Genomic DNA, 57671 nt, shown 5'->3' on the forward strand with positions numbered 1-57671 from the left:
AGCGAGATAACGTTGAGTGTCAACCACTTTTTCCAACTTATTTCTCAGCATTTCTGCTTGAACTGTATGGCTTTGCTTACTTTCGGATTTGATTCAAGCTGAGTTGCTTGTCTTCCCGTGTCAGCGAGGGGGCATTATAGAGATAGACTTTATATTGGCAAGCTCTTTTTCTTTATTTTTTTGATTTTTTCATCGTTTGAAGAATTTCTATCCAATAAACCTCATTTTTGCTACTTTTCAATCTAACAAATAGCAATGCATACCCGATACAAGGATAAAAAATGACTTCTCTACGTAGCTATAAAAACATCAAACCTCTCCTAGGTAAAAGAGTGTATATAGATAGCAGCTCAGTTCTAGTTGGAGATATTAGAATTGGTGATGACTCGAGTGTCTGGCCACTTGTCGCCGCACGAGGGGATGTCAACCACATTCATATTGGCGCACGAACCAATATACAAGATGGTAGTGTATTGCATGTTACGCACAAAAATCAGCAAAACCCTGAAGGTTATCCTCTTATCATAGGGAACGATGTCACCATAGGGCATAAAGTTATGTTGCATGGCTGTACTATCAAAGATCGGGTTTTAGTTGGAATGGGTGCGATTGTTTTGGATGGCGCGGTAGTAGAAGAAGAAGTAATGATTGGTGCCGGAAGCTTAGTGCCACCGGGGAAGGTACTTGAAAGCGGTTTTCTCTATATGGGCAGTCCAGTGAAACAAGCACGACTCTTAAGTGAGGAAGAGCGTGCCTTTTTAGTTAAATCGGCAAACAACTATGTACAAAATAAAGACGATTATCTTAATCAAGTACAGGATATTAACTGACAACCTCAATCATGCCTTGCTGATTAAAGGCCTCATCTTCAATGAGGTTTTCAGCCAGGTCTTCAATATCGAAGCGAAAGCGAGAAAAGGTCTCAAGGATTTGCTTCTCTTCATTTAAAAGGCACCCTGAAATATTCTCCAGTGCCTTTTTGCTTATCAGGCAGTTAATTAAAGCTCCTGAAAGCTGCGCCGAAAACAGCACAACTTGTCTGTGTTCATCCCATGACTGGATATCAGAAAACAAAATAGACTGATTCACAACTCACCCTCAAGATAATTTCTAAGCGCATCAAGTGTCGATTGGACATCAGGTCGAATCCCCCGCCAAACAAAGAAACTCTCCGCAGCTTGACCCACTAACATACCCAATCCATCATAAACATGACCAGCACCACTATCGATTGCCCACTGATTAAATGGCGTATTGCCACTACCATACATCATATCGTAAACAACACTAGATGAAGAAAAGATTTTATCCGAAATATCAGGCACTTCACCCATCAAACTGGCTGAGCTTGAATTGATAACCACATCATAGTCTTCTTGGATTGTCTTCATTTCTGTTGCAATAACGTTCCCATAGGGCTGAAAGACTTCTGCCAATTTCTCTGCTTTGCTGTGGGTACGATTAGCAATAACAACTTTCGCTGGATTGTGTTCGAGAAGCGGCTTAACAACTCCACGGGCAGCACCACCTGCACCAATGAGCAAAATCCGTGCACCTTCTATTTTGACATCGAGCCGAAGTAAATCTTGGACAAGGCCCTCTCCATCAGTATTGTCACCTAAGATTTGTCCATCTGAGAGCATTTTAAGGGTATTCACAGCACCCGCTAGGTGAGCTCGCTGCGTAAGTTGCGTCGCAAGGTTAAACGCCTGTTCCTTAAATGGCACAGTCACATTACACCCTTGCCCCCCTTGTTCAAAAAAAGCACGGATAGACTCTTCAAATCCATCAATAGGTGGTTGCTTAGCAGTGTATGTTATTGGCTGTTTGGTCTGCTCTGCGAACAATGTATGGATATATGGGGATTTACTCTGGTTGATCGGGTTACCAAAAACAGCATAACGTACTTGATGCTCAGTCATGTCCTTACCTACATAAAACAAAAGGGTCATTGTTGAACAATGACCCTATCACTTACCTTATCGAGAGGGAAGCATTACCAATCTCTAGGTTTAAGATAATCTTGATAAAGCTCAGCCTCATGACTACCCTCTTCAACCTGATAACCATATTCCCAGCGTGCAAGTGGCGGCATGGACATCAAAATCGACTCAGTACGACCACCACTTTGTAAACCAAACAAAGTACCTCGATCATAAACCAGATTGAACTCAACATAGCGACCACGGCGATACAACTGAAACTGCCGTTCTCTCTCGCCAAAAGCCGTATCTTTACGCCGCTCAACTATTGGCAAATAGGCTTGGGTATATCCCTCACCAACCGCTTGTATATACGCCAAGCACTTATCAAACTCCCAGTGATTGAGATCATCAAAAAATAACCCACCAACCCCGCGCGTTTCATCGCGATGAGGTAAGTAAAAATATTTGTCACACCAAGCTTTATGCTCTTGATAGACTTGTTCTCCAAACGGAGCGCAGATCTTCTTCGCAGTATCGTGCCAATACTGGGCATCGTCTTCAAATGGATAAAAGGGCGTTAAATCAAAACCACCGCCAAACCACCATATTGGGTCTTCTCCTTGTTTTTCAGCGACGAAAAAACGAACGTTGGCATGCGAGGTAGGCACATATGGATTCTTAGGATGCATCACTAACGACACCCCCATAGCCTCAAAGCGGCGGCCCGCTAACTCGGGCCGATGTGCAGTCGCTGACATGGGCATTTCTTGACCTTCGACATGAGAAAAGTTAACCCCACCTTGCTCAAAAACCGCACCATTAGTCATAACGCGAGTACGACCTCCGCCACCTAATTTATCTCCAGGTTCTCGGCTCCAAGCTTCTTCTATAAATTTAGCTCGCCCGTCTACCAGCTCTAGTTGCTGGCAAATAGAATCTTGTAGATCCATTAAAAATTGCTTTACTGCTTGTTTATCAATGGCTGACATCTGTTTCATTTCCTGCTCAGGATTAACCCTGCCTCAACACTTTGGACGTTTTGGCGTCACGAATCTCACTCGGTTTATCTCTTCCGCCCGTTTCACCGGCCAAAATCGCGGCTAAGCGATCTCCAAGCTGATGTTCAACTTCTTGTGTCGTTTTGCAAGGGGGCTTACCGGTCAAATTGGCACTCGTAGAGGTTAACGGCTTTCCAAACGCAAAACACATTTTTTGCACCAAAGGATGATCAGTAACGCGTACCGCTATCGAATCAAACTGACCACTCACCCACTTTGAGGCCTTATGACTACAAGGCATAATCCAGGTAACTGGACCTGGCCAAGTTTGATGAACCCGGTTGAGCTGTGCCTCAGAAAGCTGTGACTCATCAATATAAGGCAGCAACTGCTCATAACTCGCGGCAATTAGGATCAACCCTTTCTCTACCGGTCTTTTCTTTAATTCAAGCAATTTCTTGATTGCATCTGGGTTGTCAGGGTCACAGCCAACACCAAATACCCCTTCAGTTGGGTAGGCGATAACCTCACCATTATTGAGAGCCAAAAGTACTTGCTCAAAGTTATCCACGGTTTTTTCCTGTCTGAATGGCACTTCAAATACCAAAGTTTACAAAGATTCATCGGTAATGACTAAAGCTATTTGATGGAAAATCCCCCTCATCAAAATGAAAAGCAAGCGCAAACGTTTGCTTGAGGTCAAAATCCTCGTATAATGCTGGCAAATTTATCTGCTCACCCAAAAGAGTTGAATTAAGGAGTTAAAGATGAAAGTCGGTATCATCATGGGTTCTAAATCTGACTGGCCAACCATGAAGCTGGCGGCAGAAATGCTGGATCAGTTTGGTGTAGAGTATGAGACAAAAGTAGTATCCGCTCATCGCACTCCACAACTTCTCGCTGACTATGCCAACAGCGCCAAAGAACGTGGTCTGAAAGTCATTATTGCGGGTGCTGGCGGAGCTGCCCACCTACCGGGTATGACAGCTGCGTTCACTAGTTTGCCTGTTTTAGGTGTGCCTGTTCAATCACGAGCTTTAAAAGGTATGGACTCTCTACTTTCAATCGTGCAAATGCCAAAGGGTATTGCCGTCGGCACGTTGGCAATTGGTGAGGCGGGAGCGGCCAATGCTGGTATTCTTGCTGCACAAATCATAGGTACTCATGATGAAGCTGTGATGGCTAAAGTTGAAGCATTTCGCGATCAGCAAACCGAAACCGTATTAGCAAACCCTAACCCAGCAGAGGATTAACCCATGCAAGTGTTGGTGCTAGGTGCTGGTCAATTAGCCCGTATGATGTCTTTGGCTAGCGCTCCCCTAAACATTAAGGTTATCGCTTATGACGTCGGCAGTGAAACGATTGTTCATCCACTCACGCAAACCAAAATTGGCGAAGGGCTGGCCAATGCGATAGATCAGGCGGATGTCATTACCGCTGAATTTGAGCATATCCCTCACCCTATCCTTGATGAATGCGAAGCAAGTGGAAAGCTTATTCCTTCAGCTGAAGCGATAAAATGTGGCGGTGACAGGCGTATGGAAAAAGCCTTACTGGATAGAGCTCAGGTTCACAGTGCTAAATACCATGCCATCAAAACGAAAGAAGATTTCACTCAAGCGATTGAGAAAATTGGTATTCCTATGGTGCTAAAAAGTGCCCTCGGCGGATATGACGGAAAAGGCCAGTGGCGACTGAAAGATCACAGCCAAATTGACTCTGTTTGGAGTGAAATGCAAATTTGCATTGAGTCATCAGATCAACAAGCCATTGTTGCTGAAGAGTTTATCCCATTTGGACGAGAAGTATCACTGGTTGGCGTACGCGGAAAAAATGGGGCCATTCAGGTTTACCCTCTAGCGGAGAATGTGCATACCGACGGAGTACTGAGTATTTCAACAGCCATTGCTGACAATAATTTGCAGCAACAAGCCGAGAGCATGTTCTGTGCCGTAGCGAATGAGCTGGATTATTGCGGCGTACTGGCGCTTGAATTTTTCGACCTCGATGGCACCTTGCTAGTGAATGAAATTGCGCCACGCGTACATAATTCAGGCCATTGGACTCAGCAAGGTGCTGAAACCTGTCAGTTTGAAAACCATCTTCGCTCGGTATGTGGCATCCCTTTAGGCAGCACCAAGCTGATTAGAGAAACGTCCATGATCAATATTCTTGGTGAAGACAGTCTGCCCGAGGCAGTATTTGAGTTGGCTGGCTGCCATGTACACTGGTATGGCAAACAAAAGCGCGCAGGGCGCAAGATGGGTCACATAAATGTATGTGGTGATTATTCCGGTGAGCTACAACGCAAACTCACTAAACTGGCGACAATATTAGACTCTACAAGCTTTCCAGCGCTGCAGCCATGGGCTAACAAAACCGCAGATTGAGCTTATTAAAATGGCGCTATATTGGGCGCCATTTTCACTCCACTTGCATATGATTACACTTGCGATCTGCACACACAAGCCTACGCCCACTAGTCATTTTTTTCTCAACCAACAAAGAAAAGCCACACTTTTCACAGTTACCCTTCACTGGTTGTTGGTTAACAGCAAAGCGACATTTGGGATAATTGTCACAAGCAAAAAATGCTTTACCGAAGCGGTTTTTCCTTTCAACCAATTGCCCATTGCGGCATTCTGGACAAAGCACTTCAACCTGCGGACTTAATTCCTTAGGATGCTCTATAGATTCCAAGTGAGAACACTGTGGATAATCGCTACAACCAATAAACATCCCATAACGGCCATGGCGAAGCACTAACTCTTTACCACATTCAGGGCAAGGGACGCCCAACTCTTTTACGATATGACCGTCGTTTTGATGTAATGGCTGGATGTAATCGCAACTTGGGTACCTACTACACCCAAGAAAAGCACCATGCTTACCATGACGAAGTTGAAGTTTTCCAGAGCCTTGCTGCAACTGGCATTTGGGGCACGCTTTTTCATCTAAAGCGTGCTCATGAGCAGAAAACAACTGATGATCTATTTTACCGCTCATAAATACTAATGGAGAATACCTTGCTCTTTAGTGTATAAGAGCTCTTCCATTAGAGTATAAGCGTTCTCATTCCCAGGCACATTAAACAGCACCATAAGCACAATCCACTTCAGATCATCTAACTCAAATTCATCCGTCTCTAAACCCATAATACGATCAATCACCATCTCTCGGGTTTCGGTAGACAATACGTTCACCTGTTCAAGAAATGTCAAAAAGCCTCGAGATTCAATGTTTAATCTCTGGCATTCCTTATCGGTATAAATACGTGTCGATGTTGAAGTGCTACAAATTGAAATCGCAGCATGCGTTTCACTCTGCTGTAATGCAGCCAGCTCTTCGAGCCAAACAAGGGCTTTATATATGTCTTTTTGATGAAAACCAGCACGAAGCAACTCTTCTTCTAGCTCATCTTGATTGACCTGCAACTCAGCATCGCTATGGATGTAAGTCTCAAACAGATACATTAGGATATCCATCATCATAGCTCGCCCCTCCCCTTTCGAATGTAGCCACCGGAAACTGCAACAACGTGCCCTAAGAGCTCGAGCTCTAAAAGCTGCATCATGACATCTTGAACAGGTATATTGGTCCTACTCGCAAGAATATCAACTGGTATAGCCTTACTACCTACGTTAGCTAACAGCTGAGGAAATGGCAATTCTTCTTTGCAATCAATTTGTTCAAATGCTTCATTCGTCGCTTCTGACGAACAAAAATCAGACCAACGTATCAAAGATTCTATCTCATCAATAATATCTGAAACCTGCTGTACTAAGCACGCTCCTTGCTTGATCAGTAGGTTGCAGCCCCGAGCATTGTGATTGTGTATTGAACCGGGTATAGCAAAGACCTCTCGACCTTGTTCAAGCGCGTAGCGGGCAGTAATAAGCGATCCGCTTTTTTCCGCCGCCTCAACGACTAACACACCCAGAGACAAACCGCTTATCACTCGGTTCCGACGTGGAAAATTTTCTGCTTTCGGCTTCATACTGGGGTGAAACTCTGACACCAAAGCACCCTGCGTAGCAATTCTTTGCGCCAATTCTTGATGACGCGCAGGGTATACATTTTTTAAACCACAACCGAGTACAGCCACTGTTTCTCCCCCTGCAAGCAAAACGCCATCATGAGCGTAACCGTCAATACCTAACGCCATACCACTGGTTATAACCAGTGAATGTTTCGACAACTGCCCAGCAAAGTCTCTAGCAAGATTGAGGCCGTCAATATTTGCACTGCGACTGCCAACAACCGCAAGTTGAGGTTTCAATAAACAATCCCGCTTACCTTCAACAAAGATAACGGGTGGAGCAGAATCTGTTTGCTTGAGGAGTGCGGGATAACCTGCGTCATTCAGAGTCAATATACTCCTTTGACTGCCAGCATATTGCCACTCAAAACACTCATCAACATCCCTGCAAGCTTTGTGCTTGATATAATGAATTTGTCGGTCATTAAAACCCAATGCACTTAGAGATTTTGCAGAAGACTGCACAATATTGACAGGTGACTCTACAGCAACAACCTGCTGAAAAGTCTTAGGACCGATTCTCGGCGTGAAATATAGGCTTAGCCAAGATCTTAGTTCATCACTTGTATCTAGGGACTGACTCAGATATCACCTCTTGGTCTGTAAACGACAACTCAGCACATGCATCAGGTAAAAATAACCCAGTGAATCTAATTGAAGCTGAGTCGTTTTAATTCAGGAAAAACAGTCAAAAGCAATAACGATGCTGTCATTTAGGTGGTAAAATGTCTAGAATTGACCCAATAAAGTTTATCCTGATTCAGCTCAGTTCAATATTTCGAGTGTATATGTCTGTATTACAAGTATTAACATTTCCAGATGATCGCCTGCGCACTGTAGCCAAACCAGTGGAACAGGTAACACCTGAGATTCAAAAACTCGTCGATGATATGATTGAAACCATGTACGACGAAGAAGGCATTGGCCTTGCTGCAACACAAGTTGATGTTCATCTGCGTGTTGTGGTGATTGATATTTCAGAAACCCGTGATCAACCCATGGTTCTAATCAACCCTGAAATCACCGAAAAACGCGGTGAAGATGGCATTGAAGAAGGCTGTTTGTCAGTTCCAGGTGCAAGAGCTCTCGTTCCACGGGCTGCGGAAGTAACCGTTAAAGCCCTTGACCGAGATGGTAAAGAATTCACATTTGAAGCAGACGAGCTACTTGCAATCTGCGTCCAACATGAACTTGATCACTTACAAGGCAAGCTGTTTGTTGACTACCTATCGCCTTTAAAGCGTAAACGAATTCAAGACAAACTAGCAAAAATCAAACGCCAGAACGAAAAAAACGCCAGTAAGGCCTAATAACAAACAAAGGAACCCGCTTTGAGTAAATCTTTAAAGATTGTTTTTGCAGGTACTCCCGACTTCGCCGCCCGCCACTTGGCGGCGTTGTTGTCTTCAGAACATCAAGTTGTTGCAGTCTACACTCAGCCAGATAGACCCGCAGGACGTGGCAAAAAAATCACCTCAAGTCCCGTCAAAACTTTGGCTCTAGAGCATCATGTCCCTGTACATCAGCCAGAAAACTTCAAGTCTGAACAAGCAAAACAAGATTTAGCCAATCTAAATGCAGATCTGATGGTCGTGGTTGCGTATGGACTACTACTGCCTCAAGCAGTACTCGACACACCCAAATTGGGCTGTGTGAATGTTCATGGCTCCATTTTACCCAGATGGCGCGGCGCCGCGCCTATCCAGCGTTCGATCTGGGCTGGCGATGAGCAAACCGGTGTCACCATCATGCAAATGGATATAGGTTTAGATACAGGTGACATGCTAAAAATTGCGTCGCTCCCTATCGAGCCTACGGATACTAGCGCCTCAATGTACCAAAAACTTGCCGAACTAGGACCCGTTGCTTTGCTGGAATGTCTGGCCGATATTGCCAATGGTTCAGCTGTGGCAAAAAAACAAGACAATGACCAAGCTAACTATGCTGAAAAACTTAGCAAAGAAGAGGCACGTATCCAGTGGAATCATGATGCTGTGCATATTGAACGCTGCGTGCGTGCGTTCAACCCTTGGCCCGTTAGCCACTTTGTTGCCGCCGATAGCAGCATCAAAGTCTGGCAGAGCAGAGTGGATAAGCGACAAACCAGTCAGGCACCTGGCACTATAATTCAAGCGGATAAAACCGGGATTTACGTTTCAACCGGTAAAGATGTACTCGTTTTGGAACAGATCCAAGTGCCGGGGAAAAAGGCCATGCCGATTCAAGATATTTTGAATTCACGAGCCGATTGGTTTGAAGTTGGTACTCAACTGACTTAGTTTATACGTACTTTTTGAGGGTGGAGACACCCTCCCTTACTTTTAAGGTAATTTAGATGAATGTTCGTGCTGCTGCGGCTAATGTCCTGTTTCAAGTCGTCGACAAGGGCCAGTCTCTTTCTACTGCACTTCCTTTAGCTCAACAACAAGTTAAACCTCGCGATCAAGCTCTATTACAAGAGATATGTTATGGTGCGCTGCGCTACCTTCCTCGACTTGAGTCGATAGCGAATGAGCTGATGGACAAACCACTCAAAGGTAAACAACGGGTTTTTCACCATCTGATTCTTGTCGGCATTTATCAGCTCAGCTTTATGCGCATTCCTGCGCATGCAGCAGTAGGGGAGACCGTTGAAGGTACAAAAACACTCAAAGGCCCTCGTCTACGCGGTTTAATTAATGCCGTACTGCGCAACTATCAGCGTAAACAAGAAGAATTGGATGCTTTTGCCGTCAGTCACCATGCTGGCAAATATGGCCACCCAAGTTGGCTACTAACATTACTTCAAGATACTTACCCTGATAAGTGGCAAGATATAGTTGAAGCTAACAATAGCAAGGCTCCAATGTGGCTACGGGTCAATCACCAGCATCACAGCCGAGATGAATACCAACAAATACTCAAAGATAACGGCATTGATAGCCACCCCCATAGTGAAGCAAATGATGCGCTGAGATTAGAAGCGCCATGTGATGTGTCCAAGCTACCTGGCTTTGATAAAGGATGGGTCTCTGTTCAAGATGCCGCGGCGCAACTTTCACTCAATTATCTCACACCAAAAGACGGTGAATTAATACTCGATTGCTGCGCAGCGCCGGGCGGAAAAACAGCCCACATCTTAGAACGAACCCATCAAGCTAAAGTCGTTGCCATTGATTGTGATGAAAGCCGTCTGAAGCGAGTCCATGACAACCTAAAACGTCTACAACTCAACGCTGAGGTGATTTGTGGGGATGCACGCAAACCGCTAGAGTGGTGGCAAGGAGAGCAGTTTGACCGCATTCTGCTCGATGCTCCCTGCTCAGCCACTGGGGTAATTCGCCGCCATCCGGATATTAAGTGGCTACGTCGCCGAGAAGACATTGCGGCATTAACTGAGTTACAAAGTGAGATTCTTGATGCCATGTGGCAGCAACTAAAACCTGGCGGTACGCTTGTGTATGCAACCTGCTCGATCACTCCACAAGAAAATGGGGAGCAAATCGAGGCATTTCTGTCACGGACAAAAGAGGCTCAATTGGAAGGCTCTCCGATAGATAAGCCCGGACGTCAAATTCTTCCCGGAGAGGAAAACATGGATGGTTTTTATTATGCCATCATAAAGAAAGCTCATAATGATAAAGGCTGACAGTCTTTTCAACTTTGGTTAAACAGGAAACGCTATGAAAATCATCATTCTTGGTGCGGGTCAAGTCGGCGGCACACTGGCTGAAAATCTGGTTGGTGAAAACAATGACATCACCATAGTCGACAAAGACAGTGATCGCTTACGTGAGCTTCAAGACAAGTATGATTTGAGAGTGGTCAATGGTTATGCCAGTCACCCAGACGTATTGCGCGAAGCAGGCGCTCAAGACGCCGATATGCTAGTGGCTGTGACTAACATGGACGAAACCAACATGGCAGCATGCCAAGTCGCCTTTACTCTATTTAACACCCCCAATCGCATTGCTCGCATTCGCTCACCACAATATCTTCATGAAAAGGAAGCATTGTTTCAGTCGGGTGCCGTCCCTGTCGATCATTTAATTGCCCCTGAAGAGTTGGTAACTAGCTATATTGAACGCTTGATTCAATACCCAGGTGCACTTCAAGTGGTGAGCTTTGCCGATCAAAAAGTTAGCTTAGTTGCGGTTAAGGCCTATTATGGTGGCCCACTGGTCGGCAACGCGCTCTCTGCTCTTCGTGAACATATGCCTCATATCGATACTCGGGTCGCGGCGATATTTCGTCAAGGCAGACCGATAAGACCTCAAGGTACAACCATCATAGAGGCAGATGATGAGGTCTTTTTCGTCGCAGCGAGCAACCATATTCGTTCAGTAATGAGTGAACTACAGCGACTTGAAAAGCCGTATCGACGCATCATGATTGTAGGTGGTGGCAATATCGGCGCCAGCCTTGCCAAGCGCCTTGAACAATCGTATAGCGTTAAACTGATTGAACGTAGCTATCAAAGAGCAGAAAAGCTTTCTGAAGAACTCGAAAACACGATCGTTTTTTGTGGGGATGCCGCCGATCAAGAGCTGTTACTGGAAGAAAACATCGACCAAGTGGATGTATTTATCGCGCTCACCAATGAAGACGAAACCAATATTATGTCTGCCATGCTGGCAAAGAGAATGGGCGCGAAAAAAGTCATGGTTCTTATCCAGCGCGGAGCCTATGTTGACTTAGTTCAAGGTGGTGTGATTGATGTGGCTATCTCACCACAACAAGCAACAATATCAGCGCTACTGACTCATGTTCGCCGAGCCGACATTGTTAACGTGTCTTCTCTACGTCGTGGCGCGGCTGAGGCTATCGAAGCTATCGCTCACGGAGATGAAACCACGTCAAAAGTCGTTGGCAGAGCCGTGGGTGATATCAAACTCCCTCCTGCGACCACCATAGGAGCAATCGTTCGAGGTGAGGAAGTATTAATTGCTCATGACCGCACAGTGATAGAGCAAGACGACCATGTTGTCATGTTCTTGGTTGATAAAAAGTACGTCGCCGACGTTGAGGCTCTATTCCAGCCGAGTCCCTTTTTCCTCTAGGTTTGGCATCATGGTCAACTTTCGTCCTATTTTATTTGTCATCGGCTTAGTGCTATCAAAACTGGCTCTGTTCATGTATGTCCCAACCTTTGTCGCCTTTTTTACCGGCACCTCTGGGTTTATTGAATTTGGTCAAGCCGTTATCATCACTCACATTGCCGCTTTTTTCTGCTTAAGCATAGGACGAACCAAAAGCTTCAAACTTAGCGCTCGGGACATGTTTCTGATCACTAGCCTTGTCTGGACGGTAGCGAGTACTTTTGCGGCGTTACCCTTTGTCTTCATCAATCATATCAGCTTTACCGACGCCTACTTTGAGACCATGTCAGGCATCACCACAACTGGCTCAACGGTTTTAAATGGGCTCGATGAGATGGCGCCAAGCATTTTATTATGGCGTTCCATCTTGCAGTGGCTAGGAGGGATTGGTTTCATTGTGATGGCTGTGGCTGTGCTACCGATGCTCAACGTTGGAGGGATGAAACTCTTCCACACCGAGTCTTCCGACTGGTCAGATAAAAGCAGTCCCAGAGCTAAGACTGTCGCAAAAAATATCATGCTAGTTTATTTGAGCCTGACCGGTCTTTGTATGCTTGGGTATGTCCTGACAGGTATGAGCTGGTTTGAAGCGGTCAACCATTCGTTTACAACCCTGTCTACAGGCGGATATTCAACCTCTGATGGTTCAATGAACCACTTTTCACATGGCTCACACTGGGTCGCCACTTTATTCATGTTTCTTGGCGGCCTACCTTTTCTATTATTTGTCGCAGCCCTGCGTAAAAAAAGCATTATTCAGCTCTTTAATGATGCTCAAGTTAGGGGATTCACCTATCTCTTCCTTGGCTCTAGCCTAATCATTTCCGGCTGGCTGATCATTCGAGATGGCTACAGCATCATGGATGCTTTACGTGTATCAATGTTTAATATTGTTTCTGTGCTAACCACCACTGGGTTTGGCCTAGAAGACTTTACCGCTTGGGGAGCCCTACCAACCACTCTATTTGCATTTTTGATGATGGCTGGAGCCTGTTCTGGCTCGACCTCTGGCGGGATTAAGATTTTCCGTTTCCAAATAGCCGTCACACTGCTTAATAAGCAAATGATGAAATTGATTCACCCTTCAGGGGTGTTTGTACAACGTTATAATCAAAGGCCGGTTAACGATGACATCGTTCGATCAGTGGTTGCCTTCGTACTGATGTTTTTTGTTACCATTATTTTTATTGCTGGCTGCTTAAGTGCACTAGGTTTAGATCCTATTACTAGCATATCCGGCTCGATTACGGCCGTCGCTAATGTTGGACCTGGAATGGGGGCGGTCATAGGTCCAACAGGTAACTTTGCCCCACTTCCAGACATAGCAAAATGGCTACTGAGCTTTGGTATGTTAATGGGACGGCTAGAAATACTCACTTTGCTAGTGCTATTTTTCCCTGCTTTTTGGAAGCGATAAGGACAAAAAATGTATAAGATTCTGGGATTAGCGACCCTAATTTTAACCTCCACTGCCATGGCAGAACAGAGAGTAAAATTGGATGATGGCCGAGAAGTTATTTTAAATGACAATTTTACCTGGCAATACATCAACAACGCATCTTCGGCTCAGGCCAAAAGTACTGCTTTAGATAAAACCCAACCTGCAACAATCCCCCTTATAGAAAAAAAAGTAGCCAGCCTTATCACTCTCGATAGTAAACGCCCCAGCATGCAGCTTTCAAATTCTGGCGTAGAGGTATTGCTCGGATCGCCAAGTTATGCCGAAGGCAAACTTATTATTCCAACCTCAATCACTAATCAGAGTCTCAATTCGGTGATATTGATAGAAGCAGAGGTCGAGATTTCAACACCAGATAAACAAACTTTGGTGAAAAAAAGTATCACTATTTGGCAGTCAATCAAACGTATGCCAGACACTTACCTTCGCCCCCAGCAGGTTGAACAAGGTAGAAGCATTGAGCTGAAAGTCGATAAACAAGAGCAGTATTTCGTCAGCGCAAACATCACTAACCTAGTCACACGTTAAACTGGATCAACATACCAATAAATCGCTAAAAAATGACAAGCACAACCGGCTAAAACAAAACCATGCCAAATTGCGTGATTAAACGGGATGCGCTTGGCAACATAGAAAATCACACCTAACGAGTATATGACTCCCCCAGCGGCCAAAAGGGCTATACCTCCTATTTCGAGGTTAAGTACCAGCTGATAGATCACCACCAAAGAAAGCCACCCCATAATTAGATAAGTCACAAGTGACAATTTTTCATACCGATAGACAAAAGCGAACTTCATGATGATGCCTATCAATGCCAGTGTCCATATGACAATCATCAAACCAATGGCAAGAGGTGTTCTTAAACTCACCAAGAGAAAAGGCGTGTAGCTTCCCGCAATCAAAAGATAAATTGCACAATGATCGAACGTTTTCAACGCTCTCTTAGCTCTTTGGTGCGGAACAGCATGGTAGAGAGTTGAAGCAAGAAATAAAACAATCATGCTTGCCCCATAAATACTCATGCTAGTAATGGTAAGGACATCAGCGTTATGACTGGTGGCTTTGACTAAAAGAAGAATTAAGCCCACAATCCCAAATACCATCCCAACACCATGAGTTAGCGTATTTGCCCACTCTTCTTTTACACTATACAAGGAATTGGTTTGAGTTGTCATAACGAGTCACACCTTGGAACATTTGCTCTAAAGTATGCCATATTGAGCTTACACTTGTAAGTTAAAATGATTAAATTTATGTTAAGTGTGCTTATCTAAATATTCAACAACCTGCTTTCCAGCTTGTTTTGCAGCAGTGGTAAGCGGTATTGTCAGCTGACGCTGTAGTTTGCCGACACCAAGTAAGCTTGCCAGCATTCCCTTAGCGCCTTTACGATGACGGTCAATCTCAAACCACATTTGTAACTGTTCATCACTGCGATGGGCCACCATTTCCAACTCTCGCCATCGTCCATGAAAGGGCCCCATTGTCGGTACAAACTCAAATTCTTGCACAAACGGCAACTCAAACCCCTCTACCGCTTCACACTCAACTTGGCGAATACGCAATCCACTCTCTTCCAACGCCGTAAAGATTTCATCCAATAAAGGATCTGGACGTACCGTTAATATATCAGTATCACTAGGATCTTTGGCCAAAGCGATATTCAGTCCAGTTTCTAACCATACTTTAGAGTCTCCTATGGTCACTGGCGCATTCCAAGGTACATCGAGCTCAACAGCAAAATCTCGAGTTTCTCCTGGCTTAATAGTAAAGGCATAAGGCAAACTCCAATGCGCTAATGCATAGTTGACCGGAACACGACACATACGATTGCTGGAGCGATCATCGTTACCCTGGTTGGCTGGCCTTTCTTTTATGTAGCGGCAATAGAGTTTCATTTCTATGTTATCGATTTCTTGAACCGTCGCCCCACCGTACACATGAATCGTGATATTGACCTTTTGACCTGGGTAAAGCACCTCTTGTTGAAGCACTGAATCCACTTTCGCAGATCCAATACCAAAGCTTGCTAGGGTTTTCTTAAAAAACGACATACGCATCTCCTAGGTACAGTACAGCTAGACGAAACCTTATCAAATCATACTAATCTGAACCAGAGCATCACTAATGCAATCTCTCTCACAGATTGACAGGGATAATCAACAAACATCATCGATTAGATATCGACCAATTAATAAGATAGTGCTAGTCTAATCACTGATATGGATAATTCATATCACATTCCCTAATTAGTTACTTGGATTGGCGTAAGCCAGAAGAGTTCCTTGCAAAAGTAAAGTGCAACTCATAACTAGTTAGGCCATAAATTTGGCAATGGATATGCCTGGCAGTTAGGTTAATCAATGCGACCAACAGTAGTCAGGTGCTCGCACATAAATCGTGCGATGCGTCGCCGCAGTGGCTTTGTAAAGACACCCGCGACACAAAATATCGCGCCCGGAATGACTTTAGTAGAAAAGACGGCACTATCGGCGTCAACTACAGCCAAAGTTACTAAGGCGGCATAGTTAAAAAGCGCAGCTAACACTGCGCTTTTTTCTTTATCTTCAGCATGCATGTTTCCCCATTTTATCTTTGGAACTTTTCCCCCTCATTTGATACATTTAACATTATATCATTACAAAAGTTATGGATTAAAAGATGAAATGTCACCGTATTGAAGAACTGCTTGAGTTATTGGCACCCGAGTGGAATAAGGATCAACACCTCAACTTGCTCGCCTTTATTGCCCAGCTGGCAACAGAAGCAGGCTATCAGGGCCCCATTGAAGAACTGACCGACGATGTGCTTATTTATCACCTTAAAATGCGCAATAGTGCCAAAGACGAGATGATCCCAGGGCTACAAAAAGATCACGAACCCGATTTCAAATCCGCTCTACTCAAAGCGCGTGGCATTATCAAGTAATCCCCTCAAACCAATATATTATTTTTTGCACTTAAATCATAAAGATGGAGAAACTGTTAGGTCTTTTTTTACCAAACTGTACTGCTTTTTATTGCTAAAGGTTGATTGCGTTAAAGAAATAAAAATGACGCCACGTATATAATCATCGCCAAATAAGACAATACTTAACAAGGATTGTCGATAGAGCGAGGCCAATAAGAAGCCTTGCCTTTTTAGCCCAAGAAGGAAGCACTATGAGTCAGGACAAGATTGAAGTAAAAGACGTGACTCCCAAAACCTTTAACCCCAAAACTCACAAGACCAAGGGGGACAGGTTCAATCCAAGCAACCGTATTTACGTGCGCGAAAGTAAGGGACGATTTCAGCAATTACGTCGTTTGGGAGGATGGTTCTTGCTGTTGCTCTTTGCTATGGTTCCTTGGCTCCCTTATGGTGAACGGCAAGCCATATTGTTGGACATTGGCAATCAGCAATTCAACTTTTTTGGTACCACACTTTACCCTCAAGATCTGACCTTATTAGCGTTATTATTCGTGATCTCGGCTTTTGGACTATTTTTTATCACCACATTTTTAGGTCGAGTATGGTGTGGCTACTTATGTCCTCAAACCGTGTGGACTTTTATGTATATATGGTTTGAGGAAAAGCTTGAAGGAAGTGCAAATAAACGCCGCAAACAAGATGCAGGGAAACTCACCAGTGAGCTCCTGTTACGTAAAATAGCCAAACACATCGCTTGGATGGCAATTGCGCTGGCTACTGGATTCACCTTTGTCGGCTATTTTGTTCCAATACGAGAACTCGTGATCAATTTTTTCACTTGGGATGAGGCTTTTTGGCCGGTATTTTGGGTGTTATTTTTTGCTGGATGTACCTACGGCAATGCCGGATGGATGCGATCGATTATGTGTATTCACATGTGCCCATATGCTCGCTTTCAGTCAGCGATGTTCGATAAAGATACTTTCATCGTTGGCTATGATGCCAAACGCGGTGAAGCACGCGGAGCAAGGCCACGCAAAGCGGATCCCAAAACTTTAGGTTTGGGGGATTGCGTCGATTGTAATTTGTGTGTTCAAGTCTGCCCTACGGGCATAGACATACGTGATGGATTACAGTACGAATGCATTAACTGCGGAGCCTGTATTGATGCCTGTGATAACACCATGGATAAAATGGGTTATGACAAAGGGTTGATCAGCTACACCACTGAGCACCGATTGTCAGGCAAGCACACCAAGATAATGCGCCCTAAATTGCTTGGTTATGGTGCCATTTTCTTGGTGATGATAGGTTTGTTTTTCGCCCAAATTGCAGCCGTCGACCCAGCAGGTCTGAGCGTTCTTCGAGATCGAAACCAATTGTTCAGAGTCAATGGGCTTGGTGAAATAGAAAATACCTACACCCTAAAGATCATCAATAAAACTCAGCAGGAACAAGAATACAAGCTAGATGTTATTGGCTTAAGTGATGCCTCTTGGTATGGCAAACAAACTGTGAATGTTCTACCCGGAGAAGTGCTCAGCCTACCGATGAGCTTAGGGGTACAACCTGACAGTCTAACTTCACCTGTTGCCATGATAGAGTTCACTCTCTCAGACAATGATAACTTTACTACTTCGGTAGAAAGTAGGTTTATCAAAAAGCTTTAGCTAACTTGTAGTTAGGGGCAAGGTGAATCCTAACCTTTTCTCTAACTACTTGATGAAACCTCAGCATCACCAACACAAAAAGCAACGCTTTGGCCATGATTATCAAACATCACACCTTGTGGGTTAATTCGATCTATCATATCTTGATACGTGATCTCCGATGCTGGAGAGTCTGGCCTATCTCGAAGCCTCTGAATAAAGTTAGTCCCGGCCCAGTTTTCATGAAAATACAGTCGCTCTGAACGCTTCCAACAACTCGCGCCTCTGGCTCGATATGCGCTAAACCATACGCTTTGGTTATTACCACTAGTGTAATCAGCTCGGGACGAAATATTCCATTCTGTATAAATTGCACGCTGTTGTAGCGTCGCGCTCCAGCCTTGTTCGGATTGCAAATCATAACCGACCAACAGAGATTCAAAATGGACATTTTTATCAAACCAAGCCCGAACTTTATTATCATTTTCATTGAGCCTATCAATACAAAGTCCTTCTGGATTTGCATCGCACCAAGCAGCGTAAGCAATCAGCGATTGACTCCAAACGATCACAGAACAAATAAGACTGAGTTTGTTGTTCATTTTTCACTATCCCAATGAGGCCCCGATACATCCCTAGCTATTTGGCTATTGCCAAACAATCCAGTGAATGGCATCAAAGCAATGTTTACCCTTCCATGTCATCAGCAACATATACCAATATCTATGAGAGAGGGAGTATCGCGCCTGCAGTACTGTGATTCAACGTACTCCGTTAAGTCGGTGGCTGTTTTTTAATCTGTGGCACATGTTTATGCGTCCACAAGTGACAGTTCAAATAAAATAGTCTTTATGATCTGACCAGTATTGTCACACCGATGCGATGGGTGGAATCAAATCTCAAATGAGTGAAACAGCGCTAGTAATAAATAAGTGATCACTGATATTCTACGCTTACACCTAATTTATGGGCTGGTGATGTTAATACCGTTGCCCTATAGCCAATCTATTTACCATAACTTCTTAACCATGGACCCATTACATCTATGACACAGCGAGCTTTTAACTTTGACGCTTTAACTCCCGATTTTATGTGGTATGCCATAGAAAGTATTGGAATCCGAGCTGAATCTGGCTTCTTACCACTCAATAGCTATGAAAACCGTGTCTATCAGTTCACCGATGAGCAAGGACAACGCTATGTGGTTAAATTTTACCGGCCAGAACGTTGGAGCTTACAGCAGATTCAAGAGGAGCACGACTTCACACTGGAGTTGGTGGAATCAGAAATTCCTGTAGCTCCCCCTATTGAGATTCAAGGCAATACACTCCATCAATACCAAGGTTATCTTTTTGCACTGTTTGCAAGTGTAGGCGGGAGACAATTTGAAGTGGATAACCTTGAGCAGCTTGAGGGGGTGGGGCGATTTTTAGGACGAATACACAAAGTAGGCTCTAGAATACCCTTTCAGCACCGACCAACAATTAACCTCGATGAATACTTATACCAACCGCGTCAAGTACTTGAGCAGTCTCAATTTATTCCTCTTCATTTGGAAAATGCATTTTTTAGTGACTTAGACTTGCTGATAAAGTCTCTTGAGCAACATTGGTATCAACCGGATACCATGATACGTCTCCATGGTGATTGCCATCCAGGAAATATTCTCTGGCGTGATGGCCCAATGTTTGTTGATCTCGACGATTCACGAAATGGTCCTGCTATACAAGATTTATGGATGATGCTAAGTGGTGAACGCCAAGAAAAACTGACACAATTAGATATCATCTTGGAAGCGTATCAAGAATTTAATGATTTCGACGTTAACGAATTGAAACTAATTGAACCTTTACGTGGTCTACGCATGGTGCATTATATGGCTTGGCTAGCAAAGCGATGGCATGATCCAGCCTTTCCAATCGCCTTTCCTTGGTTCAATGATGCAAAATACTGGGAAAGCCAAGTTCTGGCTTTCAAAGAGCAAATATCGGCGCTCAGTGAACCACCTCTCTCACTGATGCCACAGTGGTAAGAAGCCAAAATCATCAACACGGAGTCAACAATGAAAAAGCTGTTTGCACTTGTCGCAACTTTTATGCTGAGCCTTTCGGCCCATGCAGCCCAATTTAAAGAAGGGGACCACTACAAAGTTCTAGACGCTGAAGCATCTAAAAAACCAACTGTCACAGAGTTCTTTTCTTTTTTCTGCCCACATTGCAACACCTTCGAGCCCATTATGCAGCAACTAAAAGCTCAACTACCCGAAGATGCCAAATTTCAAAAAGTCCATGTGTCTTTTATGGGGGGAAACATGGGGGGACCTATGAGCAAAGCGTATGCCACTATGGTGGTACTAAAAGCTGAAAACAAAATGGTTCCAGTCATGTTCAATCGTATTCACAAAATGCGAAAACCACCCCAAAACGAGCAAGAGTTGAGGCAAATTTTTCTCGATGAAGGCATCGACGCCAAAAAATTTGATGCTGCCTTCAACGGTTTTGCTGTCGACTCTATGGCACGCCGTTTTGATAAACAATTTGAACAAAGTGGCCTAACAGGAGTACCAGCAGTCATCGTCAACAATAAATATCTTGTTGAAGCTCAAGGTCTAAAAACCGTAGATGAGTATTTCGAACTGGTAAACTTCCTCCTCACTAAAAAGTAAATCACCAATAAAACAGCAAAAGAAGAAACCTCTTCTTTTGCTGGCACCCAGAGAGTCTATTTACTCTGATGTATCTGTTCTAGCTGTTTATCTTTCTCTTTCCAAACCCCACTGAGCCACTGTTGGAACTGGCGCTTATAAGGTTTATCATTAAAATAGTCACCCTTTACTGTAGCATCTACCGGTAAAAGCTGGCTTCGCACAACCACTTTAGTCATGCGTCCCATTAGTAGATCACGAAATGGACTATGAGTATTGTTAGGATAAGCGATAGTCACATCAATAATATGATTGAATTGATCGCCCATAGCAGCCAAAGTGTAGGCCATACCACCACTTTTCGGCTGTAACAAATATTGGTAGTTCGCAGGATTTTTTTTCTGTTTCTGCGCAGTAAAACGCGTTCCTTCAACATAGTTAACCACGGTTGTTGGCGTATGTTTGAATCTGGCACAAGAACGCCGAGTTGTCTCAAGATCTTGTCCGCGTTTTTCAGGGTATTTTAGCAAATATTCCCTTGAGTAACGCCGCATAAAAGGCATATCCAAAGCCCAACAAGCCATACCAATAAATGGCACATACAGTAATTGCTGTTTGAGAAAAAACTTCGGCATGGGGATGCTATCTTTAAACACGCAGCACAGCACAACAATATCAGTCCAGCTCAAGTGATTACTGATTAACAGATACCAGCCATCTTTGCGCAGATCACCCTCAACCTCGACATCCCAATCGATACGATTGGATAGATTTAAAATGCAAGCATTAATGGTTGCCCACAACCACATCATCCGATTGGCTGCCACTGTCGCTTTTGCTTTGAGCTTCCCCGTTGGCAACATCACTTTAATCACAGCAATCGTGCATATCACAATAGAGCTAAACGCACAGTTCACTATGACCAAAAAAGTATTTAAGACAAGAAATAGATATGCAAACATAATGCTAAATAATAATGAGATCTCGAATAGAATTTATAGTGCTGGATCTGTCGAAAATGAAAACAGCGTGTAATTATACAAGTCCAAAGCCATATTGAAATCGATATGACAAAGTTTTGTACTCTCTCTGACTCAGGTCAGACAAGTTCTGCGAGAATGCCTCCAACAATTTAACCAATATCAAAAACACAAATGACAAGGAAATCACTTGATGAAAACAAAACTCTCGTTGCTAGCTGTAGCGCTTTTTGCATCGTCTGCACATGCTCAACTAGCTGAACACGCCGGATTTAGTGGAGAGTTTGCACTCAGCGCTGGCTTTGCCTCAACCACCTCTAACCTCAACACTGATGGTGATAAAGTCATTAGCAATGTCAACCAAGAAGCTTCTGACGATAGCGGTAGCATAGTGTACCCACTCGGTCATCTCGCCTATACATTTGGGGCGCAATCAGACAAACAATTTTATCTTGGTACTTCTAGAGAAGATATTGCTGTCGGCAATTTAGTGCTTGAACTGGGTTATAAGCAACAACTCGAATCTGGAACAGTGATAGATGCGTCGTTTCTCCCTACGATTATGTCGGGTGAAACATGGGCAGACCCATTCCTAACCAATCAAGAACGAGAAACAACCGATGAAAAAGGCAATGCCTTTCGCCTTAAATTTGACAAAATTATGGGATCTCGTTTTAGCTTAGATACGGTCTACGCCAACCGAGAAATTGAAAACGAACAGTCAGGCACTAACGCCAGCCTCACAACCGAACAACAGAATGCTCTAAAACGCGATGCAAAATCTATCTATGTTAAGGGATCTTATCGTCAACCTATCAGCAGAGTGTCTTTTCTACAACCTTCGATTATCTACATCAACACAGATGCAGATGGCGAGGCAAACTCTCTAAAATCTGTTGGTGGGGAACTCACTTACTTTAGAATACTCGACCACCATCAGTTAGCGCTAACCGCAGGCTATACAAGCAACTCCTACGACGGTACCAATCCAATCTATGGCAAAGTCCGCGACGAAGATGAGTTAAGCTTTTTTGCTGCCTACGAATATAAGAACTTTATGGGATGGCAAAACTGGTCGCTTGTCTCTCTCGCGGGTTTCAGTGAATCTGACTCCAATATCGACTTCTACGATACCAAACAGTACCTGTTCACTCTTGGTATGAACTACAAGTTTTAAACCAAATGGCCCACAATCATGTGGGCCATTATACTGCCTGGGCCGTGAGTTGTTTCAGCAAACGATCCATAGCCCGGTAGCCTAACGCTTCTGCAATATGAGGCCGTAAAATCCGTTCTTGCCCATCAAGGTCTGCAATGGTTCGCGCGACTTTTATAATTCGATGGTAAGCGCGTATCGATAAACCAAGCTGATGGAGCGCCGTCTCCAAAAACTGAGCATCTTGTTTTTCCAGTCGACAATATGTCTCCATTTCTCGGCTGCCCAGCAAAGCATTGACCTTGCCAGCTCTTGCTAACATATACCCCCTCGCCTTTTCCACCCTTGCTTTCACTACTTGAGTAGGTTCTCCACGCTCCCCCCCTTCCGATAAGGTTCCTTTAGGCAATGAGGGGATCTCTATCGACATATCAAAGCGGTCTAACAAAGGGCCAGACAATCGGCTAAGGTAGCGCAAAATAACTTGTGGGTTGGCTCGTGAATGATTACCTTCATAATAACCCGTTGGGCTGGGATTTAAAGCGCCAACTAACTGAAAGCGAGCTGGGAAACGGGTTTTTCCTTGAGCTCTTGAAATAATAATTTCACCCGACTCCAACGGCTCACGCAACGAATCCAATACTTTCCTTTCAAATTCAGGCATTTCATCTAAAAACAATAACCCATTGTGCGCTAAAGAAATCTCTCCGGGCCTTGGGAGCGTCCCTCCACCAACCAGAGCAGCCATGGAACTTGAATGATGCGGTGAACGAAATGGGCGTTTTTTCCAATTAAGCGCGTGAATATCCTGCTGAGTTAATGAAGCAACCGATGCGGTTTCCATTGCCTCTTCCTCTGTCATCTCTGGTAACAAATCGCACAAACGCGAAGCAAGCATTGTTTTTCCTGTACCCGGAGGGCCAAGAAAAAGCAGATTATGATTACCCGCCGCGGCAATCTCAAGCGCCCGCTTTCCTTGCTGCTGACCTATGATATCTTGTAGATCACGTTCGTTTTCAACAACCTGATTTGGAATAACACTTTGATACAGCCTCAGCTTTTCCTGACCACAAATGTCACCACATACCTCAAGCAAGCTTTCAGCAGACTGGTGAACATCACGCCCAACTAATGCCGCTTGATCACCGTTAAAATGAGGAACGACCAAACGTCTATGGGCCTTATTGGCAGCCAAAGCCGCGGGCAAAACCCCTTTTACTTTGCGCAGCTTCCCCGACAAGGCCAACTCACCAACAAACTCTCTATGTAACAAACCATCCACTGGTATTTGTTCTGAAGCGGCCAAAATGCCAAGGGCAATGGGCAAATCAAAACGCCCTCCTTCTTTGGGCAAATCGGCGGGTGCTAAATTCACCGTGATGCGCTTGGCAGGAAATTCAAATCGCGAGTTTATAATTGCACTTCTCACCCGATCTCGAGATTCCTTTACTGTTGTTTCCGGTAACCCAACTAAAGTAAAGCCCGGCATGCCATTACTAATGTGCACTTCAACTGTGACTAACGGAGCTTCTACACCAACCGATGCTCGACTATAAATAATCGCAAGTCCCATTCCTTGTTTCACTCCTACATCACTCATTTATCTTTTTGATAACTCGTTTAGTTTTTTACAAACTTGTTATATAGCGCGCTCCAACAATGAAAGAATGTGAAAAAAGAATGAGATTTTGCTTGTCATGTAACAGAATTCTGTGTTACCACTAAAAGGAGAAGACATTTAGTATCAAATTGCGTAAATAACGCATTGCAAATAAATATGAATATGAACGCTCACATTAACGCACTGATTAACCTGATTATCGTGGTCATTATTGATTCCGCGCGGGGGCTGGTGGGCGAAAAATAAACACCAAATTTGAAAAAACCCCCGCACTGAAAAGTCCGGGGGTTTTTTTCAACTTAAATGCTGTTATCAGCAAAATAATTATCACAATTTAAGTCAGTCAAAAATATTAGCTCGACCAATAACGGGCAGGAATAATGGGAGCGCACATGAAGTGCAACACAACAAAAAATAACATAAAACACTATGGGGGCACTCAATGACAGGTGCTGAACTAGTCGTTGCAGCCCTAAAGCAACAGGGCATAAAAACGGTATTTGGCTACCCAGGTGGCGCCATTATGCCAATTTATGACGCGCTTTATGACGGTGGTGTTGAACACATTCTTTGTCGTCATGAGCAAGGTGCTGCGATGGCGGCTATTGGTATGGCGCGCGCCACACAAGATGTCGCTGTATGCATGGCCACTTCTGGGCCAGGAGCAACCAACCTTGTGACTGGTCTCGCAGACGCCTTTATGGATTCTATTCCTATGGTGGCAATTACAGGACAGGTAGCAAGCTCACATATTGGTACCGATGCATTCCAAGAAATGGATGTCATAGGAATGTCTCTATCTTGCACCAAGCATAGTTACTTAGTTACTGATATTGAAGATCTTGCCCCAACCCTCGCTGAAGCGTTTGAAGTAGCAAAAGCTGGCAGGCCTGGGCCTGTGATCGTAGACATCGCAAAGGATGTTCAACTTGCTCAAGCACCTGTCAGTATACTACCGTATTTCGCCCCACCAGCAAGCCCAGAACCGACCAAAGAAGCCGTAGTTGCTGCTCAAGAACTGTTATCAAAAAGTACACGTCCTGTGCTTTATGTAGGGGGAGGCGTACAACTAGGAAACGCCACCAACGCCGTACGTGATTTTCTGCGCTTAAATCCCATGCCTTCAGTCAGCACTTTAAAGGGATTGGGCACAATAGAACGTCATGACCCTCATTATTTGGGTATGCTTGGGATGCATGGAACCAAAGCAGCAAACCTGGTCGTTCAAGAATGTGACTTATTAATTGCTGTCGGGGCTCGATTTGATGACCGAGTCACAGGCAAACTTGAAACTTTTGCTCCTCATGCCCGTGTCATACATATTGATATCGATGCCGCCGAGATCAACAAGCTGCGACATGCAAACGCACCTCTGCGCGGTGATATAAAAACCACACTCCCCCAATTAGAACTCACCCAGGATATTACGCCTTGGGTCAAGCACAGCGAGAGCCTACGCAGTGGATTTAAGTGGCGCTATGATCACCCTGGCGAACTCATTTTTGCACCACTGCTTCTGAAACAGCTATCCGATATGATGCCAGACAGCGCAATGGTCTCAACCGACGTAGGTCAGCATCAAATGTGGGCAGCTCAACATATTCAGCCTCGCGAACCTCAAAATTTCATCACTTCTGCTGGCCTCGGCACCATGGGCTTTGGCCTTCCCGCTGCAATGGGAGCGGCTGTCGCCAGGCCTGACGATCAGTCTATTCTTATTACAGGTGACGGTTCGTTCATGATGAACATACAGGAACTTGGCACACTCAAGCGCCGTCAAATTCCTGTAAAGATTGTTCTATTGAATAATCAGCGTCTTGGAATGGTGCGTCAGTGGCAATCACTCTTCTTTGATGGTCGCCACAGTGAAACCATACTGGATGACAACCCAGACTTTATAACCTTGGCTAAAGCGTTTGATATCCCAGGAAAAACTGTGACGACTAAGGAAGAAGTAGAGCCAGCAATTAGAGAAATGTTGGCCAGTAAAACGTCATATTTGCTCCATGTCATGATAGACGAAGAAGAAAATGTATGGCCACTCGTACCACCAGGTGCATCAAACAATGATATGCTGGAGAACACGTAAAATGGAAAGATACTTAATCGACATCAAGGCAGACGATAAACCCGTTTTACTCGAACGCGTTCTTAGAGTGGTTCGCCACCGTGGCTTCATTGTTAGGCAAGTGGCTGGGACACAAAATCATGAAAGTAAGGTTGCCAGTGTTGAGATCATTGTTGATAGCGATAGGCCAATCTCTTTTCTGACCAATCAGATTGAAAAGCTCTGGGACGTACGAACTGTTGAGGTGACTCAAATTGCGAGTGATCAACTACCAAACAACAATCTTCAGCAAAAAGTTTGCGCATAAAGGAAGGCAAAAATGGCGACAAAAACAGCAGATTATATATGGTTCAATGGTGAACTGGTTCCTTGGGCAGAAGCTAAAGTGCACGTTTTGACTCATGCAATGCACTACGGAACATCAGTATTTGAAGGCGTGCGTTGTTACAATACGCCAAAAGGACCAATTATCTTCCGCCACCGTGAACACGCAAATCGACTCAAAGATTCAGCTAAAATCTATCGCTTCCCTATTCCCTATACAGTCGAAGAAATTATGGAAGCAACTCGAGAGACTGTGCGTAAAAATAACCTCGACAATGCCTATATAAGACCTCTTGGCTATGTTGGAAACGTGGGGCTGGGTGTATGTCCACCTCAAGGCACTGAAATGGACCTCATCATTGCAGCTTTCCCTTGGGGATCATATTTGGGTGAAGAAGCACTAGAAAAAGGCGTCAATGCTATGATTTCCAGTTGGAATCGAGCAGCGCCTAACACCATACCTACAGCAGCAAAGGCGGGTGGTAATTACCTATCTTCTTTACTTGTGGGTGGTGAAGCACGCCGTCACGGCTATGATGAAGGGATCGCACTTAGCGTCGATGGCTACTTATCAGAAGGGGCTGGCGAGAACATTTTCGTTGTCAAAAATGGGGTGATCACCACTCCTCCAACCACTAGCGCTATCCTACCGGGTATTACTCGTGATTCGATCATGACGCTCGCACGAGATAAAGGTTACCAAGTCCATGAAGCCAATATTGCGCGTGAAGCACTTTATCTAGCCGACGAAGTCTTTATGACGGGTACTGCAGCAGAGGTCGTTCCTGTTGCCACCATAGATAAAATTGAAATCGGCACAGGCAAACGCGGACCTATAACAAAAGAGCTCCAAGAAGCTTATTTTGGACTTTTCAATGGCACCACTGAAGACAAGTGGGGCTGGTTAGATTACGTCCACCCATAAGACATGGCAAATTAAGGAAGTAGTAGAATGCCTAAATACAGATCAGCAACCACCACTCACGGTCGGAACATGGCAGGCGCTCGTGCTCTGTGGCGTGCAACTGGCGTAAAAGAAGAAGATTTTGGTAAACCCATTATCGCTGTCGTTAACTCGTTCACTCAATTTGTGCCAGGCCATGTTCACTTAAAAGACATGGGCCAATTAGTCGCTGGAGAAATAGAAAAAGCCGGTGGTATTGCCAAAGAGTTCAACACCATCGCCGTCGATGACGGTATTGCCATGGGTCACGGCGGTATGTTGTACTCCCTCCCATCTCGAGAACTTATTGCTGATTCAGTGGAATACATGGTCAACGCCCATTGTGCTGATGCTATGGTGTGTATTTCAAACTGTGACAAAATCACGCCGGGAATGCTGATGGCCGCAATGCGCCTCAACATTCCCGTGATTTTTGTTTCTGGTGGACCAATGGAAGCGGGCAAAACCAAGCTATCAGACCAACTTATCAAGCTCGATTTAGTCGATGCAATGATTCAAGGCGCTGATCCTAAGGTATCTGATCAGCAAAGTGAGCAAGTCGAACGTTCAGCATGCCCAACTTGTGGTTCATGCTCTGGTATGTTCACAGCAAACTCAATGAACTGCTTAACAGAGGCGCTGGGGTTATCGCAACCGGGCAATGGCTCCATGCTGGCAACTCATGCGGATCGTGAAGCCTTGTTTATCAATGCGGGCAAACGCATTGTCGAATTGACACGCCGCTACTACGAACAAGAAGATGAGTCAGCACTACCTCGCAATATCGCCACCTTTGACGCCTTTGAAAATGCGATGGCATTAGACATTGCCATGGGTGGCTCAACCAACACCATACTTCACCTTCTAGCCGCTGCGCAAGAAGGTGAGGTTGACTTCGATATGGACGATATCGACCGTCTGTCTCGCCAAGTTCCGCATTTGTGTAAAGTCGCCCCTTCGACACCTAAATATCACATGGAAGACGTCCATCGCGCAGGCGGCGTTATGGCAATCCTTGGTGAATTAGACCGAGCTGGCCTACTCCATAACGATGCACGAACTGTGCTAGGCCTTTCAATGAAAGAACAGCTTGCCAAATACGACATCATGCAAACTGACGATGAAGATGTTCTCACATTTTATCGCGCAGGTCCTGCAGGTATTCGCACCACCAAAGCCTTTTCTCAGGATTGTCGGTGGGACAGACTCGATGACGACCGAGTCAATGGCTGTATCCGCACAAAAGATAATGCCTTTAGTCAAGAGGGTGGACTGGCTGTCCTATCAGGCAACATCGCACTTGATGGCTGTATTGTTAAAACGGCCGGTGTCGATGAAAGTATTCTCAAGTTTACAGGCCCAGCAGTCGTATTTGAAAGTCAAGAGGATGCCGTCGAGGGTATATTGGGTGGAAAAGTCAAAGCAGGTGACGTGGTCGTCATTCGCTACGAAGGCCCCAAAGGCGGTCCTGGTATGCAAGAAATGCTTTACCCAACTACGTATCTAAAATCCATGGGGCTTGGTAAAGATTGTGCACTACTAACGGATGGACGTTTCTCTGGCGGTACATCTGGCCTATCAATTGGTCACGCTTCACCAGAAGCGGCCAATGGCGGCGCAATTGGCTTAGTCAAGCAAGGTGACATGATTGCGATTGATATTCCAAATCGCTCAATCTCATTAGAGGTCTCCGAGCAAGAGCTTGCCGAGCGAAGAACTCAACAAGACGAGCTAGGTTGGAAACCTGTTGATCGTCAGCGTGACGTTTCTTTTGCGCTTAAAGCATACGCCAGTATGGCAACCAGTGCTGACAAAGGGGCGGTACGAGATAAGTCGAAGCTAGGGGACTAGCTTATGGCTACATGTGTATTTTCAGGGAAAGAAAACCTGACTGGCGCAGATTATCTGCGTCAGATCTTAAGAGCACCCGTATACGAAGCCGCAACGGTCACACCATTGCAAGCAATGCCGCGATTAAGCGAGCGTATTGGTAACCAAGTGCAAATCAAGCGCGAAGACCGACAGCCAGTGCATTCTTTCAAATTGCGCGGTGCCTACAATATGGTTGCAAGCTTATCTGAAGCACAGAAGTCTGCTGGTGTAATCGCGGCATCGGCAGGTAATCATGCTCAAGGAATGGCGCTATCAGGTACTAAGCTCGGCATAAAAACCACCATTGTGATGCCCAAAACGACACCAGATATCAAGGTCGATGCTGTGCGCGGTTTTGGCGGTCACGTTGTTCTTCATGGCAACAACTTCGACGAAGCTAAAACAGAAGCGGAACGTTTAGCCAAGCAACATGGGTATACTTTTGTTCCCCCTTTCGATCACCCACTAGTGATCGCAGGCCAAGGAACCATCGGCATGGAAATGCTACAGCAAAATGGCCATCTCGATCATATCTTTGTCCCTGTTGGTGGCGGTGGCTTGGCAGCGGGTGTGGCTGTACTCGTTAAGCAATTGATGCCAGAGATCAAGGTTATCGCGGTTGAGCCTGAAGACTCAGCTTGTCTTAAAGCTGCACTCGATGCTGGCGAACCTGTGGTGATTGATCAGGTCAGCATGTTTGCCGACGGCGTGGCGGTAAAACGGATTGGCGATGAAACATTTCGACTCTGTCAGCAATATCTTGATGGGCACATTAGCGTCTCTAGTGATGAAATTTGTGCCGCAGTCAAAGACATCTTTGAGGATACCCGCGCGATTGCTGAGCCTTCTGGCGCACTGGCTCTCGCGGGCCTTAAAAAGTATAGCGAGCAAAATAAACTCCAAAATTGCAACCTTGGCACAATACTATCCGGAGCGAATACTAATTTTCACGGTCTGCGTTATGTTTCCGAGCGTTGTGAACTTGGTGAAAAGCGGGAAGGCTTACTGGCTGTAACCATTCCCGAGCGTCAAGGGGCCTTTTTTGAGTTTTGTCATCTCATTGGTGGGCGCGCGGTGACTGAGTTCAACTACCGTTATAACGATGATGCGTTAGCGAATATATTTGTCGGCGTACGCCTTCAAGGTGGCCAACAAGAGCTAGAACACATCATTCATGATCTGCGCGAAGGTGGGTATCCTGTGGTTGATTTATCAGAGGATGAAATGGCCAAGTTACATATTCGTTATATGATTGGTGGCAGACCGTCAAAGCAGCTTAAAGAGCGCCTCTACAGTTTTGAATTTCCTGAATATCCAGGTGCATTGCTTAAGTTCCTCAGCACCCTGGGGACTCACTGGAATATCAGCTTATTCAACTACCGCAACCATGGCGCAGACTACGGCCGAGTATTGTGTGGCTTTGAACTTGATGAATCCGATCTTGCACGCTTCTCTGCTCATTTGAGAGAGCTTGGGTACCAGTGCAAAGATGAAACCGATAATCCATCATATAAGTTCTTTCTATCATGCTAACAAAAGCTGGGGGCCAGATTTGTTCTGCCCCTAGTTTCTATGGCTTCATCAACAATCCACCGTTAGTCTGAATCACCTCACCCGTGATATTCGCCTGCTTAGTGAGCATCAAAATACTTTGTGCAATCTCTTCTGGCGATGCAACTGAGCGAGTCGGGATCTGAGATTTCAGCTGCTCTGCATTGACAAGACCTTTAATCATATCTGTATCAACAAACCCTGCTGCAATGCAGTTTACCGTTACTCCCTTATGGGCATATTCTAGAGCAACGACACGACTAAAGGCCTCTAAGCCCGCTTTCGCGGCAGCGTAACTAGCAAACCCTTTTTGAGGGAGTGAACTTAGAATACTCGACACACTGACAATGCGCCCATATTGCTGACGGGACATGTGGCTAACCAATTTTTGGGTTAGAAAAAACGCCGCTCGCAAATTGACATTCAATGTCTCATCATAGCTTTGTAAACAGGTTTTAGCGAAAGGGGCTAAGTGAGCAATACCCGCATTATTAATCAAGATGTCAGGGAGTAAATGTTCAGATTTAAGCTGCTGATATAAACTTTCGATACTGTCCATCTTGGTCATTTCAAGCTCGTAGGCCTCAATACCTTGATCACGCAGCTTCATACGATCTTCAGACTGACGAGCCGTACCCAATACACGATACCCCTCATCTCTAAATGCAATAGCGGTTGCGTAGCCAATGCCACGATTGGCCCCCGTTACTAGAACTGTTTTCATTAGATTGCCCACCTCAAATCATTGCTAAAACATAATTCTTAATGACTAGAGCAACCTTTGTAAATCATATCCACCCCCATACGCAACACAAAACATATTCAACAGCTACATAATAATTAAATGACGACCAAATTTTAATCTGGCTCAACAACATCTCCATAATACGAAAGTTTCATTTTAGTCATCTACCTTTTGGATCTAAACTCAAGGCCCAACAAAACTCTCGCTCGGTTGTGGAGACCACATATGTTTAGTGCACTCATTTTAAGACAAGAACAAAACCAAACTCTCGCTGGCATTGAGCAGATAGACGAAAGTCAATTGCCACAAGGTGATGTATTAATTGATGTCGATTATTCCTCTCTCAATTATAAAGACGGCTTAGCCATCACTGGAAAAGGTAAAATCATCCGTAACTTCCCCATGGTGCCTGGCATAGATCTCTCCGGCACGGTTGCTCATTCGGATAATGATCGCTTCCAAGTCGGTGATAAAGTCGTATTGACGGGTTGGGGAGTAGGTGAAAATCACTGGGGTGGTATGGCTCAGCGCGCTCGTTTAAAATCAGAGTGGCTTGTCCCATTGCCCGAAGGTCTTAGCAGTAAACAAGCCATGATGGTTGGCACTGCAGGCTTAACAGCAATGTTATGTGTTGAAACTCTCATTGACTCAGGCATTGAACCAGAGTCAGGAGAAATTCTCGTCACAGGTGCAAGCGGTGGCGTCGGCTCTGTGGCTGTCACTCTACTGTCTCAACTTGGGTATCAAGTTGCTGCCGTAACGGGTCGTATCGAACAAAACGGTCCTTTACTCGAGCAGCTTGGAGCAAATCATATCATTGAGCGTTCAGAATTTGAGCAAGCCGCTCAACCACTTGAAAAACAACGCTGGGCAGGCGCTATAGATACTGTTGGTAGTAAGGTATTAGCAAAAGTTTTATCGCAAATGGACTACAACGGATCTGTTGCCGCGTGTGGACTTGCGGGAGGTTTCGATTTACCCAGCACAGTCATGCCATTTATTCTTCGCAATGTGCGCTTGCAAGGTATCGATTCTGTCATGTGCCCAACCAAAAAACGCGTACAAGCATGGAATAAGTTAGCCAAATTATTACCTCAAAGCTACTTTGAACAAGCATGTACCGAAATAAAGTTAGCACAAGCGCCAGACTACTCTGAAGAGATCACTAATGGAAAAGTTACAGGACGAGTGGTGATTAAACTCTAACGGCGAAACAACTGAGAGTCAGTCATGGGTTCGACTGACTCAGCAGCGACGATGTTTGCTCGGGCCCTACACTAACGATTAAAATTCACTGTCAGGCAAACAAAACCATAAACTACTTTGCGATCGCATAATATTAATAAAAAAAATCCCGCCTTTCAGCGGGGAAGCCCAAGAAAAAATGGGGATAGTGTCGGAATGTAACGGGTGCTTGTTAACAAGCTCTTAATTTTGGCGCTCTTGTGACGAGCCCGACCAACAACGGGTCTCACACCATATACCAACAACCGTTGCAACCATGCCAGCTATTGGCAATAAAGACACTTCACTTGAAGGTCGGAGCACAAGAGCGCAAAAGCACATAAAGCAAAGTACGGAGTACACTGTTAAGCGTTCGAGTTCATTCACAAGCTGCCTCCGCACTCAATGTTATCAGATTGTTAACTACGTTAAATCAATTCGCATCATTTGCCAAGAGGTTATTGAATATTTTTTCTTCGTCAGTATCATCTAGCTCCTTAAAAAGGTAATTCGAGATATGACCATGGTATTTAATCCAGAGCAGGTAGATAAAACGCTGGAAGCACAAGGAATGCGCTGCCCTGAACCAGTAATGATGGTCAGAAAGACAATACGAAACATGAAAGATGGCGAAGTTTTGCTGGTTATTGCTGACGATACTTCCACCACACGAGACATACCAAGCTTTTGCCGGTTTATGGATCATCAACTCATCAGCGCGCAAACAGAGAGCCTGCCTTATCAATATGTGATCAGAAAAGGGATGAAATGAGTCAACTGGCTAAAATGATACGCCATCATTGTTGATCATTACCCTTCACTCATCATTTTCTTGCTGTCTCTGCTGCTCTAACTGCTTCCTAATTAAGCGCACTTCGTCCTGTAAAGGTAGGATGTGCGCAACCCGAATCCAAGCTTCTACCGTCAAAGCCGTCATCACAAATGAGCCAGCAACAATTGGTAGCCACATATCGGTTAAAGCCATCGCCAGCAAACATAGCACTAATCCAAAGCTAAACAGGTAACTCTGACTTCTTGGAGATATTCCCATATAGCGTGTAAGCATGATATCGTTCTCCCATTCAGTTCTGCACCCACTCTAACGCATATCACAACACGTCAAGCCATACTAAGGCACACAACTAACATAGCACGACAAAGGTTACACTGGTGTATATCAGGTCACGCCCTGTGACAAACCTAGATACGAATAGGGCTCCCATTTGGCGACTTAATAACCCCGCATTTCTAGAACAGCAAACTACCAAAAGCCAAACCAACAAAGAGTATCGCGGTAACTTTACGGATCACATTAAGCGGCAACTTACCAGCTGACATTCGGCCAACAAATACAACTGGCACATTCGCCAGTAACATACCCAGCGTGGTCCCCAAAATAACCAGTATCAATGATTGAGCATATTGAGCACCGAGAATAGAGGTTGCGATTTGTGTTTTGTCACCTATTTCCGCGATAAAAAAAGCAACAAAACTGGTGAGAAAAGCACCGCGATTAACCATATTATTGCTGTCATCAAGTCGGTCTGGGACCAACACCCAACACGCCATAGCAAGAAAGCTCACTGCGAGAATCCACTTTAAAATATGCGCTGGCATATGATCGGCAATAAATACACCGAGCCACGCTGCAAGTGCGTGGTTAACCAATGTGGCCAATGCGATCGCGAAAATGATAGGAAGTGGTTTTTGATAGCGGCTGGCAAGCAGCAAAGATAGTAACTGTGTTTTATCACCAATTTCGGCTAAGGCGATGGTAGTAATTGAAATAGCTAAAACGCTCACGACATGCTCGATGAGGCAGGGATTATTATTTGAACCTAAGACAAACCTCGTGCCCCGCCTCGGTTCACGATGTTTATCTAAGGTCTTGCTAAATTCATCCGGCGATGAATCTCGTTCGCCATGGTGATTGTGCACCAATTATGTTGACGAACGAACCGAGCAGACGGTCTGCTGGTAAGCTACTCCCCAAAGATGGCGAGATTCTAAAGAGCATAACCACAAAGCACAAGTCAGATTTCCATCAAAAACTCGGTTTTATCGAAAATAAAAACAATCAGCACAATAAATTCTAATAAAACCAAATTTTGATGACCAATTAAGCAAGATTACCTCTACTCCCGCTGGTCAGTTATAGGTATACTTGATTGTTATTTTTTCAACCCTAGTTACTTTGAATCGCAATTGTTACCTAAAAAGGCAACAAATATGACGACAACACAAGTAATCACATAATTGCGCGAACCTGACTTATGCAAAAATACGATACCAAAACCTTCCAGGGAATGATCCTCGCGCTGCAGGATTATTGGGCTCAAAATGGTTGCACTATTGTTCAACCGCTTGATATGGAAGTAGGCGCAGGCACGTCACACCCAATGACCTGCTTACGTGCACTTGGCCCAGAGCCAATGTCGACTGCTTACGTACAACCTTCTCGTCGTCCAACCGATGGCCGTTATGGTGAAAACCCTAACCGCCTACAGCACTACTATCAGTTTCAAGTAGCGCTTAAGCCATCACCAGACAATATTCAGGAATTGTACCTAGGCTCTCTTGAAGTTCTTGGTGTCGACCCCCTAGTTCATGATATTCGCTTCGTTGAAGATAACTGGGAAAACCCAACGCTCGGTGCTTGGGGACTAGGTTGGGAAGTGTGGCTAAACGGCATGGAAATTTCTCAGTTTACCTATTTCCAACAAGTTGGTGGTCTTGAATGTAAGCCTGTGACTGGTGAAATCACCTATGGTATTGAACGCCTAGCTATGTATATCCAAGAAGTCGATTCCGTCTACGATCTGGTATGGAACAAAGCACCGGATGGCAACGTGGTTAGCTATGGCGATATTTTCCACCAAAACGAAGTGGAACAATCTACCTACAACTTCGAGCATGCTGACGTTGACTTCCTATTTGGCTTCTTTGAGCAATGTGAAAAAGAGTGCAAAGCGCTACTAGAGCTTGAAACGCCGTTACCCCTTCCTGCTTATGAACGTATTCTTAAAGCTGGACATGCATTCAACCTACTTGATGCGCGCAAAGCAATTTCGGTCACAGAGCGTCAACGCTATATTCTGCGCATTCGTAATCTGACCAAATCAGTGGCAGAAGCTTACTATGCATCTCGTGAAGCGCTTGGCTTCCCAATGTGTAAAAAAGAACAGGTGTAAGGGAAAAAAGTAACATGGCAAAAGAATTTTTAATCGAGCTGGGTACCGAAGAACTCCCACCAACACAGCTACGCACCCTAGCGGAAGCCTTTGCAGCAAACTTTGAGTCAGAGTTGCAAAACGCAGAGCTCTCCCATCAAGGTATTAAGTGGTTTGCGACACCTAGACGTCTTGCACTTAGAGTCGCTGAACTAGCAGAAAGCCAAGCAGACAAAATCGTTGAAAAACGTGGTCCCGCTATTGCCGCAGCATTCGACTCAGACGGCAACCCAACCAAAGCCGCTCAGGGTTGGGCTCGCGGCTGCGGTATAACGGTTGATCAGGCTGAGCGTATGGTAACAGACAAAGGTGAATGGCTACTGTTTAAACAAGAAGTTAAAGGTCAGCCCGCCAGTGAGATTTTAACTCAACTTGCATCAAAAGCTCTTGCTAACCTGCCAATCGCAAAGCCCATGCGCTGGGGTGACAAAGCAACACAATTTATCCGCCCAGTCAAAACCCTCACCATGCTTATGGGCTCTGAACTTATCGAAGGTGAGATTTTGGGGGTGACGTCTTCTCGCACCATTCGCGGCCATCGTTTTATGGGTGAGCAAGCATTTACTATTGAGTCAGCCGAGCAATATCCAGCGCTATTGCAAGAGCGTGGCAAGGTAATGGCAGACTACGAAGCCCGTAAAGCCATCATTATTGCAGAGGCTCAAAAAGCCGCCTCAACACTGGGTGGTATTGCTGATCTCGAAGATGAACTAGTGGAAGAAGTCACCTCTTTAGTGGAGTGGCCTGTTGTGCTCACCGCCAAATTTGAACAAGAGTTTCTTAAAGTTCCTTCCGAGGCCCTTGTGTATACCATGAAAGGCGACCAAAAGTACTTCCCTGTTTACACAGAGGATAAAAGGTTGCTCCCTAACTTTATTTTCGTATCCAACATCGAATCTAAAGAGCCCAAATACGTGATTGAAGGTAATGAAAAGGTCGTCAGACCTCGCTTGGCTGATGCAGAGTTCTTCTTTAATACTGACCGTAAGCGCCCTCTAATCGACCGTTTGCCTGAGCTAGAGCAGGCTATCTTCCAGAAGCAGCTCGGTACAATCAAAGACAAAACCGATCGTATTACCGAATTAGCGGGTTATATAGCAGAACAAATCGGTGCAGATGTTGAAAAATCAAAACGTGCCGGACTATTGGCCAAATGCGATCTGATGACGTCCATGGTATTTGAATTTACCGACACCCAAGGTGTGATGGGAATGCATTATGCCCGCCATGATGGTGAAGCCGAAGAAGTCGCCATAGCCCTGAATGAACAGTACATGCCTCGCTTCGCAGGTGATACTCTGCCTTCACATGGGGTATCGACGGCCATCGCTATTGCAGATAAGCTCGACACGATCGTCGGTATCTTCGGTATAGGTCAGGCACCCAAAGGCAGTGATCCCTTTGCTTTGCGCCGTGCATCTCTTGGCGTACTGCGGATTATCGTTGAGTACGGGTACAAACTTGATTTGGTCGATCTGATTGCCAAAGCGAAATCACTATTGGGTGACAAGTCAACCAATGATAATGTTGAGCATGATGTGATTGAGTTTATGCTAGGTCGTTTCCGCGCTTGGTATCAAGATCAAGGCTTTAGTGTAGATATTATCCAGGCCGTTCTGGCTCGCCGCCCAACAAAACCGGCTGATTTTGATCAACGCGTTAAGGCAGTATCCCATTTCCGTCAATTGGAGTCAGCGGAATCACTCGCGGCAGCCAATAAGCGTGTCGGTAATATTTTGGCAAAATTCGATGGTGAATTAGCATCGGATATCAACCTTGCATTGTTAGAGCAAGACGCTGAAAAAGCACTCGCTGAAAGTGTTGAAATCATGGCAGAGGCTCTAGAGCCGGCATTTGCAACGGGTAACTATCAAGAAGCACTCAACAAACTTGCTGATTTACGTGAGCCTGTTGATGCTTTCTTCGATAATGTCATGGTCATGGCCGACGATGAGGCCTTGAAAAACAACCGCCTCACTCTGCTCAATAAATTGAGAAATCTCTTCTTACAAATTGCCGACATTTCTCTTCTTCAGAAGTAAAACGTTGCTGCAATAAATATGTGACAAAGCCCAACCAATCAAGGTTGGGCTTTATTTTTTTTCACCGACAAATTTTGTCCTTTGCCTCATGATCACATTAGGGTATGGTCAAGGATTGCTCCAGTCTTCACAGTCAATTAGTCTGTGAACAAAGCGGCCTTGTTTGTATCACAAACCTCCAGCAATCAATATAAAAACAATCACAACACATTGGGTATAACGACAAATGCAATTCTCTAAGTTTGGTGAAAAATTTAACCAGTATTCTGGTATAACTCGTCTGATGGATGACTTAAATGATGGCCTACGCACTCCTGGTGCCATGATGCTCGGAGGGGGCAACCCTGCTGCCATTCCTGCCATGCTCGATTACTTTCATCAAGCTTGCGAAGAGATGCTAAAAAGTGGCGATCTGGTTGCTGCGCTGGCGAACTATGATGGTCCTCAAGGTAAAAACACCTTTATTTCTGCCTTAGCGGATTTACTCGAACAGACCTACGGTTGGAACATTAGTGCCAAAAACATCAGCCTGACCAATGGCAGTCAAAGTGGTTTCTTCTATTTGTTTAACTTACTGGCAGGCCAGCAACCCGACGGCTCACATAAGAAAATCTTGCTACCTTTAGCACCAGAATACATAGGCTATGGCGATGCGGGCGTCGATGAAAATATTTTTGTTTCCTACCGCCCAGAAATCGAAAAACTCGACAATGGTTTGTTTAAATACCATGTGAACTTTGAGGAGCTTAATGTCGATGAATCTGTTGCTGCCATATGCGCATCACGCCCGACCAATCCAACCGGTAACGTATTGACTGACGACGAAATTCGCAAGCTCGACCAACTTGCTCGGGAAAATAACATTCCTCTCATGATAGACAATGCTTATGGTTTACCTTTCCCCAATATCATTTTTGAGGATGTAAAACCATTTTGGAATGAAAACACCATCCTGTGTATGAGTCTATCAAAACTTGGTCTACCGGGCGTACGCTGTGGGATTGTGATTGCAAACGAAGAAATCACCCAAGCGTTAGCCAATATGAATGGCATCATTAGCTTAGCTCCCGGAAGCCTTGGGCCAGCTCTTGGCTACCATATGATCCAAAATAATGATCTACTCAATCTAAGTACTGAAGTCATCAAACCTTTCTACCAAAGAAAATCTCAACGCGCTGTCGAGCTACTGCAAGCAGAAATCACCGACCCTCGTTTTCGAATTCATAAACCCGAGGGCGCAATTTTCCTTTGGCTATGGTTTGATGAGCTCCCCATCACGACAATGGAGCTTTATCAACGACTTAAGGCACGCAGCGTGCTGATAATTCCTGGGGAATATTTCTTTATTGGTCAAGAGGATGACTGGGAGCACGCCCATCAGTGTCTACGGATGAATTATGTGCAAGATGATGACATGATGCAAAAAGGCATCAAAATTATCGCTGAAGAAGTCAGCAAAGCTTATCAAGAAAAATAGCCCTCGTTTGATTCAATTAAAAAGAGCGCCGCAGGCGCTCTTTCACTCTTTATCTAAACAAGGCTAGGGTTTAACCTTCAAGCAATTTGCTACCATTGATGGCGATGGTACGCGGCTGCATAGCTTCGGGAATCTCTCGCTCTAGCTCAATATGCAAAAGGCCATTTTCCATACTGGCGCCAATTACTTTGACGTAATCAGCCAACTGGAACTTACGTTCAAAATCTCGCTCAGCAATACCTTGGTAAACATAATTCTTGTTTTCTTCCTCTTTACGCTCACCTTTAACAATAAGCGTATTTTCTTTCTGAGTCAGCTCTAACTGCTCTTCGGCAAAACCTGCAACTGCCATAGTAATGCGGTAGTTGTTTTCATCTTTTTGCTCGATATTGTAAGGAGGGTAACCACCCGAGGTATTCTTCGCTGATGTCGCTTCCATCATATTAAAAAGACGATCGAAACCAATTGCGTTGCGGTATAAAGGAGTGAAATCTACAGTTCTCATCATGCTATCCTCATTTTAAGCAATAGTCTTAGTCGTGAGTTTACTTGAGTCTCATTAGAGACAAATCGACTAAGGAGTTCATCACTACTCCACAGACAACAAAGCGTGTTCAGGGACATAGAAACAAACCCAAATTAAGTGTTAGTTGCATCACTGAAAATCCTCACATTGAGCAATATCCAGCCTGCGATACGGAGATAATGTTTCTTCTCTTTTGAGCAAGACATCCCACTCTCCTCACTAAATTAAATAAGGTTGAGGTAAATCCTTTTCAAGGGGTATTAGTGAAAAATTTTTTGCTTTATTTATTAGGAACAAAAAAACACCGCATTAAGCGGTGTTTTCGTTAACCTTAAATCAAACTATACATCCAAGTTAGCAACCTTAAGCGCATTTTCTTCGATAAAGTTTCGACGCGGCTCAACCTGATCGCCCATTAAAGTCGTGAACAATTGATCGGCACCGACGGCATCTTCAATCGTTACTTGCATCATGCGACGAGTTTCAGGGTCCATAGTGGTTTCCCAAAGCTGATCTGGGTTCATTTCACCCAAACCTTTGTAGCGCTGTAGACTCAAACCTCGACGAGACTCTTTAATCAGCCAATTCAGAGCATCGGCAAAGCTTGATACTGGTTGAGTGCGCTCACCACGCTGAATATACGCTCCCTCTTCAATCAAACCATCAAGCGCTTCAGATAGGCTAGCTAACTTGCCGTATTCTTTAGAGTTCAACAGGTCAATGCTCAGAGCAAACTCATGAGTAACACCATGAGTTCTTACCAAAATTCTCGGTAGATTGAGACCAAGTTCAGCATGTTGCTCAACTTCAAAGCTATATTGACTTGCTCCAACTTCTTTGGCATTTAACTGTTCGACTAGCTGTTTGGTCCAAGCTCCAACCAAGTCCGCGTCATGGCACTTGTCCGCGGTTAAGCGAGGAGTGTAAATAAACTCGTTTAGCAGTGCACGAGGGTAACGGCGACTCATGCGATCCACTAGCTTTATGCCTGCGTTATACTGATGAACCAGTTTCTCAAGCGCTTCTCCAGCCAGTGCTGGCGCTTGAGGGTTAACATGTAAAGCCGCGTTATCGAGTGCCAAAGCAACTTGATACTGATTCATCGCATCTTCATCTTTAATGTATTGTTCTTGCTTACCTTTCTTTACCTTGTACAAAGGCGGCTGTGCTATGTATACATAACCACGTTCGATGAGTTCAGGCATTTGACGATAGAAAAAGGTCAAAAGCAGAGTACGGATGTGAGAGCCATCGACATCTGCATCCGTCATGATAATAATATTGTGGTAACGCAATTTATCCGGATTGTATTCATCCCGACCAATCCCACAACCAAGAGCGGTAATTAACGTTGCCACTTCTTGAGATGAAAGCATTTTGTCAAAGCGCGCTTTTTCTACGTTAAGAATTTTACCTTTGAGAGGCAAAATGGCCTGATTCTTGCGGTTGCGACCTTGTTTTGCCGAGCCACCTGCAGAATCACCCTCCACAATGTAAAGTTCAGACAACGCCGGATCTTTCTCCTGACAATCGGCCAGTTTCCCTGGTAAACCAGCTAGGTCAAGCGCTCCTTTACGACGTGTCATTTCACGAGCTTTACGCGCAGCTTCTCGAGCACGCGCAGCATCGATAATTTTCGAGCACACCGTCTTAGCTTCTGCGGGATGTTCAACCAAAAACTCAGAAAGTTTTTCACCCATAACCGACTCTACTGCCGATTTGACTTCGGAAGACACAAGCTTGTCCTTAGTCTGACTTGAGAATTTAGGATCGGGAACCTTAACTGAGATAACAGCCGTTAGACCTTCACGAGCGTCATCGCCAGATGTCGCCGTTTTCGCTTTTTTAGAAAACCCTTCTTTATCCATAAAGGTATTCAGCGTACGGGTTAAAGCCGCTCTAAAACCAGCAAGGTGTGTGCCGCCATCTCGCTGTGGGATATTATTGGTAAAACAATAGATGTTTTCTTGAAAGCCATCATTCCACTGCATCGCCACTTCAACTGAAATGCCATCTTCACGCTCAGTATTAAAGTGAAAAACTTTCTCAATAATTGGGGTTTTATTGGTGTTAAGATGTTCAACGAATGCTTGGATACCACCTTCATACATGAAGTGGTCACTCTTATCTTCTTCACGCTCATCGATCAACTTAATCGACACACCCGAGTTCAGGAAGGACAGTTCACGTAGACGTTTGGCCAGAATATCGTAATGAAACTCGGTATTGGTGAACGTCTCTTCACTTGGCCAAAAGCGAATTTCTGTCCCTGTTCTGTCGGTCTCACCAATGACGGCAAGTGGCGCTTTAGGTACGCCATGGTAGTAGGTTTGGCTATGCGTTTTTCCACCACGGTGAATCGTCAGTGAAACTTCTTTTGACAAAGCATTAACAACGGAAACACCCACACCATGTAGACCACCGGAGACTTTGTATGAGTTGTCGTCAAACTTACCACCAGCATGCAAAACCGTCATAATCACTTCAGCAGCAGAAACATTCTCTTCTGGATGCAATTCCGTAGGAATACCACGTCCATCATCCCGAACCGATACTGAGCTATCTTCATGAATAGTCACAATAATGTCTTTACAGTGACCCGCTAACGCTTCATCAATAGAGTTGTCGACCACCTCGAAAACCATGTGGTGTAGGCCGGTACCATCGTCGGTATCGCCGATGTACATTCCCGGACGCTTACGAACCGCGTCTAGGCCCTTTAGTACTTTAATACTCGATGAATCGTAATTTTCAGACATGAGTTATCTTCCGCTATATATTTTGCTCTATTGTGCCATGTTCCAAACGGAACATCTTGCCCTTTTCATCTAACATATCGTCGATTTGAACTTGCGTAATAGAGCTGACAAAAACTTGTGCCCGCGTCTCTTTCAAGCAGTCTGCAAGACGCTTGCGACGTTGACTATCTAATTCTGAAGCAAAGTCATCAATTAAGTAGATACATTGCTTACCAGTCACCTCTGTCAGGTGTTGTCCTTGTGCGACTCTAAGTGCACACACCATAAGCTTGAGCTGACCGCGTGACAGCACATCTTCAACAGGTGTCCCATTCACTTTAATTCTTAAATCGGCTTTATTTGGTCCGCTAAAAGTATACCCTAGCGCCTGATCTCGTTCGAAGTTTTCCTCTAGGATTGATGCGTAAGACGTGTTTTTGTCCCATCCCCGCGAGTACTTCAACTGAATTTCAAATTCAGGTAGAAACAACTGGCATATACTTGCTATTTTCTCGCTGACTTGCTCAACATAGTCAGCTCGCCAATGGCTAATTTTTTCAGCCAGGCCCGCCATTTCTTGATCCCAATAAGAAAGCTCACGATAACATGATGCCGTTTTCAAAAGTGCATTACGCTGCTTATTCAACCGCTTAAATCGCCCCCAAGCATCATAGAACGCAGGTTCAACATGAAAAACGCCCCAATCGATAAAAGCTCTGCGGTGCTTTGGACCATCGGTTAATAAGTCAAAGCCTTCTGGGTGGATCAATTGCAGTGGCAAAGTCTGAGCAAGCTGAGCCAACTTTTGACCAGATTGACCCCCTATTTTAACTTCAGTTGAGCCATCACGCTGCTTATTAATGCCAATTGGTAACTCAAATTGATCCGAGTTCAAAAAACGGCCATGAACAAACAGCTGGTCACAGCCATTTTGAATCACACGCCCCGTAAGGCTGCTTTTAAATGAACGACCGTGTCCAAGTAAATAAATGGCTTCCAAAACACTGGTTTTTCCACTGCCATTGGGACCAATAAGAAAGTTAAAGCCTGCTGATACTTCAATATCACAGGCTTCAATGTTACGAAACTTCTGAATAACGATACGTGAAAGCGGCATACTAAAGTCGCATTGGTGAAACCACGTATATTGAGCTGTCGTCTTGCGAATTTTCAATCAACGCACTGGCATTCGCTTCTGACATTGATATTCTGACCTTATCACAACGCAAGGTATTCAATACATCAGAGATATAACTGACATTAAAACCAATTTCAATTGGCTCACCTTCATAGCTGACATCCAAGGTTTCTTCCGCTTCTTCCTGCTCTGGGTTATTAGCGGTAATGGTGAGCTCATTACCTGACAAGTTTACCCGTACACCACGAAACTTTTCGTTAGATAAAATCGCTGCACGAGAGAAGGCCTGACGCAATTGTTCACACTCAGCTTCAAGTATTTTGCTGGTTGACTGAGGCATGACGCGGCGATAGTCGGGAAAACGGCCATCGACCAGTTTAGAAGTGAAAACAAAATGATCGACTTCCGCACGAAGATTTGAACTACCAATCTGTAATGTGACATTTTGTTCTGGTGTATCCAGCAACTTCATTAACTCAAGTACCCCTTTACGCGGGACTATAATTTGTTGTTGCGCAAATTCGATATCCAATTGGGTCTGTGATACCGCCATACGGTGTCCATCTGTAGCCACACTGCGTAATGTGGTTCCTTCGAGCTCAAACAGCATACCATTTAAGTAATAACGCACATCTTGATTGGCCATCGAAAACTGCGTTTTTTCAATAAGACCGCGCAAGGCGCCTTGCGTAAGTGACAATTCAACGTCACTTTGCCAATCTTCAATATTGGGAAAATCATTGGCCGGTAAAGTTGATAGGGAAAAGCGGCTTCGACCTGAGCGCACTTGTGCCTTATCGCCATCAAGAATAAAGGTGATCACCGAATCATCGGCCAGCCCACGGCAAATATCGAGAAACTTACGTGAAGGCACAGTCACACTGCCTGCCTCAAAGTCTCCTTCTAAAGCCACACGACTGATAAGCTCGACTTCCAAATCTGTGGCTGTCATAGAGAGCATATTTCCCTCTACTTTAAGCAGTAAATTACCAAGAATAGGAAGAGTTGGACGGCCACCCAAAGCACCAGAAACTTGCTGGAGTGGCTTGAGTAGGTGACTACGCTCAATGGAAAATTTCATAGTACGCTCTTTCAGAATTCGTTTAGCTTGATAAGGAATGAATCTATTTCGTGCTTAGAATACTGCGATTTAAGAAGAAAGGGTACGAATCAGATTAGAATAATCTTCTTTTATATCGTGACTTTCTTCGCGCAGTTGCTCTATTTTCCGACAAGCATGCAGTACCGTTGTGTGGTCACGACCGCCAAAGGCGTCCCCTATCTCTGGCAAGCTATGATTCGTCAATTCTTTAGCCAAAGCCATGGCCAGTTGACGAGGACGAGCAACAGAGCGAGAACGACGCTTAGACAACAGATCGGCCACTTTAATCTTGTAATACTCAGCAACCGTTTTTTGAATGTTATCTATTGTGACCAACTTTTCCTGTAATGCGAGAAGGTCGCGCAGCGCCTCTCGAACAAAATCAATCGTAATTGGGCGACCCGTGAAATTGGCATTAGCGATAACTCGGTTCAGCGCTCCTTCCAATTCCCGGACATTCGATCGCAGTCTTTTCGCGATAAAAAACGCCACTTCATCAGCCAAATGAATTTGATGATCTTCTGCTTTTTTCATCAAGATCGCGACCCGAGTTTCTAGTTCGGGAGGCTCGATCGCAACCGTTAACCCCCAACCAAAACGAGATTTGAGACGATCTTCGACACCACTGATCTCTTTGGGGTAACGGTCTGATGTTAAGATGATCTGTTGATTCCCTTCCAATAAGGCATTAAAGGTATGAAAGAATTCTTCTTGTGAACGTTCTTTATTAGCAAAAAATTGGATGTCATCAATGAGTAGAGCATCAACACTGCGGTAATAGCGCTTAAACTCTTCAATAGCATTATTTTGTAGAGCCTTAACCATATCCTGAACAAAACGTTCAGAGTGCATGTAGACCACTTTCGCGTTAGGCTTGTTATCCACAATTGCATTACCAACGGCATGCAATAAGTGTGTTTTACCCAGCCCCGTCCCACCGTATAAAAAGAGAGGGTTATAGGCTGCCCCCGGATTATCCGCGACTTGCCTCGCCGCCGCCAAACCGAGTTGGTTAGACTTACCTTCAACAAAGTTATTGAATTTATGCTTGATATTAACGTTAGAGCGATGATTTATCTCAGCAAGTTTCTGTTCATCATCATCCCAAGTTTTGTGAATGGGTTTGCGAGCCTGAAGCTGAGCAGGCGCAGATGACTCGGCGGCAACATCCGCAGGCGTTCTTTTAGGCACAGGTGTAGGCGCTGAGATAGGTTTACTCCCAACTTCAAAGCGCAAACTTGGAATATCGTTTCCACAATAATCCTGCAGTAACCGATTGATACTATTTAGGTATCGATCGCGAACCCAATCCATTACAAAACGGTTAGGCGCAAATAAAGTGAGCGTACTGTCATTGAGCTCCGCTTGTAACGGACGTACCCACATACTGAATTCTGTAGCTGGTAGCTCTTCTTGAAGCTGCTGCATACATTGCAACCAAAGCGAAGATGACACGTTGGCCCCACCCTAAATTAATGATCGAAAAAGATTGGTAATTTTACCTGTTGATAACCAAGATCGCCAGTAAATGATCGAGGTTCCAGTGAATAAGATCTAAGTTATTCACAATATTTTCGTCATTATCCGTAAGATCAACACAAGTGGTCCTATTCTTACTCACATAATGATCCACATCTGAGCAATTTCTCACAGATCTTTCGTCTGGTGATAACTCTGTGGAACAAGTTTTCTTAACTTGTGATTGAACGCGCTATTTTTTGTTCACTTATTCCTCCACTGTCTAGGTTATTGCTCTTGGTTATTTTTATTAATAACCAAATTAACAGTAGTATCAGTCTCCATAAACTTTGGAGCTTTATTATGAAAAACTGGATTAAGGCTGCTGTAGCAGCATTGGCACTCTCAGCAATAACCGTTCAAGCCGCAACAAACGTTAAAGTAGGCATGTCTGGTCGTTATTACCCATTTACTTTCGTTGAACAAGATAAGTTGCAAGGGTTTGAAGTTGACCTTTGGGATGAAATTGGCAAACGCAATGACTACCAAGTTGAATATGTCACTGCCAATTTTTCAGGTTTATTCGGCTTACTCGAAACTGGCCGCATTGATACGATTTCAAACCAAATTACTATGACAGATGCACGTAAAAACAAGTACCTTTTTGCTGATCCTTATGTTGTTGACGGTGCACAGATTACAGTGAGAAAAGGCAACAAAAATATTAACGGTATTGACGATCTTGAAGGAAAAACGGTCGCCGTCAACTTAGGATCTAATTTCGAACAACTGCTTAGAAAATATGATAAAAATAAAAACATTATCATTAAAACATACGACACAGGTATTGAGCATGACGTAGCACTAGGTCGAGCTGACGCTTTTGTTATGGATCGTCTTTCTGCACTTGAACTCATTAAGAAAACAGGCCTTCCCCTTCAACTCGCGGGAAAACCTTTTGAAACCATTGAAAATGCATGGCCGTTTGTTGACAACGCAAGAGGCAAGCAACTTCAAAGTGAGGTAAACCAAACCTTAGCCGCTATGCGTGCAGATGGAACACTCAATACGATTTCACAAAAATGGTTTGGTGCAGATATCACCCAATAGTGTCGATAAAATATAGACATCCAATAATACACAAATAGATAGACGACTAACCCACCGCTTTTTTACCCCTTGCCGTGGGTTTTTCCTTTTTAATAGGACGAATTTTACTGAGACACATTATGGGATTTGATTTCAACTACATGCTAAACCTAATGCCGATACTGCTTAAGTATCTTGGTACCACCATGGAAATGGCGACATTAGGCTTAGTATTCGCATTAATATTGGCTGTCGTACTTGCTAACATTCGAGTATTTCGTGTACCCGTACTCGATCAGTTGAGTCAAATCTACATCAGCTTTTTCCGCGGAACACCACTCTTGGTCCAGCTGTTCCTTCTTTATTACGGGTTACCACAGATTTTTCCAGTATTTATCGGGCTCAATGCCTTTAGCGCCGCCGTTATTGGCCTAACTCTGCACTTTGCAGCCTACATGGCAGAAAGTATTCGGGCTGCAATCATAGGGGTAGATCGCAGTCAGATGGAGGCCAGTCTATCGGTAGGGATGACGACGTTTCAAGCGATGCGGCGAATTATTCTGCCTCAAGCAACTCGAATCGCGCTCCCGTCACTGATGAATTACTTCATTGATATGATCAAATCAACTTCGCTAGCCTTCACTTTGGGTGTTGCTGAAATCATGGCAAAGGCTCAAATGGAGGCCTCATCCAGCTTCCGTTTTTTCGAAGCTTTTTTGGCGGTCGCACTCATTTACTGGGCAGTCGTTGTCGTCCTTACCCGTCTACAAAACTGGGCCGAAGTGAAACTGAATAAGGCGTATATAAGATGATTAAGCTTACCAATATCCATAAAAGCTTTGGCGATTCAAACGTTCTTAAAGGCATTGATCTAGAAATAAATCAAGGAGAAATCATTGTCATTATCGGCTCCAGCGGGACAGGAAAATCAACCTTACTGCGCACGGTTAATTTTTTAGAGCAAGCCGACAAAGGAGAAATAACCATAGGTGATATCCGCGTGGATGCAGAAAAACATTCACAATCTGAGGTACTCAATCTGCGTCGAAAAACAGGATTTGTTTTCCAAAACTATGCTCTATTTGCCCATATGACAGCGAAACAAAACATTGCCGAAGGATTGATTACGGTCCATGGCTGGAAAAAAGCACTCGCCCTAGCACATGCACAAAAAATCCTCGATGATATAGGCTTGGGCGACAAAGCAGACCGTTATCCTGACGCGCTCTCAGGTGGCCAGCAACAACGGGTAGGCATAGGTCGAGCCATGGCACTTCAACCGGAACTATTGCTATTTGATGAGCCCACTTCCGCTCTCGATCCTGAGTGGGTTGGGGAGGTACTGCAGCTGATGAAAGAACTGGCCAACAAAGATCAGACCATGCTGGTGGTTACGCATGAAATGCAGTTTGCCCGAGAGGTCGCAGACAGAGTGATCTTTATGGCCGACGGGAATATAGTCGAGCAAGGTACTCCACAGGTTATATTTAATCATCCACAGGATCTTCGCTTGAGAAAATTCCTCAGACAAGTGGGTGAAAAATAAAGATCACTATCGAAGCACTCTTGATCCTTGAGATTTTGTTCACACTCCGTATAATCGCTCGGCCGGAATTTAGCAGTTGCTCAATGATTGACACTTTGTGTGACTGTGATTACAATTCCGCCTCTTTGTTTAGAGGTGTCGGCCTGTCTTAACTTGCATAGCAAAAGACATAAAAGGCCAACGCAAGGATAACATTGACCTAACACTACTGATCAGTAAAGGTAATTATCATGAAACGCACTTTTCAACCTTCAGTTCTAAAGCGCAAGCGTACTCACGGTTTCCGTGCTCGCATGGCAACTAAGAACGGTCGTAAAGTAATTAATGCACGTCGTGCAAAAGGCCGTGCGCGCCTTTCAAAGTAATCACTAGTTTATTTTGAATACGTACGCGTTCAATCGGGAGTTACGTTTGTTAACTCCCGAGCATTACAAAAATGTCTTTCAGCAAGCTCACAGAGCTGGCTCGCCACATCTTACTATCATTGCTCGCAATAATTCTCTTTCTCATCCAAGATTAGGATTGGCAGTACCCAAAAAACAGATTAAAACCGCTCCTGCACGCAATCGCTTTAAGCGTCTCGCTCGCGAAAGTTTTCGCAACAAACAGCACCAACTCCCACACAAGGATTTTGTTGTAATTGCTAAAAAAAGCGCACAGGATCTCAGCAATGATGAACTTTTTAAGTTGTTTGATAAATTATGGCAGCGTCTGTCTCGCCCTTCGCGTGGGTAGCAATCGGCTTAGTCCGACTATATCAAGGCCTAATCAGTCCACTTATTGGACCGCGTTGTCGTTTTACCCCAACCTGCTCAAGTTACGCGATTGAAGCACTAAAATATCATGGATTTGTAAAAGGTTGTTGGTTATCGAGCAAACGTCTATTAAAATGCCACCCTTTGAATACGGGTGGTTTTGACCCAGTACCACCAGTCCAGAAACAAGACAGAGATAAATAACGATGGATTCTCAACGTAATATCCTGTTGATCGCGCTAGCACTGGTTTCTTTCTTGTTATTTCAAAAATGGCAAGGGGCAAAGAATCCAGTACCACAGACGGTTGAACAGGCACAATCTAGCAGCACAGCACCTGCCCCATCTCTTGCGGATGAATTAGATCCCGCTCCCGCGCAGCAAGCGTCTGCTAAAACGATCACCGTGACAACTGACGTCTTAACTCTGTCGATTGATACGGTAGGTGGTGATGTTATCACCGCAGACCTTAATAAATACTCTGCTGAACTCAACTCTGTAGATCCATTCGTTCTACTTAAAAATGAAGCGGGTCACCAATTTATTGCACAAAGTGGTTTAGTTGGACCTCAAGGTATCGACCTTAGCAGTGGTAATCGTCCTGTATACCAAGTCAATGCTGATAACGTCGTTTTGGCCGATGACCAAAACGAATTGCGTATTCCGATGACGTATAAGGCTAATGGACTTGAGTACACCAAGACCTTCATTTTACAGCGCGGCAGCTATGCAGTAGATGTTGAATATGATGTAGTAAACAATTCAGGCAACAACGCCACGTTTGGTATGTACGCACATCTTCGCCAAAATTTAATGGATGATGGCGGCAGCATTACCATGCCAACTTATCGTGGCGGAGCGTATTCAAGCGAAGAAACTCGTTACAAAAAATACAGCTTCGACGATATGCAAGATCGTAATCTGTCTGTCAACTTGCCAGATGGCCAAGGTTGGGCAGCGATGATTCAGCACTACTTTGCGACCGCTTGGATTCCTCGCGATGAACCAGGTACTAACCTTTACACTCGCGTAATTGGTAACCTAGGTGATATTGGCGTTCGTATGCCAAATAAAACTATCGCTAACGGTGACTCTGCTCAGTTTAAGGCCACGCTTTGGGTTGGACCTAAACTTCAAGATCAAATGGCGAAAGTGGCACCAAACCTAGATTTGGTGGTGGATTACGGCTGGTTATGGTTTATCGCTAAACCCCTTCACACTCTGCTTTCATTTATTCAAAGTTTTGTTGGCAACTGGGGCTTAGCCATTATCTGTCTAACCTTCATTGTTCGTGGTGCTATGTACCCACTGACCAAAGCTCAGTACACTTCTATGGCTAAAATGCGTATGCTTCAGCCTAAGCTACAAGCTATGCGTGAGCGTATTGGTGATGACCGTCAGCGCATGAGCCAAGAAATGATGGAGCTGTATAAGAAAGAGAAAGTGAACCCGCTGGGTGGCTGTTTACCTCTTGTACTGCAGATGCCTATCTTCATTGCGCTGTATTGGGCATTGATGGAATCCGTAGAACTGCGCCATTCTCCATTCTTCGGCTGGATCACTGACCTATCAGCACAAGATCCATATTATATATTGCCATTACTAATGGGCGCTTCAATGTTCATGATTCAAAAGATGAGCCCAACCACAGTAACCGATCCTATGCAGCAGAAGATCATGACCTTTATGCCGGTTATGTTCACTTTCTTCTTCTTATTCTTCCCATCAGGTTTGGTACTTTACTGGCTTGTCTCAAACATTGTGACGCTTATCCAGCAAACCTTGATTTATAAATCACTGGAAAAGAAAGGCTTGCACACTAAATAAAGTGTAAATAGAAATAATATTAAAAGGCGACCAAAAGGTCGCCTTTTCGTTTTGAGCTGATTACAATTCAGCTAACCGATATTTGCCTTATTAGGGCGTTTTGAAACAACACAGGCACATTTATGACAACTGATACCATAGTGGCTCAAGCCACCGCTCCCGGCCGTGGCGGAGTGGGCATAATTCGAGTCTCCGGTGCGCTTGCAAGTAAAGTCGCTATCGAAGTAACAGGTAAGAAACTGCGCCCTCGCTATGCTGAGTATTTGCCATTTATTGACCAAGATGGTAGCCAGCTGGATCAAGGTATTGCACTTTTTTTCCCCAACCCCAATTCTTTTACTGGTGAAGATGTTCTCGAACTGCAAGGACACGGTGGCCCTGTGGTTATGGATATTCTCATTAACCGCATCTTAAAAATAAAAGGGATCAGAACCGCGCGTCCAGGTGAGTTTTCTGAGCGAGCATTTCTTAACGATAAACTCGATCTTGCTCAAGCCGAAGCAATAGCAGATCTCATCGATGCCAGCTCTGAGCAAGCGGCAAAATCAGCCCTAAAATCTCTTCAGGGTGCATTTTCACAACGTATTCATACCTTAGTAGAATCCCTTATTCATCTGAGAATATACGTCGAAGCGGCGATTGATTTCCCAGAAGAAGAAATTGACTTCCTAGCCGACGGTAAAGTGTCGACCGATCTTCAAGCAATCATAGATAATCTAAACTCAGTACGAAAAGAGGCCACTCAAGGGGCCATTATGCGCGAAGGGATGAAAGTGGTTATTGCGGGTAGACCCAATGCCGGTAAATCCAGCCTGCTCAATGCGCTATCTGGTAAAGAGTCTGCGATAGTGACAGACATTGCAGGTACAACACGTGATGTGCTTCGTGAACACATACACCTCGATGGCATGCCGTTACATATTATCGATACCGCAGGACTGCGTGATGCCTCTGACGAAGTAGAAAAAATTGGTATAGAACGAGCGTGGGATGAGATAGAACAAGCAGATCGCGTTCTTTTTATGGTGGACGGTACAACCACAGATGCCACAGATCCCAAGGAAATATGGCCTGATTTTGTTGATCGCTTACCAAGCAATATCGGTATGACCGTTATCCGCAATAAAGCGGATCAAACCGGTGAAGATATTGGTATCTGCCATGTTAACTCTCCGACCCTGATTCGTTTATCTGCACGCACAGGTCAAGGAGTGGAAGCACTACGCCACCACCTAAAACAATGCATGGGTTTTTCAGGAAACAACGAAGGGGGCTTTATGGCACGCCGGCGTCATCTTGAGGCGCTTGAACAAGCAGCAGAACACCTTCATATTGGTCAGCAACAACTAGAAGGTTATATGGCTGGAGAGATTTTGGCAGAAGAGCTCAGAATTGCTCAGCAACACCTTAACCAAATAACGGGGGAATTTAGTTCTGACGATTTACTTGGGCGTATTTTCACTTCATTCTGTATTGGAAAATAACTCATCAGCTCAAATATGAATATGAGCCTTCTTTAAATAAAGGAAACCGCATGATCCAAATCATTACTGGCAGCACTTTAGGAGGTGCTGAATACGTGGGTGATCACCTTAGTGATCTACTGGTAAAACACGGTTTTGAAACCTGTATTCACAACCAGCCCACCCTCAACGATATTCCCGCTGAAGGTACTTGGTTGATCGTCACCTCAACTCACGGAGCAGGTGATTACCCGGACAATATCCAACCTTTTATCCAAACACTACAAACTACCCCCCCCAAAATGTCAGGTGTTAAGTATGCCGTCGTCGCGATTGGTGATTCTAGTTACGATACTTTTTGCGGAGCTGGCAAGCATGCCCATGCCCTATTAGAAGATATTGGTGCCACCCCCATCACAGACTGCCTAACTATCGATATATTGAGCCATGATGTTCCTGAAGATGCGGCCGAAGCTTGGCTAACAAAACATATCCATCAGTTTTAACCACCATATGGAAGTAGTTAATTATCGCTACTTCCACCCTTATATTCTCCCATTATCCCAAAACCCATCTGTGGATAAAACTACAATTATCCGGTGATTAACCTATAGTTATCCAAATAATAACCTTTGATCTTTTTTCACCCTGTGCATAAGTGCCCTATTTGATCTCAGGAAATCCTCATCTAGATCAAAACAAGATCACAAGGTAAGATCCGATTAAGATCCATGATCTTGTTGATCATTTTTTACTTATCCACAGATCTAGGCGATCCTAATAACAGATCCAATAAAAGATCATATATAAGATCATATAACAGTAAGCCTTGTCAGTAGCTTAAGTGAAAAGTATGAAAAGCGATTTTCTATCACAGGGAAAGCAGGTAGAATAACGCTCTTTTTATTTGTCCATATCTCTTTTGAATACCAGAGGTCAGTACATGCTGTATCATGAAAATTTTGATGTCATTGTTGTTGGTGGTGGACACGCAGGAACAGAAGCTGCTCTTGCGTCAGCTCGTACAGGACAAAAAACACTCTTGTTGACCCACAATATAGACACACTTGGCCAAATGTCATGCAATCCAGCCATCGGCGGTATTGGTAAAGGACACTTGGTGAAAGAAGTGGATGCAATGGGAGGTTTGATGGCAAAGGCCATTGATCACTCTGGTATTCAGTTTAGAACCCTCAATGCTTCGAAAGGTCCCGCAGTAAGGGCAACTCGAGCACAGGCTGATCGCGCTTTGTATAAAGCTTATGTGCGCAACACACTAGAGAACACAGAAAATCTCACTCTATTTCAACAATCTGTCGACGATCTGATTGTTGAGCAAGAAAAAGCCGTTGGGGTAGTTACTCAAATGGGCCTCAAATTTCGCGCCAAAGCGGTTGTATTGACGGTAGGAACTTTTCTTGGAGGTAAGATCCATATTGGTATGGAAAACTCTTCAGGAGGCCGCGCAGGCGATCCCCCTTCCATTGCCCTAGCACATAGATTACGTGAAATGCCATTTCGTGTGGATCGTCTGAAAACAGGTACACCACCTCGAGTTGACGCAAGAAGTGTCGATTTTTCAGGTCTTCAAGCTCAATATGGTGATGATCCTACACCCGTATTTTCATTTATGGGGCACAGAGATCAACACCCCAAACAGATACCATGTTTTATTACGCATACTAACGATCATACCCATGAGATCATCAGGAATAATTTAGATCGCAGTCCTATGTATTCAGGTATCATTGAAGGTATTGGGCCACGCTATTGTCCATCGATCGAAGATAAAGTGATGCGTTTTGCCGATAAAGACAGTCATCAGATCTTTATTGAACCAGAAGGATTAACAACACACGAGCTCTACCCAAATGGTATTTCCACCAGTTTACCTTTTGACGTTCAAGTAAGCATAGTAAGGTCGATAAAAGGGTTTGAAAATGCTCATATTGTTCGTCCTGGTTACGCAATTGAATATGATTTCTTTGACCCGAGAGATCTTAAACAAACTTACGAAACGAAGTTTATCAGTGGATTATTTTTTGCGGGACAAATTAATGGTACGACAGGATATGAGGAAGCAGCAGCTCAGGGCTTGATGGCAGGACTCAATGCGAGTCTATACAGCCAAGACAAAGAAGGATGGAGCCCGAGAAGGGATCAAGCCTACATGGGTGTTTTAATTGATGATTTATCAACAATGGGAACCAAAGAACCCTACCGTATGTTTACCTCTCGTGCTGAATACCGTCTGCTTCTACGAGAAGACAATGCTGACTTGCGTTTAACAGAAAAAGCACGCGAATTGGGTTTAGTCGATGATAAACGTTGGGTACGCTTTAATCAAAAGATCGAAAACATAGTGACGGAAAGACAAAGACTGCAGGATATATGGATGAATCCTAAGTCTGAAGGCGTGGATCAGCTTAATCAATTACTGAAAACGCCTATGATCCGTGAAGCAAGTGGGGAGGATTTATTGCGTCGCCCCGAAATGACTTATGAAAAATTAACCCAGTTGGCAGCGTTTAGTCCTGCAATGGAAGATAGCCAAGCGTCTGAGCAGGTTGAAATCCAAGTGAAATATGAAGGTTATATCAAACGTCAGCAGGATGAGATTGAGAAATCACTGCGTCACGAGCATACTTTGCTCCCAGCTGATTTAGACTACGCCAACGTCAAGGGTTTATCCAACGAGGTGGTTGTTAAGCTAACGGATTCAAGACCAGAGTCGATTGGTATAGCATCGCGCATCTCTGGTATTACACCAGCAGCAATATCAATCTTGCTGGTACATTTGAAAAAACAAGGCTTGTTAAGAAAAGGTGGTGAAGCGCAATGAACCAATTACGCACGCAGTTGGATTCTTTAATTGCTCAAACTACACTTGAAGTAACGGATAATCAGCGTAAACAATTAGTTGGCTATGTTGAAATGCTTCACAAGTGGAACAAAGCTTACAATCTCACTTCGGTACGTGAGCCGAGTGATATGCTTGTCAAGCATATCCTAGATAGCATTATTGTGGGTGAATATTTGCAAGGTGAACGCTTTATCGATGTTGGAACAGGCCCAGGATTACCAGGCATTCCTCTAGCAGTAATGCATCCAGAAAAAGAATTTTATCTGCTCGATAGTTTAGGTAAACGCATTCGCTTTATTAAACAAGTTTTACATGAATTACAGATACATAACGTTGTTCCCGTACAAAGTCGAGTTGAACAGTTTCAGCCCGAGCATAAGTTTGACGGTGTATTGAGTCGAGCGTTCGCTTCCATGACAGATATGGTTGAATGGTGTCATCATCTCCCCAAGGAAGGCTCTGGACGCTTTTTGGCCCTTAAAGGACAATTACCACAGGATGAGATTACACAGTTGCCAAGCTGGTGTTCTGTGACAGACATCAAAGCTTTGACTGTTCCTCAATTGGAAGGTGAGCGTCATCTAGTAATCTTATCCCGCAAGGAATAAAAGCGAGGTGCGTCGTGGGAAAAATCGTAGCAATTGCAAACCAGAAAGGTGGGGTTGGTAAAACAACAACATGTATTAATTTGGCGGCGTCTATGGCTGCTACAAAACGTAAAGTATTGGTTATTGATCTCGATCCCCAAGGCAACGCAACCATGGCTAGCGGTGTGGATAAATACCAGATTGATTCTACTGCTTATGAACTATTGGTTGAGGAAGTTCCATTCGACGATGTTGTATGCCGAAAAACGTCTGGGAACTATGACCTTATTGCTGCTAATGGTGATGTTACTGCAGCCGAAATTAAGTTAATGGAAGTGTTTGCTCGAGAAGTGCGCTTAAAGCACGCACTTGCACCTGTGCGTGATAACTATGATTTCATCTTTATTGATTGTCCTCCATCATTGAACCTTCTTACTATAAATGCGATGGCTGCTGCGGATTCGGTTTTAGTTCCTATGCAGTGTGAGTATTTTGCGTTAGAAGGTCTAACGGCATTGATGGATACGATTAGTAAATTGGCGGCGGTAGTCAATGAGAACCTTAAAATAGAAGGGTTGTTGCGTACCATGTACGATCCTCGTAACCGTTTATCTAATGAGGTGTCGGACCAATTGAAAAAGC

General features: G+C 44.4%; 58 protein-coding genes and 1 riboswitch (1 of these 59 running past the window's edge). Of the genes, 36 read left to right on the forward strand and 22 right to left on the reverse strand.

The window, feature by feature from the left end; genetic code table 11:
* Positions 1–281: 281 nt before the first annotated feature.
* Positions 282–830, forward strand: a complete 549-nt coding sequence (locus QQK21_RS20670) for a gamma carbonic anhydrase family protein (protein WP_284194062.1) — start codon at positions 282–284, stop codon at positions 828–830.
* Here the strand turns inward: QQK21_RS20670 and QQK21_RS20675 are convergent.
* The 4 genes from QQK21_RS20675 to tsaC all read right to left on the reverse strand — a co-directional run bounded on the left by QQK21_RS20675 (position 823) and on the right by tsaC (position 3494).
* Positions 823–1089 carry a DUF1488 family protein gene (locus QQK21_RS20675; RefSeq protein WP_284194063.1) on the reverse strand — a complete coding sequence of 89 codons (267 nt, stop codon included), beginning with the start codon at positions 1087–1089 and terminating at the stop codon, positions 823–825. The genes QQK21_RS20670 and QQK21_RS20675 overlap by 8 nt on opposite strands.
* Positions 1086–1922 carry a shikimate dehydrogenase gene (aroE, locus tag QQK21_RS20680; protein ID WP_284194064.1) on the reverse strand — a complete coding sequence of 279 codons (837 nt, stop codon included), beginning with the start codon at positions 1920–1922 and terminating at the stop codon, positions 1086–1088. The genes QQK21_RS20675 and aroE overlap by 4 nt, the downstream gene beginning before the upstream one ends.
* A gap of 74 nt (positions 1923–1996) precedes the next feature.
* Positions 1997–2914 carry an oxygen-dependent coproporphyrinogen oxidase gene (gene hemF, locus QQK21_RS20685; protein ID WP_284194065.1) on the reverse strand — a complete coding sequence of 306 codons (918 nt, stop codon included), beginning with the start codon at positions 2912–2914 and terminating at the stop codon, positions 1997–1999.
* Positions 2915–2936: 22 nt separating this feature from the next.
* Complete coding sequence (gene tsaC, locus QQK21_RS20690) at positions 2937–3494, reverse strand: L-threonylcarbamoyladenylate synthase type 1 TsaC (protein ID WP_284194066.1); 558 nt, start codon at positions 3492–3494, stop codon at positions 2937–2939.
* A gap of 196 nt (positions 3495–3690) precedes the next feature.
* Between tsaC and purE the strand changes: the two genes are divergently transcribed.
* A complete protein-coding gene (gene purE, locus QQK21_RS20695; RefSeq protein WP_284194067.1) occupies positions 3691–4176 on the forward strand; it encodes a 5-(carboxyamino)imidazole ribonucleotide mutase in 486 nt (161 codons plus the stop codon).
* A 3-nt stretch (positions 4177–4179) separates the two neighbouring features.
* The gene (locus QQK21_RS20700; RefSeq protein WP_284194068.1) at positions 4180–5313 is read left to right on the forward strand and encodes a 5-(carboxyamino)imidazole ribonucleotide synthase; all 1134 of its coding nucleotides are present in this window, start codon (positions 4180–4182) and stop codon (positions 5311–5313) included.
* 34 nt (positions 5314–5347) lie between these two features.
* Here the strand turns inward: QQK21_RS20700 and QQK21_RS20705 are convergent, their stop codons facing one another.
* The 3 genes from QQK21_RS20705 to dprA are packed head-to-tail and all read right to left on the reverse strand — an operon-like array spanning position 5348 to position 7547.
* Positions 5348–5929 carry a DNA topoisomerase family protein gene (locus QQK21_RS20705; RefSeq protein WP_284194069.1) on the reverse strand — a complete coding sequence of 194 codons (582 nt, stop codon included), beginning with the start codon at positions 5927–5929 and terminating at the stop codon, positions 5348–5350.
* 5 nt (positions 5930–5934) lie between these two features.
* Positions 5935–6414, reverse strand: coding sequence for a DUF494 family protein (locus QQK21_RS20710; RefSeq protein ID WP_284194070.1), 480 nt, complete (start codon positions 6412–6414; stop codon positions 5935–5937).
* Positions 6411–7547, reverse strand: coding sequence for a DNA-processing protein DprA (dprA, locus tag QQK21_RS20715; protein WP_284194129.1), 1137 nt, complete (start codon positions 7545–7547; stop codon positions 6411–6413). Before dprA ends, QQK21_RS20710 begins: the two co-directional genes overlap by 4 nt.
* 203 nt (positions 7548–7750) lie before the next feature.
* Between dprA and def the strand changes: the two genes are divergently transcribed.
* From def to QQK21_RS20745, 6 genes are read left to right on the forward strand one after another with little or no spacing between them, the layout of a single operon-like run.
* Entirely contained in the window at positions 7751–8272 is a 522-nt protein-coding gene (gene def, locus QQK21_RS20720; protein ID WP_284194130.1) for a peptide deformylase, read from the forward strand.
* A gap of 21 nt (positions 8273–8293) precedes the next feature.
* Positions 8294–9241, forward strand: a complete 948-nt coding sequence (gene fmt, locus QQK21_RS20725) for a methionyl-tRNA formyltransferase (RefSeq protein ID WP_284194071.1) — start codon at positions 8294–8296, stop codon at positions 9239–9241.
* 56 nt (positions 9242–9297) lie between these two features.
* A complete protein-coding gene (gene rsmB, locus QQK21_RS20730; protein WP_284194072.1) occupies positions 9298–10590 on the forward strand; it encodes a 16S rRNA (cytosine(967)-C(5))-methyltransferase RsmB in 1293 nt (430 codons plus the stop codon).
* Between the two features lie 34 nt (positions 10591–10624).
* Entirely contained in the window at positions 10625–12001 is a 1377-nt protein-coding gene (gene trkA, locus QQK21_RS20735) for a Trk system potassium transporter TrkA (protein WP_284194073.1), read from the forward strand.
* Between the two features lie 10 nt (positions 12002–12011).
* Entirely contained in the window at positions 12012–13457 is a 1446-nt protein-coding gene (locus tag QQK21_RS20740; protein WP_284194074.1) for a TrkH family potassium uptake protein, read from the forward strand.
* 9 nt (positions 13458–13466) lie between these two features.
* Positions 13467–14027, forward strand: a complete 561-nt coding sequence (locus QQK21_RS20745) for a DUF3157 family protein (RefSeq protein ID WP_284194075.1) — start codon at positions 13467–13469, stop codon at positions 14025–14027.
* On the opposite strand, the gene trhA is transcribed toward QQK21_RS20745, so the two are convergent.
* The 3 genes from trhA to QQK21_RS20760 all read right to left on the reverse strand — a co-directional run bounded on the left by trhA (position 14024) and on the right by QQK21_RS20760 (position 16080).
* Positions 14024–14677 (reverse strand): PAQR family membrane homeostasis protein TrhA, encoded by a 654-nt coding sequence (gene trhA, locus QQK21_RS20750; protein WP_284194076.1) that lies wholly within the window; start codon positions 14675–14677, stop codon positions 14024–14026. The genes QQK21_RS20745 and trhA overlap by 4 nt on opposite strands.
* A gap of 81 nt (positions 14678–14758) precedes the next feature.
* Entirely contained in the window at positions 14759–15556 is a 798-nt protein-coding gene (locus QQK21_RS20755) for a sporulation protein (protein WP_284194077.1), read from the reverse strand.
* A gap of 302 nt (positions 15557–15858) precedes the next feature.
* Positions 15859–16080 carry a hypothetical protein gene (locus QQK21_RS20760; RefSeq protein WP_284194135.1) on the reverse strand — a complete coding sequence of 74 codons (222 nt, stop codon included), beginning with the start codon at positions 16078–16080 and terminating at the stop codon, positions 15859–15861.
* 83 nt (positions 16081–16163) lie between these two features.
* Here QQK21_RS20760 and QQK21_RS20765 point away from each other — a divergent pair, with 83 nt between their 5' ends.
* On the forward strand, positions 16164–16430 hold the full coding sequence (locus QQK21_RS20765) for a YihD family protein (RefSeq protein WP_284194078.1): 267 nt from the start codon (positions 16164–16166) through the stop codon (positions 16428–16430).
* Between the two features lie 233 nt (positions 16431–16663).
* The gene (ccoG, locus tag QQK21_RS20770) at positions 16664–18082 is read left to right on the forward strand and encodes a cytochrome c oxidase accessory protein CcoG (protein WP_284194079.1); all 1419 of its coding nucleotides are present in this window, start codon (positions 16664–16666) and stop codon (positions 18080–18082) included.
* Between the two features lie 41 nt (positions 18083–18123).
* Here the strand turns inward: ccoG and QQK21_RS20775 are convergent, their stop codons facing one another.
* Complete coding sequence (locus QQK21_RS20775; RefSeq protein WP_284194080.1) at positions 18124–18663, reverse strand: hypothetical protein; 540 nt, start codon at positions 18661–18663, stop codon at positions 18124–18126.
* A 443-nt stretch (positions 18664–19106) separates the two neighbouring features.
* Here QQK21_RS20775 and QQK21_RS20780 point away from each other — a divergent pair, with 443 nt between their 5' ends.
* Entirely contained in the window at positions 19107–20093 is a 987-nt protein-coding gene (locus tag QQK21_RS20780) for a serine/threonine protein kinase (protein WP_284194081.1), read from the forward strand.
* A 30-nt stretch (positions 20094–20123) separates the two neighbouring features.
* The gene (locus tag QQK21_RS20785) at positions 20124–20726 is read left to right on the forward strand and encodes a thiol:disulfide interchange protein DsbA/DsbL (RefSeq protein WP_284194082.1); all 603 of its coding nucleotides are present in this window, start codon (positions 20124–20126) and stop codon (positions 20724–20726) included.
* Between the two features lie 56 nt (positions 20727–20782).
* Here QQK21_RS20785 and yihG read toward each other — a convergent pair whose 3' ends face one another.
* On the reverse strand, positions 20783–21667 hold the full coding sequence (yihG, locus tag QQK21_RS20790; RefSeq protein WP_284194083.1) for a 1-acylglycerol-3-phosphate O-acyltransferase, YihG family: 885 nt from the start codon (positions 21665–21667) through the stop codon (positions 20783–20785).
* A 211-nt stretch (positions 21668–21878) separates the two neighbouring features.
* Between yihG and QQK21_RS20795 the strand changes: the two genes are divergently transcribed.
* Entirely contained in the window at positions 21879–22862 is a 984-nt protein-coding gene (locus QQK21_RS20795) for a DUF2860 domain-containing protein (protein WP_284194084.1), read from the forward strand.
* A 28-nt stretch (positions 22863–22890) separates the two neighbouring features.
* Here QQK21_RS20795 and QQK21_RS20800 read toward each other — a convergent pair whose 3' ends face one another.
* Entirely contained in the window at positions 22891–24414 is a 1524-nt protein-coding gene (locus QQK21_RS20800) for a YifB family Mg chelatase-like AAA ATPase (protein WP_284194131.1), read from the reverse strand.
* Positions 24415–24904: 490 nt separating this feature from the next.
* On the opposite strand from QQK21_RS20800, the gene ilvG reads away from it, so the two are divergent.
* From ilvG to ilvA, 5 genes are read left to right on the forward strand one after another with little or no spacing between them, the layout of a single operon-like run.
* Positions 24905–26551: an acetolactate synthase 2 catalytic subunit gene (gene ilvG, locus QQK21_RS20805; RefSeq protein WP_284194085.1), complete on the forward strand. Its 1647-nt coding sequence runs from the start codon at positions 24905–24907 to the stop codon at positions 26549–26551.
* Between the two features lies 1 nt (position 26552).
* The gene (gene ilvM / locus QQK21_RS20810) at positions 26553–26837 is read left to right on the forward strand and encodes an acetolactate synthase 2 small subunit (protein ID WP_284194086.1); all 285 of its coding nucleotides are present in this window, start codon (positions 26553–26555) and stop codon (positions 26835–26837) included.
* A gap of 12 nt (positions 26838–26849) precedes the next feature.
* Positions 26850–27779, forward strand: a complete 930-nt coding sequence (ilvE, locus tag QQK21_RS20815) for a branched-chain-amino-acid transaminase (protein ID WP_284194087.1) — start codon at positions 26850–26852, stop codon at positions 27777–27779.
* 27 nt (positions 27780–27806) lie between these two features.
* Positions 27807–29648, forward strand: coding sequence for a dihydroxy-acid dehydratase (gene ilvD, locus QQK21_RS20820; RefSeq protein WP_284194088.1), 1842 nt, complete (start codon positions 27807–27809; stop codon positions 29646–29648).
* A 3-nt stretch (positions 29649–29651) separates the two neighbouring features.
* Positions 29652–31202, forward strand: coding sequence for a threonine ammonia-lyase, biosynthetic (ilvA, locus tag QQK21_RS20825; RefSeq protein WP_284194089.1), 1551 nt, complete (start codon positions 29652–29654; stop codon positions 31200–31202).
* Between the two features lie 37 nt (positions 31203–31239).
* Here the strand turns inward: ilvA and QQK21_RS20830 are convergent, their stop codons facing one another.
* Positions 31240–31944, reverse strand: a complete 705-nt coding sequence (locus QQK21_RS20830; RefSeq protein ID WP_284194090.1) for an SDR family NAD(P)-dependent oxidoreductase — start codon at positions 31942–31944, stop codon at positions 31240–31242.
* 246 nt (positions 31945–32190) lie between these two features.
* On the opposite strand from QQK21_RS20830, the gene acuI reads away from it, so the two are divergent.
* The gene (gene acuI, locus QQK21_RS20835; RefSeq protein ID WP_284194091.1) at positions 32191–33171 is read left to right on the forward strand and encodes an acrylyl-CoA reductase (NADPH); all 981 of its coding nucleotides are present in this window, start codon (positions 32191–32193) and stop codon (positions 33169–33171) included.
* A gap of 222 nt (positions 33172–33393) precedes the next feature.
* Here the strand turns inward: acuI and QQK21_RS20840 are convergent, their stop codons facing one another.
* Positions 33394–33591 carry a hypothetical protein gene (locus QQK21_RS20840; protein WP_284194092.1) on the reverse strand — a complete coding sequence of 66 codons (198 nt, stop codon included), beginning with the start codon at positions 33589–33591 and terminating at the stop codon, positions 33394–33396.
* Between the two features lie 121 nt (positions 33592–33712).
* Between QQK21_RS20840 and tusA the strand changes: the two genes are divergently transcribed.
* Positions 33713–33961 (forward strand): sulfurtransferase TusA, encoded by a 249-nt coding sequence (tusA, locus tag QQK21_RS20845; protein WP_284194132.1) that lies wholly within the window; start codon positions 33713–33715, stop codon positions 33959–33961.
* A 45-nt stretch (positions 33962–34006) separates the two neighbouring features.
* Here the strand turns inward: tusA and QQK21_RS20850 are convergent, their stop codons facing one another.
* Positions 34007–34255 carry a hypothetical protein gene (locus QQK21_RS20850; RefSeq protein ID WP_284194093.1) on the reverse strand — a complete coding sequence of 83 codons (249 nt, stop codon included), beginning with the start codon at positions 34253–34255 and terminating at the stop codon, positions 34007–34009.
* A 182-nt stretch (positions 34256–34437) separates the two neighbouring features.
* Positions 34438–34992: a TMEM165/GDT1 family protein gene (locus QQK21_RS20855; protein WP_284194094.1), complete on the reverse strand. Its 555-nt coding sequence runs from the start codon at positions 34990–34992 to the stop codon at positions 34438–34440.
* 91 nt (positions 34993–35083) lie between these two features.
* A riboswitch (yybP-ykoY riboswitch) is annotated at positions 35084–35192 on the reverse strand.
* Between the two features lie 270 nt (positions 35193–35462).
* On the opposite strand from QQK21_RS20855, the gene glyQ reads away from it, so the two are divergent.
* From glyQ to QQK21_RS20870, 3 genes are all read left to right on the forward strand, one after another.
* Positions 35463–36380: a glycine--tRNA ligase subunit alpha gene (gene glyQ / locus QQK21_RS20860; protein WP_284194095.1), complete on the forward strand. Its 918-nt coding sequence runs from the start codon at positions 35463–35465 to the stop codon at positions 36378–36380.
* Between the two features lie 14 nt (positions 36381–36394).
* Positions 36395–38461 carry a glycine--tRNA ligase subunit beta gene (gene glyS, locus QQK21_RS20865; RefSeq protein WP_284194096.1) on the forward strand — a complete coding sequence of 689 codons (2067 nt, stop codon included), beginning with the start codon at positions 36395–36397 and terminating at the stop codon, positions 38459–38461.
* A gap of 226 nt (positions 38462–38687) precedes the next feature.
* Positions 38688–39938 carry a valine--pyruvate transaminase gene (locus QQK21_RS20870; RefSeq protein ID WP_284194097.1) on the forward strand — a complete coding sequence of 417 codons (1251 nt, stop codon included), beginning with the start codon at positions 38688–38690 and terminating at the stop codon, positions 39936–39938.
* A 70-nt stretch (positions 39939–40008) separates the two neighbouring features.
* Here the strand turns inward: QQK21_RS20870 and QQK21_RS20875 are convergent, their stop codons facing one another.
* The 5 genes from QQK21_RS20875 to dnaA form a co-directional block, all read right to left on the reverse strand.
* On the reverse strand, positions 40009–40443 hold the full coding sequence (locus tag QQK21_RS20875; RefSeq protein ID WP_284194133.1) for an Hsp20 family protein: 435 nt from the start codon (positions 40441–40443) through the stop codon (positions 40009–40011).
* A 362-nt stretch (positions 40444–40805) separates the two neighbouring features.
* Positions 40806–43223 carry a DNA topoisomerase (ATP-hydrolyzing) subunit B gene (gene gyrB, locus QQK21_RS20880; protein WP_284194098.1) on the reverse strand — a complete coding sequence of 806 codons (2418 nt, stop codon included), beginning with the start codon at positions 43221–43223 and terminating at the stop codon, positions 40806–40808.
* A 13-nt stretch (positions 43224–43236) separates the two neighbouring features.
* Entirely contained in the window at positions 43237–44319 is a 1083-nt protein-coding gene (gene recF / locus QQK21_RS20885; RefSeq protein WP_284194099.1) for a DNA replication/repair protein RecF, read from the reverse strand.
* A 1-nt stretch (position 44320) separates the two neighbouring features.
* On the reverse strand, positions 44321–45421 hold the full coding sequence (gene dnaN, locus QQK21_RS20890) for a DNA polymerase III subunit beta (RefSeq protein WP_284194100.1): 1101 nt from the start codon (positions 45419–45421) through the stop codon (positions 44321–44323).
* A gap of 69 nt (positions 45422–45490) precedes the next feature.
* Positions 45491–46897, reverse strand: a complete 1407-nt coding sequence (gene dnaA, locus QQK21_RS20895; protein ID WP_284194101.1) for a chromosomal replication initiator protein DnaA — start codon at positions 46895–46897, stop codon at positions 45491–45493.
* A 366-nt stretch (positions 46898–47263) separates the two neighbouring features.
* Here dnaA and QQK21_RS20900 point away from each other — a divergent pair, with 366 nt between their 5' ends.
* The 12 genes from QQK21_RS20900 to QQK21_RS20955 form a co-directional block, all read left to right on the forward strand.
* Complete coding sequence (locus QQK21_RS20900; RefSeq protein ID WP_284194102.1) at positions 47264–48010, forward strand: amino acid ABC transporter substrate-binding protein; 747 nt, start codon at positions 47264–47266, stop codon at positions 48008–48010.
* 119 nt (positions 48011–48129) lie between these two features.
* Entirely contained in the window at positions 48130–48801 is a 672-nt protein-coding gene (locus tag QQK21_RS20905) for an amino acid ABC transporter permease (RefSeq protein WP_284194103.1), read from the forward strand.
* On the forward strand, positions 48798–49535 hold the full coding sequence (locus QQK21_RS20910; protein WP_284194104.1) for an amino acid ABC transporter ATP-binding protein: 738 nt from the start codon (positions 48798–48800) through the stop codon (positions 49533–49535). Before QQK21_RS20905 ends, QQK21_RS20910 begins: the two co-directional genes overlap by 4 nt.
* Positions 49536–49765: 230 nt before the next feature.
* Positions 49766–49900, forward strand: a complete 135-nt coding sequence (rpmH, locus tag QQK21_RS20915; protein ID WP_006880025.1) for a 50S ribosomal protein L34 — start codon at positions 49766–49768, stop codon at positions 49898–49900.
* 46 nt (positions 49901–49946) lie between these two features.
* On the forward strand, positions 49947–50270 hold the full coding sequence (rnpA, locus tag QQK21_RS20920) for a ribonuclease P protein component (protein ID WP_284194105.1): 324 nt from the start codon (positions 49947–49949) through the stop codon (positions 50268–50270).
* Entirely contained in the window at positions 50237–50494 is a 258-nt protein-coding gene (gene yidD / locus QQK21_RS20925; RefSeq protein WP_284194106.1) for a membrane protein insertion efficiency factor YidD, read from the forward strand. The genes rnpA and yidD overlap by 34 nt, the downstream gene beginning before the upstream one ends.
* A gap of 2 nt (positions 50495–50496) precedes the next feature.
* Positions 50497–52116: a membrane protein insertase YidC gene (yidC, locus tag QQK21_RS20930; RefSeq protein ID WP_284194107.1), complete on the forward strand. Its 1620-nt coding sequence runs from the start codon at positions 50497–50499 to the stop codon at positions 52114–52116.
* 122 nt (positions 52117–52238) lie between these two features.
* A complete protein-coding gene (gene mnmE / locus QQK21_RS20935) occupies positions 52239–53600 on the forward strand; it encodes a tRNA uridine-5-carboxymethylaminomethyl(34) synthesis GTPase MnmE (RefSeq protein ID WP_284194108.1) in 1362 nt (453 codons plus the stop codon).
* 50 nt (positions 53601–53650) lie between these two features.
* Positions 53651–54085 (forward strand): FMN-binding protein MioC, encoded by a 435-nt coding sequence (gene mioC / locus QQK21_RS20940; protein ID WP_284194109.1) that lies wholly within the window; start codon positions 53651–53653, stop codon positions 54083–54085.
* 437 nt (positions 54086–54522) lie between these two features.
* Positions 54523–56421, forward strand: coding sequence for a tRNA uridine-5-carboxymethylaminomethyl(34) synthesis enzyme MnmG (gene mnmG / locus QQK21_RS20945; RefSeq protein ID WP_284194110.1), 1899 nt, complete (start codon positions 54523–54525; stop codon positions 56419–56421).
* The gene (gene rsmG / locus QQK21_RS20950; protein ID WP_284194111.1) at positions 56418–57050 is read left to right on the forward strand and encodes a 16S rRNA (guanine(527)-N(7))-methyltransferase RsmG; all 633 of its coding nucleotides are present in this window, start codon (positions 56418–56420) and stop codon (positions 57048–57050) included. Before mnmG ends, rsmG begins: the two co-directional genes overlap by 4 nt.
* 14 nt (positions 57051–57064) lie before the next feature.
* Positions 57065–57671: the 5' portion of a ParA family protein gene (locus QQK21_RS20955; protein WP_284194112.1), read on the forward strand. Its footprint extends 167 nt past the window's final position; only the first 607 of its 774 coding nucleotides appear in the window; it begins with the start codon at positions 57065–57067; its stop codon lies beyond the right edge, outside the window.

It is taken from the genome of Vibrio zhanjiangensis, assembly GCF_030161235.1.
Classification (GTDB): Bacteria; Pseudomonadota; Gammaproteobacteria; order Enterobacterales; family Vibrionaceae; genus Vibrio; species Vibrio zhanjiangensis.

What these genes read in the sequence shown, in the direction of transcription:
- trkA (WP_284194073.1), top strand. Translation starts at nt 10,625, where the DNA reads ATGAAAATCATCATTCTTGGTGCGGGTCAAGTCGGCGGCACACTGGCT.
- glyS (WP_284194096.1), top strand. Translation starts at nt 36,395, where the DNA reads ATGGCAAAAGAATTTTTAATCGAGCTGGGTACCGAAGAACTCCCACCA.
- QQK21_RS20780 (WP_284194081.1), top strand. Translation starts at nt 19,107, where the DNA reads ATGACACAGCGAGCTTTTAACTTTGACGCTTTAACTCCCGATTTTATG.
- QQK21_RS20785 (WP_284194082.1), top strand. Translation starts at nt 20,124, where the DNA reads ATGAAAAAGCTGTTTGCACTTGTCGCAACTTTTATGCTGAGCCTTTCG.
- ilvM (WP_284194086.1), top strand. Translation starts at nt 26,553, where the DNA reads ATGGAAAGATACTTAATCGACATCAAGGCAGACGATAAACCCGTTTTA.
- ilvG (WP_284194085.1), top strand. Translation starts at nt 24,905, where the DNA reads ATGACAGGTGCTGAACTAGTCGTTGCAGCCCTAAAGCAACAGGGCATA.
- QQK21_RS20800 (WP_284194131.1), bottom strand. Translation starts at nt 24,414, where the DNA reads ATGGGACTTGCGATTATTTATAGTCGAGCATCGGTTGGTGTAGAAGCT.
- QQK21_RS20900 (WP_284194102.1), top strand. Translation starts at nt 47,264, where the DNA reads ATGAAAAACTGGATTAAGGCTGCTGTAGCAGCATTGGCACTCTCAGCA.
- ilvD (WP_284194088.1), top strand. Translation starts at nt 27,807, where the DNA reads ATGCCTAAATACAGATCAGCAACCACCACTCACGGTCGGAACATGGCA.
- gyrB (WP_284194098.1), bottom strand. Translation starts at nt 43,223, where the DNA reads ATGTCTGAAAATTACGATTCATCGAGTATTAAAGTACTAAAGGGCCTA.
- ccoG (WP_284194079.1), top strand. Translation starts at nt 16,664, where the DNA reads ATGAGTCAGGACAAGATTGAAGTAAAAGACGTGACTCCCAAAACCTTT.
- tusA (WP_284194132.1), top strand. Translation starts at nt 33,713, where the DNA reads ATGGTATTTAATCCAGAGCAGGTAGATAAAACGCTGGAAGCACAAGGA.
- QQK21_RS20765 (WP_284194078.1), top strand. Translation starts at nt 16,164, where the DNA reads ATGAAATGTCACCGTATTGAAGAACTGCTTGAGTTATTGGCACCCGAG.
- QQK21_RS20775 (WP_284194080.1), bottom strand. Translation starts at nt 18,663, where the DNA reads ATGAACAACAAACTCAGTCTTATTTGTTCTGTGATCGTTTGGAGTCAA.
- def (WP_284194130.1), top strand. Translation starts at nt 7,751, where the DNA reads ATGTCTGTATTACAAGTATTAACATTTCCAGATGATCGCCTGCGCACT.
- acuI (WP_284194091.1), top strand. Translation starts at nt 32,191, where the DNA reads ATGTTTAGTGCACTCATTTTAAGACAAGAACAAAACCAAACTCTCGCT.
- yihG (WP_284194083.1), bottom strand. Translation starts at nt 21,667, where the DNA reads ATGTTTGCATATCTATTTCTTGTCTTAAATACTTTTTTGGTCATAGTG.
- trhA (WP_284194076.1), bottom strand. Translation starts at nt 14,677, where the DNA reads ATGACAACTCAAACCAATTCCTTGTATAGTGTAAAAGAAGAGTGGGCA.
- QQK21_RS20830 (WP_284194090.1), bottom strand. Translation starts at nt 31,944, where the DNA reads ATGAAAACAGTTCTAGTAACGGGGGCCAATCGTGGCATTGGCTACGCA.
- purE (WP_284194067.1), top strand. Translation starts at nt 3,691, where the DNA reads ATGAAAGTCGGTATCATCATGGGTTCTAAATCTGACTGGCCAACCATG.
- QQK21_RS20740 (WP_284194074.1), top strand. Translation starts at nt 12,012, where the DNA reads ATGGTCAACTTTCGTCCTATTTTATTTGTCATCGGCTTAGTGCTATCA.
- mnmG (WP_284194110.1), top strand. Translation starts at nt 54,523, where the DNA reads ATGCTGTATCATGAAAATTTTGATGTCATTGTTGTTGGTGGTGGACAC.
- ilvA (WP_284194089.1), top strand. Translation starts at nt 29,652, where the DNA reads ATGGCTACATGTGTATTTTCAGGGAAAGAAAACCTGACTGGCGCAGAT.
- rpmH (WP_006880025.1), top strand. Translation starts at nt 49,766, where the DNA reads ATGAAACGCACTTTTCAACCTTCAGTTCTAAAGCGCAAGCGTACTCAC.
- recF (WP_284194099.1), bottom strand. Translation starts at nt 44,319, where the DNA reads ATGCCGCTTTCACGTATCGTTATTCAGAAGTTTCGTAACATTGAAGCC.
- QQK21_RS20745 (WP_284194075.1), top strand. Translation starts at nt 13,467, where the DNA reads ATGTATAAGATTCTGGGATTAGCGACCCTAATTTTAACCTCCACTGCC.
- QQK21_RS20670 (WP_284194062.1), top strand. Translation starts at nt 282, where the DNA reads ATGACTTCTCTACGTAGCTATAAAAACATCAAACCTCTCCTAGGTAAA.
- rsmG (WP_284194111.1), top strand. Translation starts at nt 56,418, where the DNA reads ATGAACCAATTACGCACGCAGTTGGATTCTTTAATTGCTCAAACTACA.
- glyQ (WP_284194095.1), top strand. Translation starts at nt 35,463, where the DNA reads ATGCAAAAATACGATACCAAAACCTTCCAGGGAATGATCCTCGCGCTG.
- QQK21_RS20910 (WP_284194104.1), top strand. Translation starts at nt 48,798, where the DNA reads ATGATTAAGCTTACCAATATCCATAAAAGCTTTGGCGATTCAAACGTT.
- QQK21_RS20705 (WP_284194069.1), bottom strand. Translation starts at nt 5,929, where the DNA reads ATGAGCGGTAAAATAGATCATCAGTTGTTTTCTGCTCATGAGCACGCT.
- QQK21_RS20710 (WP_284194070.1), bottom strand. Translation starts at nt 6,414, where the DNA reads ATGATGATGGATATCCTAATGTATCTGTTTGAGACTTACATCCATAGC.
- QQK21_RS20875 (WP_284194133.1), bottom strand. Translation starts at nt 40,443, where the DNA reads ATGAGAACTGTAGATTTCACTCCTTTATACCGCAACGCAATTGGTTTC.
- aroE (WP_284194064.1), bottom strand. Translation starts at nt 1,922, where the DNA reads ATGACTGAGCATCAAGTACGTTATGCTGTTTTTGGTAACCCGATCAAC.
- QQK21_RS20760 (WP_284194135.1), bottom strand. Translation starts at nt 16,080, where the DNA reads ATGCATGCTGAAGATAAAGAAAAAAGCGCAGTGTTAGCTGCGCTTTTT.
- ilvE (WP_284194087.1), top strand. Translation starts at nt 26,850, where the DNA reads ATGGCGACAAAAACAGCAGATTATATATGGTTCAATGGTGAACTGGTT.
- QQK21_RS20850 (WP_284194093.1), bottom strand. Translation starts at nt 34,255, where the DNA reads ATGCTTACACGCTATATGGGAATATCTCCAAGAAGTCAGAGTTACCTG.
- QQK21_RS20905 (WP_284194103.1), top strand. Translation starts at nt 48,130, where the DNA reads ATGGGATTTGATTTCAACTACATGCTAAACCTAATGCCGATACTGCTT.
- yidD (WP_284194106.1), top strand. Translation starts at nt 50,237, where the DNA reads ATGGCAGCGTCTGTCTCGCCCTTCGCGTGGGTAGCAATCGGCTTAGTC.
- mnmE (WP_284194108.1), top strand. Translation starts at nt 52,239, where the DNA reads ATGACAACTGATACCATAGTGGCTCAAGCCACCGCTCCCGGCCGTGGC.
- hemF (WP_284194065.1), bottom strand. Translation starts at nt 2,914, where the DNA reads ATGTCAGCCATTGATAAACAAGCAGTAAAGCAATTTTTAATGGATCTA.
- mioC (WP_284194109.1), top strand. Translation starts at nt 53,651, where the DNA reads ATGATCCAAATCATTACTGGCAGCACTTTAGGAGGTGCTGAATACGTG.
- QQK21_RS20700 (WP_284194068.1), top strand. Translation starts at nt 4,180, where the DNA reads ATGCAAGTGTTGGTGCTAGGTGCTGGTCAATTAGCCCGTATGATGTCT.
- rsmB (WP_284194072.1), top strand. Translation starts at nt 9,298, where the DNA reads ATGAATGTTCGTGCTGCTGCGGCTAATGTCCTGTTTCAAGTCGTCGAC.
- yidC (WP_284194107.1), top strand. Translation starts at nt 50,497, where the DNA reads ATGGATTCTCAACGTAATATCCTGTTGATCGCGCTAGCACTGGTTTCT.
- QQK21_RS20795 (WP_284194084.1), top strand. Translation starts at nt 21,879, where the DNA reads ATGAAAACAAAACTCTCGTTGCTAGCTGTAGCGCTTTTTGCATCGTCT.
- dnaN (WP_284194100.1), bottom strand. Translation starts at nt 45,421, where the DNA reads ATGAAATTTTCCATTGAGCGTAGTCACCTACTCAAGCCACTCCAGCAA.
- QQK21_RS20870 (WP_284194097.1), top strand. Translation starts at nt 38,688, where the DNA reads ATGCAATTCTCTAAGTTTGGTGAAAAATTTAACCAGTATTCTGGTATA.
- QQK21_RS20755 (WP_284194077.1), bottom strand. Translation starts at nt 15,556, where the DNA reads ATGTCGTTTTTTAAGAAAACCCTAGCAAGCTTTGGTATTGGATCTGCG.